This is a genomic window from Paenibacillus jamilae (assembly GCF_050482105.1).
Classification (GTDB): Bacteria; Bacillota; Bacilli; order Paenibacillales; family Paenibacillaceae; genus Paenibacillus; species Paenibacillus jamilae_B.
In genome coordinates this window covers 228863-284474 of record NZ_JBCNHI010000005.1, presented here as the reverse complement: position 1 = coordinate 284474, position 55612 = coordinate 228863, and the positions used below count along the sequence as shown (strand labels likewise).

The 55612-nt window shown below is 48.4% G+C and carries 73 protein-coding genes (2 of these 73 cut by a window edge); 6 read left to right on the top strand and 67 right to left on the bottom strand.

Going from position 1 to position 55612, the window contains the following annotated elements; translation table 11 throughout:
- The 12 genes from ABEW32_RS05245 to ABEW32_RS05190 all read right to left on the bottom strand — a co-directional run.
- Positions 1-2602, bottom strand: part of the annotated coding region (locus ABEW32_RS05245; RefSeq protein WP_430185339.1) for an amino acid adenylation domain-containing protein (this coding region is incomplete at its 3' end). 5141 nt of the annotated region lie to the left of the window's left edge; 2602 of its 7743 annotated nt are in view.
- Positions 2603-2835: 233 nt separating this feature from the next.
- Positions 2836-3585 carry a polyketide synthase gene (locus ABEW32_RS05240; RefSeq protein ID WP_430185337.1) on the bottom strand — a complete coding sequence of 250 codons (750 nt, stop codon included), beginning with the start codon at positions 3583-3585 and terminating at the stop codon, positions 2836-2838.
- A gap of 46 nt (positions 3586-3631) precedes the next feature.
- Positions 3632-4393, bottom strand: coding sequence for an enoyl-CoA hydratase/isomerase (locus tag ABEW32_RS05235; RefSeq protein WP_430185335.1), 762 nt, complete (start codon positions 4391-4393; stop codon positions 3632-3634).
- Positions 4390-5652, bottom strand: a complete 1263-nt coding sequence (locus ABEW32_RS05230) for a hydroxymethylglutaryl-CoA synthase family protein (RefSeq protein ID WP_430185333.1) — start codon at positions 5650-5652, stop codon at positions 4390-4392. The genes ABEW32_RS05235 and ABEW32_RS05230 overlap by 4 nt, the downstream gene beginning before the upstream one ends.
- Positions 5653-5667: 15 nt before the next feature.
- Positions 5668-6915, bottom strand: coding sequence for a beta-ketoacyl synthase N-terminal-like domain-containing protein (locus tag ABEW32_RS05225; RefSeq protein WP_430185331.1), 1248 nt, complete (start codon positions 6913-6915; stop codon positions 5668-5670).
- Complete coding sequence (locus tag ABEW32_RS05220; RefSeq protein WP_430185329.1) at positions 6893-7132, bottom strand: acyl carrier protein; 240 nt, start codon at positions 7130-7132, stop codon at positions 6893-6895. The genes ABEW32_RS05225 and ABEW32_RS05220 overlap by 23 nt, the downstream gene beginning before the upstream one ends.
- Positions 7133-7158: 26 nt before the next feature.
- Positions 7159-7926, bottom strand: coding sequence for a 4'-phosphopantetheinyl transferase family protein (locus tag ABEW32_RS05215; RefSeq protein ID WP_430185327.1), 768 nt, complete (start codon positions 7924-7926; stop codon positions 7159-7161).
- A gap of 129 nt (positions 7927-8055) precedes the next feature.
- Positions 8056-8586, bottom strand: a complete 531-nt coding sequence (loaP, locus tag ABEW32_RS05210) for an antiterminator LoaP (protein WP_430185325.1) — start codon at positions 8584-8586, stop codon at positions 8056-8058.
- Between the two features lie 313 nt (positions 8587-8899).
- The gene (locus ABEW32_RS05205; RefSeq protein ID WP_430185363.1) at positions 8900-9535 is read right to left on the bottom strand and encodes an MBL fold metallo-hydrolase; all 636 of its coding nucleotides are present in this window, start codon (positions 9533-9535) and stop codon (positions 8900-8902) included.
- Between the two features lie 480 nt (positions 9536-10015).
- A complete protein-coding gene (locus tag ABEW32_RS05200) occupies positions 10016-10288 on the bottom strand; it encodes a barstar family protein (RefSeq protein ID WP_430185323.1) in 273 nt (90 codons plus the stop codon).
- 13 nt (positions 10289-10301) lie between these two features.
- Positions 10302-10742, bottom strand: a complete 441-nt coding sequence (locus ABEW32_RS05195) for a ribonuclease domain-containing protein (RefSeq protein WP_430185321.1) — start codon at positions 10740-10742, stop codon at positions 10302-10304.
- A gap of 76 nt (positions 10743-10818) precedes the next feature.
- A complete protein-coding gene (locus ABEW32_RS05190) occupies positions 10819-11256 on the bottom strand; it encodes a GNAT family N-acetyltransferase (protein ID WP_430185319.1) in 438 nt (145 codons plus the stop codon).
- Between the two features lie 83 nt (positions 11257-11339).
- On the opposite strand from ABEW32_RS05190, the gene ABEW32_RS05185 reads away from it, so the two are divergent.
- Both ABEW32_RS05185 and ABEW32_RS05180 read left to right on the top strand, forming a co-directional pair.
- Positions 11340-12158, top strand: coding sequence for a MerR family transcriptional regulator (locus tag ABEW32_RS05185; protein ID WP_430185317.1), 819 nt, complete (start codon positions 11340-11342; stop codon positions 12156-12158).
- A gap of 695 nt (positions 12159-12853) precedes the next feature.
- Entirely contained in the window at positions 12854-13300 is a 447-nt protein-coding gene (locus tag ABEW32_RS05180; RefSeq protein ID WP_430185315.1) for a YhjD family protein, read from the top strand.
- Positions 13301-13355: 55 nt separating this feature from the next.
- Here ABEW32_RS05180 and ABEW32_RS05175 read toward each other — a convergent pair whose 3' ends face one another.
- The 33 genes from ABEW32_RS05175 to ABEW32_RS05015 all read right to left on the bottom strand — a co-directional run bounded on the left by ABEW32_RS05175 (position 13356) and on the right by ABEW32_RS05015 (position 36965).
- Positions 13356-13550: a hypothetical protein gene (locus ABEW32_RS05175; RefSeq protein WP_045245292.1), complete on the bottom strand. Its 195-nt coding sequence runs from the start codon at positions 13548-13550 to the stop codon at positions 13356-13358.
- A 294-nt stretch (positions 13551-13844) separates the two neighbouring features.
- The gene (locus ABEW32_RS05170) at positions 13845-13919 is read right to left on the bottom strand and encodes a putative holin-like toxin (protein WP_430185361.1); all 75 of its coding nucleotides are present in this window, start codon (positions 13917-13919) and stop codon (positions 13845-13847) included.
- 188 nt (positions 13920-14107) lie between these two features.
- Positions 14108-14302: a hypothetical protein gene (locus ABEW32_RS05165; protein WP_430185313.1), complete on the bottom strand. Its 195-nt coding sequence runs from the start codon at positions 14300-14302 to the stop codon at positions 14108-14110.
- A gap of 1 nt (position 14303) precedes the next feature.
- Positions 14304-15080: a M15 family metallopeptidase gene (locus ABEW32_RS05160; protein ID WP_430185311.1), complete on the bottom strand. Its 777-nt coding sequence runs from the start codon at positions 15078-15080 to the stop codon at positions 14304-14306.
- 7 nt (positions 15081-15087) lie between these two features.
- Positions 15088-15396: a BhlA/UviB family holin-like peptide gene (locus tag ABEW32_RS05155; protein WP_430185309.1), complete on the bottom strand. Its 309-nt coding sequence runs from the start codon at positions 15394-15396 to the stop codon at positions 15088-15090.
- Between the two features lie 3 nt (positions 15397-15399).
- Positions 15400-15531: a hypothetical protein gene (locus ABEW32_RS05150; RefSeq protein ID WP_430185308.1), complete on the bottom strand. Its 132-nt coding sequence runs from the start codon at positions 15529-15531 to the stop codon at positions 15400-15402.
- Between the two features lie 12 nt (positions 15532-15543).
- Positions 15544-15927: a hypothetical protein gene (locus ABEW32_RS05145; protein ID WP_430185306.1), complete on the bottom strand. Its 384-nt coding sequence runs from the start codon at positions 15925-15927 to the stop codon at positions 15544-15546.
- A gap of 18 nt (positions 15928-15945) precedes the next feature.
- Complete coding sequence (locus ABEW32_RS05140; protein WP_430185305.1) at positions 15946-17142, bottom strand: phage tail protein; 1197 nt, start codon at positions 17140-17142, stop codon at positions 15946-15948.
- Between the two features lie 3 nt (positions 17143-17145).
- Positions 17146-17718 (bottom strand): putative phage tail protein, encoded by a 573-nt coding sequence (locus tag ABEW32_RS05135; RefSeq protein WP_430185303.1) that lies wholly within the window; start codon positions 17716-17718, stop codon positions 17146-17148.
- The gene (locus ABEW32_RS05130) at positions 17715-18752 is read right to left on the bottom strand and encodes a baseplate J/gp47 family protein (RefSeq protein ID WP_430185301.1); all 1038 of its coding nucleotides are present in this window, start codon (positions 18750-18752) and stop codon (positions 17715-17717) included. Before ABEW32_RS05130 ends, ABEW32_RS05135 begins: the two co-directional genes overlap by 4 nt.
- Positions 18753-18791: 39 nt before the next feature.
- Complete coding sequence (locus ABEW32_RS05125; RefSeq protein ID WP_430185299.1) at positions 18792-19217, bottom strand: DUF2634 domain-containing protein; 426 nt, start codon at positions 19215-19217, stop codon at positions 18792-18794.
- Positions 19207-19671 carry a DUF2577 domain-containing protein gene (locus ABEW32_RS05120; protein ID WP_430185297.1) on the bottom strand — a complete coding sequence of 155 codons (465 nt, stop codon included), beginning with the start codon at positions 19669-19671 and terminating at the stop codon, positions 19207-19209. The genes ABEW32_RS05125 and ABEW32_RS05120 overlap by 11 nt, the downstream gene beginning before the upstream one ends.
- Positions 19668-20804, bottom strand: a complete 1137-nt coding sequence (locus tag ABEW32_RS05115) for an XkdQ/YqbQ family protein (protein ID WP_430185295.1) — start codon at positions 20802-20804, stop codon at positions 19668-19670. Before ABEW32_RS05115 ends, ABEW32_RS05120 begins: the two co-directional genes overlap by 4 nt.
- Complete coding sequence (locus ABEW32_RS05110; protein ID WP_430185293.1) at positions 20804-21478, bottom strand: LysM peptidoglycan-binding domain-containing protein; 675 nt, start codon at positions 21476-21478, stop codon at positions 20804-20806. The genes ABEW32_RS05115 and ABEW32_RS05110 overlap by 1 nt, the downstream gene beginning before the upstream one ends.
- 11 nt (positions 21479-21489) lie before the next feature.
- Complete coding sequence (locus ABEW32_RS05105; protein WP_430185291.1) at positions 21490-23538, bottom strand: phage tail tape measure protein; 2049 nt, start codon at positions 23536-23538, stop codon at positions 21490-21492.
- Positions 23539-23732: 194 nt separating this feature from the next.
- Positions 23733-24107 carry a phage tail assembly chaperone gene (locus ABEW32_RS05100; RefSeq protein ID WP_430185289.1) on the bottom strand — a complete coding sequence of 125 codons (375 nt, stop codon included), beginning with the start codon at positions 24105-24107 and terminating at the stop codon, positions 23733-23735.
- Positions 24108-24164: 57 nt separating this feature from the next.
- Complete coding sequence (locus ABEW32_RS05095; RefSeq protein WP_193190890.1) at positions 24165-24605, bottom strand: phage tail tube protein; 441 nt, start codon at positions 24603-24605, stop codon at positions 24165-24167.
- Positions 24606-24620: 15 nt separating this feature from the next.
- The gene (locus ABEW32_RS05090; RefSeq protein WP_430185359.1) at positions 24621-25400 is read right to left on the bottom strand and encodes a phage tail sheath subtilisin-like domain-containing protein; all 780 of its coding nucleotides are present in this window, start codon (positions 25398-25400) and stop codon (positions 24621-24623) included.
- 313 nt (positions 25401-25713) lie between these two features.
- Positions 25714-26142 carry a hypothetical protein gene (locus ABEW32_RS05085; protein ID WP_430185287.1) on the bottom strand — a complete coding sequence of 143 codons (429 nt, stop codon included), beginning with the start codon at positions 26140-26142 and terminating at the stop codon, positions 25714-25716.
- A 1-nt stretch (position 26143) separates the two neighbouring features.
- On the bottom strand, positions 26144-26617 hold the full coding sequence (locus ABEW32_RS05080) for an HK97 gp10 family phage protein (protein ID WP_430185285.1): 474 nt from the start codon (positions 26615-26617) through the stop codon (positions 26144-26146).
- Entirely contained in the window at positions 26618-26920 is a 303-nt protein-coding gene (locus ABEW32_RS05075) for a hypothetical protein (RefSeq protein ID WP_430185283.1), read from the bottom strand. It lies immediately after the preceding gene.
- A 16-nt stretch (positions 26921-26936) separates the two neighbouring features.
- A complete protein-coding gene (locus tag ABEW32_RS05070; RefSeq protein WP_242211050.1) occupies positions 26937-27335 on the bottom strand; it encodes a hypothetical protein in 399 nt (132 codons plus the stop codon).
- Positions 27336-27349: 14 nt separating this feature from the next.
- Positions 27350-27559 (bottom strand): hypothetical protein, encoded by a 210-nt coding sequence (locus ABEW32_RS05065; protein WP_167440736.1) that lies wholly within the window; start codon positions 27557-27559, stop codon positions 27350-27352.
- Complete coding sequence (locus ABEW32_RS05060) at positions 27559-27999, bottom strand: hypothetical protein (protein ID WP_430185280.1); 441 nt, start codon at positions 27997-27999, stop codon at positions 27559-27561. The genes ABEW32_RS05065 and ABEW32_RS05060 overlap by 1 nt, the downstream gene beginning before the upstream one ends.
- A gap of 49 nt (positions 28000-28048) precedes the next feature.
- A complete protein-coding gene (locus ABEW32_RS05055; protein ID WP_430185278.1) occupies positions 28049-29167 on the bottom strand; it encodes an SU10 major capsid protein in 1119 nt (372 codons plus the stop codon).
- 57 nt (positions 29168-29224) lie between these two features.
- Positions 29225-29902: a phage scaffolding protein gene (locus tag ABEW32_RS05050; protein WP_430185276.1), complete on the bottom strand. Its 678-nt coding sequence runs from the start codon at positions 29900-29902 to the stop codon at positions 29225-29227.
- A gap of 72 nt (positions 29903-29974) precedes the next feature.
- Positions 29975-30673, bottom strand: a complete 699-nt coding sequence (locus tag ABEW32_RS05045) for a phage minor capsid protein (RefSeq protein WP_430185274.1) — start codon at positions 30671-30673, stop codon at positions 29975-29977.
- 116 nt (positions 30674-30789) lie between these two features.
- A complete protein-coding gene (locus ABEW32_RS05040; RefSeq protein WP_430185272.1) occupies positions 30790-32379 on the bottom strand; it encodes a phage portal protein in 1590 nt (529 codons plus the stop codon).
- Between the two features lie 17 nt (positions 32380-32396).
- Positions 32397-34061, bottom strand: a complete 1665-nt coding sequence (gene terL / locus ABEW32_RS05035) for a phage terminase large subunit (protein WP_488168816.1) — start codon at positions 34059-34061, stop codon at positions 32397-32399.
- 210 nt (positions 34062-34271) lie between these two features.
- Positions 34272-34442 carry a hypothetical protein gene (locus ABEW32_RS05030; RefSeq protein WP_430185270.1) on the bottom strand — a complete coding sequence of 57 codons (171 nt, stop codon included), beginning with the start codon at positions 34440-34442 and terminating at the stop codon, positions 34272-34274.
- Between the two features lie 680 nt (positions 34443-35122).
- Positions 35123-35512 carry a phBC6A51 family helix-turn-helix protein gene (locus tag ABEW32_RS05025; protein ID WP_430185268.1) on the bottom strand — a complete coding sequence of 130 codons (390 nt, stop codon included), beginning with the start codon at positions 35510-35512 and terminating at the stop codon, positions 35123-35125.
- A gap of 99 nt (positions 35513-35611) precedes the next feature.
- Positions 35612-35827, bottom strand: coding sequence for a hypothetical protein (locus tag ABEW32_RS05020; protein WP_430185266.1), 216 nt, complete (start codon positions 35825-35827; stop codon positions 35612-35614).
- 316 nt (positions 35828-36143) lie between these two features.
- Complete coding sequence (locus tag ABEW32_RS05015) at positions 36144-36965, bottom strand: hypothetical protein (protein WP_430185264.1); 822 nt, start codon at positions 36963-36965, stop codon at positions 36144-36146.
- Between the two features lie 367 nt (positions 36966-37332).
- Between ABEW32_RS05015 and ABEW32_RS05010 the strand changes: the two genes are divergently transcribed.
- Entirely contained in the window at positions 37333-38172 is an 840-nt protein-coding gene (locus tag ABEW32_RS05010) for a DUF4393 domain-containing protein (protein ID WP_430185262.1), read from the top strand.
- A gap of 142 nt (positions 38173-38314) precedes the next feature.
- Positions 38315-38521, top strand: coding sequence for a hypothetical protein (locus ABEW32_RS05005; protein ID WP_430185260.1), 207 nt, complete (start codon positions 38315-38317; stop codon positions 38519-38521).
- 7 nt (positions 38522-38528) lie between these two features.
- Here the strand turns inward: ABEW32_RS05005 and ABEW32_RS05000 are convergent, their stop codons facing one another.
- The 3 genes from ABEW32_RS05000 to ABEW32_RS04990 form a co-directional block, all read right to left on the bottom strand.
- On the bottom strand, positions 38529-39002 hold the full coding sequence (locus ABEW32_RS05000; RefSeq protein WP_430185258.1) for an HNH endonuclease: 474 nt from the start codon (positions 39000-39002) through the stop codon (positions 38529-38531).
- Entirely contained in the window at positions 38987-39202 is a 216-nt protein-coding gene (locus ABEW32_RS04995; RefSeq protein ID WP_430185256.1) for a hypothetical protein, read from the bottom strand. Before ABEW32_RS04995 ends, ABEW32_RS05000 begins: the two co-directional genes overlap by 16 nt.
- A gap of 249 nt (positions 39203-39451) precedes the next feature.
- Positions 39452-39580 carry a hypothetical protein gene (locus tag ABEW32_RS04990; protein ID WP_430185254.1) on the bottom strand — a complete coding sequence of 43 codons (129 nt, stop codon included), beginning with the start codon at positions 39578-39580 and terminating at the stop codon, positions 39452-39454.
- 161 nt (positions 39581-39741) lie between these two features.
- Between ABEW32_RS04990 and ABEW32_RS04985 the strand changes: the two genes are divergently transcribed.
- Positions 39742-39942 (top strand): helix-turn-helix domain-containing protein, encoded by a 201-nt coding sequence (locus ABEW32_RS04985; RefSeq protein ID WP_242211063.1) that lies wholly within the window; start codon positions 39742-39744, stop codon positions 39940-39942.
- On the opposite strand, the gene ABEW32_RS04980 is transcribed toward ABEW32_RS04985, so the two are convergent.
- The 9 genes from ABEW32_RS04980 to ABEW32_RS04940 all read right to left on the bottom strand — a co-directional run bounded on the left by ABEW32_RS04980 (position 39892) and on the right by ABEW32_RS04940 (position 46001).
- Positions 39892-40458 carry a hypothetical protein gene (locus tag ABEW32_RS04980; RefSeq protein ID WP_430185252.1) on the bottom strand — a complete coding sequence of 189 codons (567 nt, stop codon included), beginning with the start codon at positions 40456-40458 and terminating at the stop codon, positions 39892-39894. The genes ABEW32_RS04985 and ABEW32_RS04980 overlap by 51 nt on opposite strands.
- Positions 40455-40769, bottom strand: coding sequence for a DUF134 domain-containing protein (locus ABEW32_RS04975; protein ID WP_430185251.1), 315 nt, complete (start codon positions 40767-40769; stop codon positions 40455-40457). Before ABEW32_RS04975 ends, ABEW32_RS04980 begins: the two co-directional genes overlap by 4 nt.
- A gap of 268 nt (positions 40770-41037) precedes the next feature.
- Entirely contained in the window at positions 41038-41958 is a 921-nt protein-coding gene (locus tag ABEW32_RS04970; protein WP_430185249.1) for an adenine nucleotide alpha hydrolase family protein, read from the bottom strand.
- A 12-nt stretch (positions 41959-41970) separates the two neighbouring features.
- Positions 41971-42195, bottom strand: coding sequence for a hypothetical protein (locus ABEW32_RS04965; RefSeq protein WP_430185247.1), 225 nt, complete (start codon positions 42193-42195; stop codon positions 41971-41973).
- A 1-nt stretch (position 42196) separates the two neighbouring features.
- A complete protein-coding gene (locus ABEW32_RS04960) occupies positions 42197-43615 on the bottom strand; it encodes a DNA cytosine methyltransferase (protein WP_430185245.1) in 1419 nt (472 codons plus the stop codon).
- Complete coding sequence (locus ABEW32_RS04955; protein ID WP_430185243.1) at positions 43587-43733, bottom strand: hypothetical protein; 147 nt, start codon at positions 43731-43733, stop codon at positions 43587-43589. The genes ABEW32_RS04960 and ABEW32_RS04955 overlap by 29 nt, the downstream gene beginning before the upstream one ends.
- Complete coding sequence (locus ABEW32_RS04950; RefSeq protein WP_430185241.1) at positions 43730-44230, bottom strand: nucleoside/nucleotide kinase family protein; 501 nt, start codon at positions 44228-44230, stop codon at positions 43730-43732. The genes ABEW32_RS04955 and ABEW32_RS04950 overlap by 4 nt, the downstream gene beginning before the upstream one ends.
- A gap of 86 nt (positions 44231-44316) precedes the next feature.
- Complete coding sequence (locus ABEW32_RS04945; RefSeq protein ID WP_430185239.1) at positions 44317-44589, bottom strand: hypothetical protein; 273 nt, start codon at positions 44587-44589, stop codon at positions 44317-44319.
- On the bottom strand, positions 44589-46001 hold the full coding sequence (locus ABEW32_RS04940; RefSeq protein WP_430185237.1) for a hypothetical protein: 1413 nt from the start codon (positions 45999-46001) through the stop codon (positions 44589-44591). The genes ABEW32_RS04945 and ABEW32_RS04940 overlap by 1 nt, the downstream gene beginning before the upstream one ends.
- An 89-nt stretch (positions 46002-46090) precedes the next feature.
- On the opposite strand from ABEW32_RS04940, the gene ABEW32_RS04935 reads away from it, so the two are divergent.
- The gene (locus ABEW32_RS04935; RefSeq protein WP_430185235.1) at positions 46091-46486 is read left to right on the top strand and encodes a hypothetical protein; all 396 of its coding nucleotides are present in this window, start codon (positions 46091-46093) and stop codon (positions 46484-46486) included.
- Here the strand turns inward: ABEW32_RS04935 and ABEW32_RS04930 are convergent.
- The 10 genes from ABEW32_RS04930 to nrdE all read right to left on the bottom strand — a co-directional run.
- Positions 46470-46877 (bottom strand): 3D domain-containing protein, encoded by a 408-nt coding sequence (locus tag ABEW32_RS04930; protein WP_430185233.1) that lies wholly within the window; start codon positions 46875-46877, stop codon positions 46470-46472. The genes ABEW32_RS04935 and ABEW32_RS04930 overlap by 17 nt on opposite strands.
- A gap of 32 nt (positions 46878-46909) precedes the next feature.
- Positions 46910-47500: a hypothetical protein gene (locus ABEW32_RS04925; RefSeq protein ID WP_430185231.1), complete on the bottom strand. Its 591-nt coding sequence runs from the start codon at positions 47498-47500 to the stop codon at positions 46910-46912.
- A 12-nt stretch (positions 47501-47512) separates the two neighbouring features.
- Positions 47513-47770 (bottom strand): hypothetical protein, encoded by a 258-nt coding sequence (locus tag ABEW32_RS04920; RefSeq protein WP_430185229.1) that lies wholly within the window; start codon positions 47768-47770, stop codon positions 47513-47515.
- 182 nt (positions 47771-47952) lie between these two features.
- Positions 47953-48735, bottom strand: coding sequence for an FAD-dependent thymidylate synthase (gene thyX / locus ABEW32_RS04915; RefSeq protein ID WP_430185227.1), 783 nt, complete (start codon positions 48733-48735; stop codon positions 47953-47955).
- Positions 48736-48950: 215 nt separating this feature from the next.
- Positions 48951-49511 (bottom strand): dUTP diphosphatase, encoded by a 561-nt coding sequence (locus tag ABEW32_RS04910; protein WP_430185225.1) that lies wholly within the window; start codon positions 49509-49511, stop codon positions 48951-48953.
- Positions 49512-49673 (bottom strand): hypothetical protein, encoded by a 162-nt coding sequence (locus ABEW32_RS04905; RefSeq protein ID WP_263560494.1) that lies wholly within the window; start codon positions 49671-49673, stop codon positions 49512-49514. It lies immediately after the preceding gene.
- Positions 49673-50491: a hypothetical protein gene (locus ABEW32_RS04900; protein WP_430185223.1), complete on the bottom strand. Its 819-nt coding sequence runs from the start codon at positions 50489-50491 to the stop codon at positions 49673-49675. The genes ABEW32_RS04905 and ABEW32_RS04900 overlap by 1 nt, the downstream gene beginning before the upstream one ends.
- A 199-nt stretch (positions 50492-50690) precedes the next feature.
- Positions 50691-52625 (bottom strand): anaerobic ribonucleoside triphosphate reductase, encoded by a 1935-nt coding sequence (locus ABEW32_RS04895; RefSeq protein ID WP_430185220.1) that lies wholly within the window; start codon positions 52623-52625, stop codon positions 50691-50693.
- Positions 52622-53596 carry a class 1b ribonucleoside-diphosphate reductase subunit beta gene (nrdF, locus tag ABEW32_RS04890; protein ID WP_430185218.1) on the bottom strand — a complete coding sequence of 325 codons (975 nt, stop codon included), beginning with the start codon at positions 53594-53596 and terminating at the stop codon, positions 52622-52624. The genes ABEW32_RS04895 and nrdF overlap by 4 nt, the downstream gene beginning before the upstream one ends.
- An 18-nt stretch (positions 53597-53614) precedes the next feature.
- Positions 53615-55612: the 3' portion of a class 1b ribonucleoside-diphosphate reductase subunit alpha gene (gene nrdE / locus ABEW32_RS04885; protein WP_430185216.1), read on the bottom strand. It continues 90 nt past the right edge of the window; the window shows 1998 of its 2088 coding nt (coding positions 91-2088); its start codon lies beyond the right edge, outside the window; the stop codon is at positions 53615-53617.

The window sequence follows — 55612 nt, the reverse complement described above, 5'->3', positions numbered from 1 at the left end:
CTTGTTCCCATTCCACAAAATCGCTGTAGCTCGCGTCAGGTGGCAAAACGACTGGTCTCTTTCCTTGCACCAAGTCCTTATATGCATCTAAAAAGCTTTGAACAAAAAGGACGAAAGAACTACCATCGAAAATAATATGATGGATGACCACCAGTATGAAATGTTCTTGTTCGGACCTGGACATCAGATGAACACGCATTAGAGGTTCCTGTTCCAGTGCAAATGGCTGCTTTGCCTTGCTCCGAATAAAAGGAATGATTTCATCCACTTTCAAGCTTGAAATATCCTCTGTTTGCATATTAAACGGCTGGGCAGACCCCAGCTTTTGATAAGGTATCCCATTTTCCTCTTCAATGACGCTTTGTAAAATGGGGTATTGTTCTAAAACGGTGTAAAAAGCCTGCTTTAGGTTCTCTTTCTCGATCTTTGTGTTGAACCGGAGACATATCGGTATATTGTAAGCATTTATTTCAGGAGACATTTTATGTAATAGCCACAATCCCTTTTGAACTTCAGAAAGTGGGTTCCTTTGCACACTGTGCAGGATTGTCTCGGTCTTGGCCTCTACAACCGGTTTATTTTCTTCAATCTTTTTGGCTAAATAAGCCGAAAGTAATTGAATCGTCGGATATTCTAGAATCTCTCTTGCCTTAACCTTGACCGGATAAGATTTTTCAATGCCGCGTATGAGCTTCATGACAAGGATGGAATCAAGGCCATAGCCGTAAATATTTTTATTCAAATCCATTGCCACGGACTCCAGATTTAGCTCCCGCTGCAAAAATTGCACCATATACTCTTGAATCTTCAACTGTAACAACGAAATAGCGTCTATAGTAGCATCCGGCTCTCCAATACCTGAATGCGCTGTTGAGATTGCGTGCCGATATTGATAGAGCGCTCTAAGCTCTTGTTTGATGTAAGCATTACGGCAGACCTTTCTTTGAATTTTCCCACTCCCCGTTTTGGGAATACTACCTTTTGGCAGCAAATATATATCATAGATTTCAAGTTGATGTGTCCCAGATACGGCGTTCAGCATATTTTCAACCAGTCGTTTATATTCCTGCTCATGAAGTGGTGCTTCAATCTCCTGTACGACGATTACCTTTTCCTGGCCATTAATTTCGGCGGAAAATACAGCGATAGGCAAGGTCAACTCCGGCATATTTTTTTGGATGGTCCATTCAATATCGACAGCATGATGATTTTTGCCGCGAATGATTATGACTTCCTTTTCTCTGCCGATGACATAGATATGATTGTCTGCAATAAAGCCAAGATCTCCTGTACGGAAAAAACCACCTTCCTGTGTATTGGAAAGCATAGCCTCAAAAGTACTGTCCGTTTCTTCCTTTCTATTTAAATAGCCCTCTGCCATTCGATTGGATTTAATCCAAATTTCGCCGATTTCCTCTGGCAGGCATTGCATATGACTTTCAGGATGAACAATTCGTATTTCTGTCGGAGCTTCAATTTCCCCGCAGCTGACAACGGTCTTTGATGGGTTCTTCTCATCTGTGTACTGGACCCTTCTTTGCTCCAGACTAGGAATATCTAAATTAAGAAATCTCATCGACTGGCCCGGTTTTACACTAGTAACAGGACACAGCTCAGATAAGCCAAGAAGAGGACTAAATATATCTTCTCTAAGCCCTAATACCCGCAATTTATGGACGAAATTTTCGTAACTTTCCTTGCGGATGGGCTCACCTGCACATATGATCGCTTGGAGATGGTGAAGAGAATATGCTCGTAGTGAAGCTACGTCCAATGTGGAACAGCAGTAATCGAATGCAAAATTTGGCGCAGCGGTATGGGTAGCCTGATACTTGTCAATCATCTGAATCCAATACTCCGGATTTTTAGCGAAGCTTTCTGGCGGAAGAATAATGCTTGAGGCGCCATTGAATAGCGGTACCAAAATATTGTTTTGCAGCCCAAAAGCATGAAATTGCGGCATCCAGGAAACGACACGGCTATTCGAGTCAATTCTCCATTGCTCGGCCTTAACCTGATTCATCAAACATCTATGGCTGAGGATTACTCCTTTAGGCAGGGATGTGGAGCCCGATGTGTAAAGTAAAAGGGCCATATCTTCAGGCGCTGGCATTCTCATCTTCATATCAATGTCGGCAGCGCTCTCCTGAAAAATTTCATCAATATTTAGGATACGAAATGTTCTAAACTCCGGTTGTGTTTGAAGAAAGTCTTTGAATACGGTATTTGTTATGATACATACAGCCCCGGAATCCGTTTGAATAGGCTTTATTTTCTCAATCATTTTTTCATCTGGCTCTGCTGCTGTAATGGGTGTAGGGATGGCTACGATGTTTGCATAAAAACATGCCAGCATGCTGCTGATATATCCCAGACCCTGAGGAAATACAAGGAGTGCTCTTTCCTGCGCGGCCAGTTTTTCCATTAGAATGCTGCCTAAAGCTTGCACTTGCTGCAAAAGCGTGGTTCCCGTAAGAACTTGAGGATGCTCTCCTTCATTCTCAAAAGTAAACAACTCTGTTTCAGGAAATTGCCGGCAAGTTTCCATAAAAGAAACGATCGGGATATTAAGGTCTGATCTTTGATCATGTTTACGTGTCATTCATCCACCAACTCCTCAAAACACAAAATTTAGATACAACATGAGCCAAATGCTTATCACGATGTCTATTTTGAGCTGCTGTTTCACGTTTGAAGCGTTGCTTAATCGAAAGTAGCAAAGAAAAAACGAGTGATGAGAAAGGCTATATGCCTCTTTCACACTCGTTTTCATATTCCCATGAACAACCGTAAGAGCATTCAACAAATTCAATAAATCAAGCTATAGGAAATTGTTTATTTTCCAAACAACTTGATAATTCGTTCTTTAACCTCGGCCTGATGAAAGGTCTTCTCATGCATAATCAGCTCTTGTTCTACGATTTTGGGAAGCTCAGCCCGGAGAGGAGCAACCAAATGATCCTTTAACGTAATTAATGAAAATCTGGGCTTCTCGGCAAGCTGTCTAGCAAGGTCCAATCCATAGCTCATCACTTCTCTGCGAGGCAACACTGGAAACGGGACTCCCCGCTTTTCCAGTTCTGCGCCTCGGTAATTCCCCCCATTTAACAGTAATTCTTCTCCCAGGCTGAACCCTAGTTTTTGGGGAATAATGAACGTCGCACCCATTCCTGGTGTGAATCCATATCTCATAAAATTAGTCGTGTACATACTTTCCTTGCTTAGGATTACGAAATCGGAAAACAGCCCCATGACAAAGCCCCCACCAACCGCATGGCCCTGCATAGCAGCTATCACTGGAACTTTGCAGTTCAATGCCAGAGAGTAAATATTTTCATCAGTAAACTTCGAAGTTCCTTCATGTATGGCTAATAATCCCTCTTGCGTCCCGCCAGTGGCAAAGTAGTTGTCATAGCCTGTTAGAATTACCACTTTGCAGGTCGAGTCATTCTGGATCGTATGAAACGCTTCTCTAAGTCCACGCGTCATTTCAAGGGTAAATGTATTTTTATGAACCCTATCTTGCATTGTTACTTGAATAATCCCTCGCTCGATCTCAAGTAACTCAACCACAGATTGTGTCATGATGATCTACTTCCCCCTAAGCATCCCGTCTTGTGGCAAACGCCCATTAGTCCATCCACGGAAATTGACCTGTTTCGACATATCGGAAAATACCCTTCAGGTTTTGAGCGTCTGAAAACACCTCTTGATTGGACGCCAATGCCAGTGATTTGCACTGACGCAAATCGCTGAGTTCATCCATAAAGCGTTTATAGCGTAAAATCCCCGTTTTGTTCAATCGTCTAAGGCGTAATAAATGCTTACGCAGCACCGTATCGCTCTGCGCATCATATGCATCGATCAATCCCCATGAAAGGGCCTGTTGAACCATAACTGGCTGTGTCATTAATGTCAAATAATTCGCTTTCTGGAATCCGATTCTGCGCACTAAAAAAGGCAGAACACAAGCAGGAAAAAGCCCAAATAGCAATTCCGACAGACTAAACTGTGCTGTCTGATCTGCTATCACTATGTCGCTGGCAGCAATAAATCCGATGCCGCCAGCGTTTGCCTTTCCTCGCACATGAGAAATCGTGATATAAGGACCTGTCGCCAGCTTTAACCACAGATCATATAGAGGCTCTGGATTTTGTGCATGCTCATGTTCATCTGCCATTTTTTCGTACATTTCTTGGAAATCCGCTCCAAGACAGAACACCTCCGGCAGGCCTTCCAAAACAACGATCGTAACCGACTCCTCACACAGCGCAAGCACATGCATGCATTCCTCAATGAGGGTGTTATTAATCGTGTTATTCGCCTCTGGTCGGTAAAACCGTAAATAACAAATCGATTCTTGGAACCGAACCTGAATCGTTTGATAATTCATGATTCCCACCGATATTTGCGATGGAATTCATAGATTTCCTCCAGATATAACCGCTGTCTCCCTTTCCCGGAATCGATTACCCCTGGAACCAATTGAAAATCCAGCTTGGTGTTGCGGGTCCCAAAGCGTACAGCGCCACTGCCTTTCAGCAAGGATTCATATTCATCCATGGATAACTGATAGCGATTATCTAAATTACGCTCGATCTCATACCGACGCAGATACTCCTGGCTTTGCGGCATGACCACTCCGCTGTAAAATTCCGAGCAGCAGCCTGAACCGTACGAAAAGCAGCCAATTCGCTTTGGAGAATCAAATGTGCCCTTATCAATCGTACCTGCCAAAGACAGATACAAGGTCGCCCCCATAATATTTCCGACTCGTTGGCAATACTCCAAGCCGGGCTGGACACGTTGTACATAATCTACCTCAATCTCATTCGGTTTGGCTTGAGTCATCCTTCGCATCATCGTGCGATGAGCTCCTTTTACCATTCCACCGAATGGAGTGTGGAAGGAAAGATACTGGAAGGTATCTTTATAGTCCACTCCTTGTACCCGTTTCTGGTATTCCAAAAACGCTTGCTCGCAGCAGTCCAGATAGGACATTAAAGACAAGTCTGCATCTCCGGCTTCGCTATCTGGTATCGGCCGGCAAGTATCCATCACCTCATAGCCATAATATCCATTAGCGCCCGCATCGACTTGAAATATATGAGGGTTTTCACTAATAAGCATGGCCACTGCTCCTGCCCCTCCGCTTGGCTCAGCATAAGACCAATCCTCACTCAAAACGTCCCCGCCTTCAGCGGCAATAAATCGTGAGATATCACTGGCAATGACAAGTGCTTTGGCCCCTGGCGAGACCTGGGACAAAATAAAATTCACCGCCATTTGGAGTCCGGCAGTACCCGAATAGCAGGCTTGCTTGAGTTCAAATAGCCTGCAATTCCGATTCAACCCCAAATAATGGTGAATATATGTACTGATTGATTTTCCAAAATCAATTCCTGATTCTGTACAGGTGATAAGCATTTCAATTCGGTTTTTTTCCGCTTCTGAGAGGGCGTCCACCAGCGGTTTTGCCGCATTGACTCCGAAGGTAACCGGATCTTCATAGGGCAGGGCAACAGCCTTTTCTTTCATTAATAAATTTTCAAATCTCGCAGGGTCCAACTGCCTGTGCTGCGCTAATTGCATGACATCCAGATAGGCTGAGCCCCCAAAAACGTTCATTGCTTCTATTCCTACCAATACCATAATGCTCCCCCTTTCTTAAATGCCCGACTCATACTTTTGCATACAGATGGCCGTATTGATCCCGCCAAATCCCATGCTCAAATTCATAGTATTGTGAATAACCGCCGGGATGGACTCATTTTTCACCCAGTTGCAATCCACTCTGATCGGCTCCTCCAAATTGCGGGTAGGATGAAGTTTCGACTCTTTCATTTGGAGAAGAGTAGCAATAATTTCAACCGTCCCGGCTGCACTCAGGCCATGCCCGATAATGGATTTGGTTGCATTGATGTAAGCATGTGATAATTGACAATCCTGTATTGCCTTTATTTCGATCTCGTCCCCAATTACTGAGCCTGTCCCATGGGGATTAATATAATCGATTTTTTGCGGCGACAGTTTCGCTTTCTCCAAGGCCCTTTTAATCACTCGAACCTCGCCTTCATAAGAAGGATTGGGGTTCCGGTTCCGATCCATCCCCATATCCCAGCCTGTAAGCTTTGCATAGGGTTTCCCCTGCCGCTTCCTTGCAAAATCCGACCGTTCTATGACGATAACTCCGCAAGATTCCCCGTATATGAATCCATCGTGCATCTTATCAAAAGGGCGACACGCCATGGCTGGTTGGTCGGCATATCGGTCGCTTCCCATGGCTCCCAGGGACCGCAATGCTTGGCATTCCAAATACGAAATATCCATCAACGCCCCCATCGCAATACATACATCAACCCGGTTCGCTTGAATCGCCTCAATCGCCTGAATGATGGCGACTTGTCCACTCGCGGAAGCCCCCCCGACAGTATATGCTAAGCCTTGAATGCCAAATTGCTCGGTACATAGCCCGCACAGATCAGTATCCATAAAGGAAAGCCCATAGGTCGGAAGTACAAAGCACATTTTTTCCCGATAATTCTCATAGGTTTGAAATAATTCCCGTTGCTGAACATTAGAGCCTCCAATCACAAGTCCAACGCGGCTAGGATCGACATGATCCAATTGAGCATCATCCCAAGCTTCTTGAAGGGTAACCATTGCCACCTGCCCTGTAAATGATGCGGTTCGTAGCATTCGCTTGGATATAGTCTCCGGATAAGACAGGGATAGCAGTTCCGCACCTATAAATGAAGCCTCCCCCCTTCTGCCGGGACGTTGCATGACTCCGAATGCATGTTGCCCTTTGAACAATGCCGAAGCAAAGGCAGTCTTCCCCTGTCCAATCGCCGAAGTGACACCAATTCCCGTAATAACTAACTCAGGCTGTTTATAATTTGGCGTAGAGTGCATCAGTCAATTCTCCTATATTTTTCACACCAGATAACTCAACGCGCGGAATATTAAGAGATAATGCTTCCATTGTCTTCATTACAATATCGGCTCGATCTACCGAATCTGCACCTAAATCCACCAAACGATCTTCATACTGAAACTGATGGTCATTTAATTCTGGGAGTATTTCACAAATACAACGTTTAACGATTTCAAACACTTCTTCTTTACGCATTGTTTAACCTCCTAAAATTGGAATATCTACAAACAGCTTTGATGAAAAAGCGAATTGAATGGCTCATACAATCGAGACATGTTCATACTCCATTCCGTCTTCCTCGGCGCTGCAATAGTAAAGATATAGTTACCCAACCGATACGACTGGGCAGCATATTGTGGAAAATGTGAAAACGTACTCCGAAAGCATCCAGCATGAAAACTGGTCTCGTTAATTTCAAGCACTTGCAATGATGCTGTAAAGCCGGTGCGTAATATTTTCGAAATCGCCTCCTTTACTGTCCAAGAAACCGCCAATAAAATAGCGTACTCCTCTAATCCTCGAACAGCTTCGAGCCTTTCTCTTTCTGACGTCGTCAACTGGCTTTCCATGGTCTTGTTTCGGTCAGGACTTATCCTCTCAATATCAATGCCCATCGGATGCGCTTCTGGAAAAACAACAGCGGTCCCAATATCGTCACAGTGGGCGATACTCACTTGGTAGCCGGAAACAGCGGCAGTTCGAAGCAAGGGCTGGCCGAAAACACCCGTTTCTACCCTTATGCTGTACAGATTCGGTTCGCTTAACAGTACCGATGCTGCTTGTTTTGCACTTAGTCTGCCGAGCAGAAAGTTGGATTTTCGCCGCTGAAATAGCAGACTCTCGAAGTAACTGCATTCATCTGAATGAAAAATCTTCGGATCGAGAGCAGCACCGTCACGGCAAACTGCATGTACAAAACTGACGGCCGCCTTCATTACGGTATCTTCCCGCTTCAACATAAGCTGTTCCGTATACAAGACCACGTGCATATCCCCCTATGAATAGTAGACAGCTTCTCACCAGTAAGCGTTCAAATGTTCAAACCAAAAAAAACCTTCAAATGCCTTAAGGGCTCTGAAAGCTTCCAACTGAAGAAGATATCCTTATGATTGTTCTATTTAAACTTTACTAATAATTTCTAAAGCTACGTTCACCAGTCTGATATCACCCATAAATTCTAGCTGAATAACCGCCTGTCTTTTATGTCTGTCTATCTTCTTAACTATGCTGCTTCTCCCTTTAAGTGGTCCTTCTATGATACGTATATTGTCTCCTTCAATAATTCCAGTTGAGCATTCTATACAATATCTATCATTGCATAAACTTTCTATAACTTGTCTCTCGCAATCTCGCATGGAAGCTTCTAATTTCGAATATCTCAATAAACGAATGATATCACTGGAAGTATAAATCATTGAATTTGTACTTGTTACGAACTGCAAGTCAGGTAAGTTAGACTCAATAAATACATAACTGGGGAACAAAGGTGCTATTTCTTTCTTGACTGTTCCTGCTGCTTTAAAAAGTCTCTCTTGGAGTGGTATAAATGGTTTGTAAACTTCAGCATCAAACCACTTATTAAAAAGTTGTTTAACTCTTTCTTCCCTACCCGTTCGCACAAAAAGTACGTACCAATTCACTCCGCTCATCTCCTAACAAAACATACTGCCAAAATCAACCCCTATAATGTCTACGGCCAGTGTATGCATAGCTTCGCCCTTTCACTTATCGCGCTTGATAAGCTACAATCTCTCACGATATATCCCTCATTAGTGGCTAACGTGACCCGCCAGCGATTAACCACAAAAAAAGTTCCTTTATTTTTCATATAATCATATAATTGGAATAGTATATTTCCATTATAATCCTCTGCTCAAACAGTGTCAATTGCCGTTTTGGCAACAACCCGGTCTATCTTTAGTGTGAGGTCCTATTCCCCTAGAACTGCTCTCTTTATACTACTCATTTGAAATTAAATAAACCTTTTTGGTTGGGGCGCATTCTGAAATTAACAAACGGTTTTATACTCGTAAATTGAAAATAAATATTTTCATCCATAAGATGACTGAGTGGGAAACCAGGTGCTTTCCCATATGAATGAGCAGGGTATATTTGAACGGAGCTATCAACCTCTCGCTTTATTTTTTGAATACTATGATATAAGTCTTTCGGATCTCCTCCATTCGGGTCACAAAAGCCGCATCCTTCAATAAAAACGGTATCTCCAGTAAATAAGTGATTTGATAAAAGATAGCATACACTTCCCACTGTATGTCCAGGGGTAAGAAGACTTGTAATTTCTGTGTCTCCAAGCTGTATACATTCCCCATCTTTAATGGGATGTAAGTTTTTACATCTAAAATGGTAGAAATCAATTTCCTGTATTGACATGAATACGTGCGGTCTATACTTTTCCAAGAGTGGATTTACCAAATTAACATGATCTAGATGTGAATGGGTCAATAGTATGGCTTTGAGATTACCATTCAACTGTCGAAGATATGACTCTATTCTCAATAAATCCCATGACGGATCGACAATAGCAATGTCTCCTGTTCTCTTATCCATCACGATATATACATAGTTAATGAAATTCATAAAATGGACTCTTAACTGTTCCATATGGTATGTCAGACTCATATCAGCTTCACTGAACCCACCTTCCCCTAGCCAAATCCCAATTTGTGTGTAAAATTCTCTGTTCAAATGCGGCTGAATTGATCTACATTACTACGCGTTTGCTATGCTACAGTCTTTGCTAAGAGTTCCTGAAACACAAGCATTTCTATACTTTGGGAAATACTTCTTACCTTCGATATTTTTCTGTCGAAAGTTGCTGTACCAATGATTATAGCAACTTATGCAATAGAAAGGCCTAGACTCTCTGTTACAAGATTTTACTTTTTCAAGTCGTCTGAATGTTATCTTCAAAATTTCCAATAAAAAAACACCGTACTTCTTATACATAAAAGAAGTATGGTGCTTCCCTCTCTTCTCTTTTACCTGCTTCTAATGTCAATCACTAGAAACAGAGCAAAGGCATCGAGATGATTGATACTTTTTAACACAAATAGATAATTATTCTTTCAAGTCAAAAGTAAAATTCTCCAACTCTTCTTCGGCTTCACGCATTAAATTCAACAAACGATCGGCGTATTCTCCAAGAAATTTCCTGCTTGTGTGAAAATCAAGCCATTGAATTGTCAGTGGCATCGGAATGGAGCCTGTTAAGCAGTCCCATAATGCATCCAAATTTCGACCATAAGTTTGGTCTAATCCAAGCTGGGCTTGAAGTATATCATGTAATTCTTCTTTTCCGTGAATGTTAATTCCATTTATAATTACAATCACTATAAAATCCCCTTCATTCTTTTAGTTGTTCAAACGTACGGTAATGATCCGTTGTTTTATAGATTAAGCCATCATTGGAGTAGAGAATCCGGTCGCTTCCCCTAACTCCGCCTGAGTAATTAATGTCCGCCTCGTACCAAATCCTCCCTTTTTTCTTGGGTAACAACCCCTCTCGATTACGGAATACATCACCGCCTATGCTTTTACCTGGGGCTACTTTTTCCAGATTTCCTTCACTAGGCTCCCAGCCTAATTTCCTGGCCTCTATCTTGGTTATATAATTCCCTGGAAGATCATTATGCTCTGAAATATATTTAGCGACTTCATCAAATTGCGTTAGAACAGAATTGCTGTGTGTTGAGTCCTTTAATGAAACCGTTTGGAGCGAACAACCTGTAAACAGAATAGTCACTAAAATAAAAAGCAAGACACTTAAATATTTTTTAACATACATTACATTTAATCTCCTTTTGACAGTTGCACCCTATCATTGTAAACGTCTTCGTTCTTTGTTCATAACTTACCAATCTTCATTCAATTCTTTTATTCATTATTTTTTCTTTTGGTTTATAAAACTCACCTGTGAAAGTAAATCCAAATTGTTTATATAATTGAATTGCATGTGTATTATTTTCATAAACACTTAAATAAATATGGTGGCCAGGGTACTCATTTTCTAAAAATGAAATAAGCTTTTCCATAAAATATTTGCCTAAGCCCTTTCCCTGAAATCGCTCATCGATTAGAAACCGATCGAACCAGACTTCACATTCAAATTTACCGTACATCGCAAAACCCACTGGTATACCATTTTTATATAGGCCTACTGCTACAAAACGAGTATCCTCCCTAGCCTCTTGTAAACATTGTGAAATGGATTCTACAAACTTCCGCTGGTCCTTAGCTATGCTTAAGGAAAGTACTTCTTTTTCATTCGAGCTCGATACAACCCGAATTTCGCTAAACATAATAACAAAACCTTTCTATTTAGTTTATTTACAAAATAATCATATGGTATATAGTAACTATATAGTCAAGGAGGCACTCAAAAATGAATGAAAAGCACTTTACCCCGAGGGAATTTTCCGATCTATGTAAAGTTAACAAGCAAACATTACTCTATTACGATCAAATTGGTCTTTTTTCTCCTATTTATAAAAATGATAAAGGATATCGTTTTTATTCTATTCGTCAATTAGAATGGTTTAACGTTATTGAATTGTTAAAAGATCTTGGGATGTCACTCAAAGAAATCCAACAGTATATGAAACACAAATCACCTGCCAGCTTCTTATCTTTAATGCACCAACAGAAAGAGAACATTGTTAAAAAAAGAAAAGAAATTGAAATGACGGAAAGGATCATCGACGCAAAAATAGAACTCATGGAAGAGGCATCACGGTTAGATTTTCATCAGATTTCTCTTGAACAACATACAGAAGCAACACTTTATCTTAGTAAAAATATAAAAAATATTTTGGAAGAAGATTTTGTAAGATTGGTTTCAGAATTTGTTGACGAATTATATGTATCATTTCTCGATACAGGATATCCTATTGGGGGGATTACAAAAAAAGAGCAAGTATTAAAGGGAGAATATACGAACTACAGTTATCTATACATGGAGCAACCTAATCCCCGGGAGGACTATCCTCATTTGAAAACAAGGAAAGGATATTTTCTAACGGGCTACCATATTGGTGAAGAAAAGAGCATCCATGAAACCTATAATCGACTTTTTTCGGAAATGGAACGACTAAACTTATCTTTAGGAGATTATGTTTATGAAGAATATATCTATGATGCCGTGGTAAAATACCAGGAAAAGGATTATATCACCAAAATTATGATGGAAGTCATATTAGAATAAAAGTAGGCTGCGAAAAGAACGAAAAAACTATTTTAAGGAAGAAGCAACCGAGGTTACTGATGCGTTAATCAAGAGCGACTCCGTCTGGAGACTTTACTTTCAGGGGACTATAGCCAGGGCGTTTAGACATGTGAAATTGATTGCTTTGGACGAAGATGATTGTGACTTTATACATAATCGGTTGCGTATCAACGAAAACATTTCGCACACTGAAAATGGGTAGGCAGGCATAGTCGACATAAAAAATGAGGGCTACGTGGATATGCAATATAGCATATAGAGGAACTATGCGTACATGTCAAAGCCATGCGTAAATTCAAAAGTTCGTCCCCAATCCGTCCCCAAAAGCCAAGAAGGCACCGCTCCCTGCGCTATGGGTGTTACGATATCGATCCCTGAAAAAGCAAAAAAACCTTGAATATCAAGGTTTTTCTGCAATAATCTAATATGCCGAGGACCGGGATCGAACCGGTACGGTAGTCACCTACCGCAGGATTTTAAGTCCCTTACGAATAGTAAGCGTGTTAAAACCGCGCTATATCAACGTTTTAGACCGATTATATACGTTAAATTGACGACAAGTACCCGAGGACCTCACCGTTCATTTATGCGTGATGTGATTTCGTAGGCTCCCGCTCCTGTGCGGTTGCTACCGTTATATTATACGGTAAATATTTCCGGTATACAAGCGCTATGTGCGGGATATAATAAGAACACACGTTCTTAACTCGGAGGCTCGCAACATGACTACGCAGATAACCGCAGAGGACCACGCACTCGTTCGTACATACTTATTATTACCGATGGTACTTACCGCATTTGAACGCGATAAACGAATACTCTCAGAGTCAGCCGGATTACGCACGCCCGGCCCCTACGTAGAGGTCGTCGAGCGCGCGATGAACGCAGTAAGCGCGGAACTAAAGGACATACGAGCCACTATGCGCAAACGCGGCGTTAAGGTATACGAAGAAACGCGGGATTCCGTTCAAGTCGTCGCGCTATATCAATGCCGAGGCTATCACGGCCGCTTTATGATGCTCAACTCGTTCGTGGCGGCGGAAGCCGGGTTATTGATGCGTAAATATCTCGGACTGAATACGCGTAAAATAGATGCTGCCCGGACTACGCCGCGGCCTTGAACGTACATAGAGTGTATAACGAAGAAAAAGCGCCTGCCTCCGAAGAGACAAGCGCTTAGTTTATCGTTATGTTAAATACGAGGCCGTAACGTAATAATCCGTACAAAAACCACAGGATGATTCCTCCGATTATGAAACCGGAAATTAGTCTTGCGTATAGCTTATCAAACGGAAACATGTCCCAAAAACTAGGGTCATCGTCTTCCTCTTCGGTCGCCTTGGCCGCTACTGCGGATTCTTGATCTTTCACACCAAATCTCCCCCGCCATCTCACGTTTACCTAAATAATACCATCGGACTAGGCCACTGTCACTACAGTTACACGAAAAAATAACAACAAACTCCCTGTTACATAAATTTCTCCATATTATATAGTCAAAACATTGATACTATTGTTTATAGTCAATGCTTAGTGTATAATAAAATAAAGAATGTAACGCATTACAAAAAGAAAAGACCGCTGATATTGCAAGACATAGCGCGGCCCTAATCTAATTTAATTGTATTTCACGAAAAATAGCCCACATCCCGGCAAAGATAGCGGCTATTTTTTGCGGTTTATAACAATGACAAGTGCAGCGAACATTATCATGAGTGACAAAGATTCATACACGGTCATAGGCGGTCACCCCCTCCCTAAAGGAGAGGACCGCTTTTTGCTATGCCTTGCTTTCTAATTGTACAACAAATCTTTATACATTCATAGGCCAGATACCCACTACCTCGATGAAATAGAGATGCTATTACACAAAAGAAAAACGGACCCACCCACGCAATCTCTCGCGCAAATGAGTCCGTTAAAGTCCGTTACTTCGTATCTTCTGCCTTCTGTTCCGCTTTAAACGTAGAGTACACGCCAGTCCCGATTAACGCATACGAAACGATGTCTACTCCGATCTGCCACGTTCCAAAGTCGGGCGCCACTCCGTATTTTTCGAGGATTTGGTACGCAAGACCGACGACTGCTGCGATGAATAACGGATTAGTTAAACGTTGTTTCATGTTACGCCGCACCTCCCTTCGTTTTAAACACGCCAGCTCGGTCGAGAACGGTAATCATCCGGTAAAAATCGTACGAGCCGTCATTCGCGGTATCTAAGACCCCCGCCGCCTTCGCGTTAATACACGCCTGCTCCGCCCATGTCGGCACCTTCGCGAGCTTATTCGTAGATTCCAGCGCAACTACACGATCCTGCAACGCTCTAAAAGCGGCTTTCTCCTCCGTTGTCATCCCGTCGTCATCCTCCGTTTTATTCGATTTAAGTGTGTCAATCTTCGTCATCGCAGTATTAAGTTGCGTCTGGCTCGGGCGTTTGCCGGCGCGATAGTCTGCGGTTGATAGTCCGAACGTCATTTCGAAATGCGGATAATCCTTAAACGAGCGCCAATCTCCGCCCCAATTCCAACCGATCCGTTTTGCTTCCGCAACGACCTCGTCCCAATCCGCAATGCCATCCCCGTCGCCGTCGCGCCGCATATCCCACGATACGTTTTTCCCGTCCGGCAACAACAACGCAAAGTCGATCGCAACACCGAAGTTGTGGTAACTATAACCACCGCGAGCATTCGTTACGATTTGACCTGACTTGGTGCGGCCCTGTGCGTAAAGTCCGTTTTGCTCGTCTATTGTGCGGAGCCCTTGCGTGATAACTATCGGAACTCCGCACGCATAGGCAAAGTCGATAAGCAACCCGGCCGCTTTACGTTGGACGTCCGATAGGCCCGCGATTCGATTCGCGGACTTTGCGCGTACTTGCTCTAACGTGAGTTTGTTCGCCATATTTAAGTTAACCCTCCCGTTTAATTGCGGACTTGATATCGTTGACGTCAATACGTAAGGTCTCGTACTGGCCCGCGAGCGTTTCGAATTGCTGCGTGATACCCTCCGCGAGTTTGAGTAGGCGGTCCTCCCGCTCACGTGCTTCCGAGTTAATTCGGAGTTCCCGCTCGGCGGCCTCGTCTTGGATGCGGGATTCGCGCGCCTTACCATCGTCCTGAATGCGGCGGGATTCGCGTAATTGATATAAAAACAGCGCAACAAAAAGGACGGCAAAGATACCGTCCTTGAGTGCTGCGCTTATTAACGTTTGTTCCATGCGTTAGGCCTCCTTTTGCGGAGATGCTACAATGGATTTACGCTCATCTTCCGTTATAAATTTCGGCGTATACGAGGAGAGACGGGCTTCGTCTACCTTCCGCATCATCCACATATTAAGCAAAAATGCGTACATAATATCGCTCCTTTATGCGTGAGTGGTTACGTCCATGAGCGTTAGTAGTGCGGCCTCCGTGCTTTCCTGGCGAGTCTTGAGTTCGGTCAACTGGTCTGAGAGCGGAGTTTGCGGCGTAGGAGTGTCGCCACCATTGCCGTCAATATAGATAAACTCCATCTCGCCAGTGTCCGGGTTAACGATATAGGACTTTGCGCGCTGGAAGTCTTCATAATACTGGCGATAGGTCAGTTTCAATACCTCAACCTGCGCCGGGTCATATCCCTTGAGTTGCGGATAAAACCCCATATCATCATCTTTTGTTGTTTCGCGAGCAAAGCCGCTTTCGATTTCCGGCGTGATGTAAATTACCTCGCCACTCGATTTCCTCCAGTAAACTTTTGAGCCTATTTTCATGATGACCTTCCTTTCTGATTATTCATAAGCAAACCAACCGAAAGCCTCAATGACCGCCAGTGACTTTCCTCCTGCATAATCGCGTACATCAGTGCTATTTATTGTTGCTGAAAAACCACCGGGCGATTGAGAGATGCTGTATATACTAATACGATTTTGAAACCTACCGTATAATGATGTATCGACATCTGACGGTATGCCTGCGGCTGCATAACCCTCAATATACAGGTTGCCGTATTCATCTTTCATTCTCAGACGGATGAATACTCTTGTTGGCGAGAAGGTCATGTTATTGACACCTACGTTCATACTTGCGCCCGAAGCTGTGTTGGGGGCTGTCGCTGACTGACCATTGAATGTACCGCTCGCCCATCTTTTGACGGGAAGATTCGTTATAGCAGCCGCCAGTTCCGCGAATGAGTTGCTTGCATTCGCACTTCCACCCTTGCCGTTAATTGCGCCAGCAACAACGCCCTTCCCATTAACGACAGATTGCTTTAGCTCAGCTACCGTGATACTGCCAGACTGATCAACGAATCTTATGTTTCCGCCAAATTCATTGTTAATAACAAAATCGGTACCGCTCGGATTGTCAAATCCTAAATAACCTTTTCTTCCTCCTGCCTCCCCTTTCGGGTGGAATGTCATGTATACATGATCTGTTCCGACATAGCTCAGTACCCCGGCATTACCAACAACTGTACCACCGCCGTTTAGGACCGTTCGACCAGACAGCGTGATTGTAGCCGCAAGGTACTCAATAAATCCCCTTCCACTACTCGCGTTGCCACCTGTGGCAATAATGCGGCTATCATAGTCATTTCCAGTACCGCTGGAATGAAAATCTATAAACGCAGGACCTGCCGTATTAGCCGTTTGCCTCAACTCGATAGAGTCAGGATACGGAGCCATTTTACTAGCTGCCACATCGTACACCGTTTTCAGCGCCTTAGCTGTCGGAGCTAAAGTTTCGGATGTGCTGTTTGTGGAGTTGGTGAGCTGCACAACACCCTTTTGCGTCGTACTCGCGTCAACCGGGTCCTTTACGTTTAGTTGATCCGCAGGTACCTTTCCGTCCGCACCGAGTACCGCCAGCCCCCCCGCTACGCCTACCTTCGCGTCTACCGCTTCAGCCAGCGCGTTCATGTCACGAGGTACGTCCGCCGTCATATTCGACTCAATCAGCGGCAAGTCGAGTTTTTCCGTAGTTGCCATTCGTTAAAACCTCCGATTATAAATGTCGTCGTACGTCTTACCCGTTGCTGCAATCTCACCGTACGTTTTTCCGGTATCAAGCAATTCCGCATACGTAAAGAACCGGAACACGTAATCGATTGCGAGGTGAGCCGGGATAATCTCGCGTAGCGTTTCTTTTAGTAGGTCAATTTGCGCGGGCACGCCAAAAACGCCCACGAAGGTAATCGTAAGCGTGTAACTAGCGATATTCGGCGTTACGTCTACCTCTCCGTTTGCGTACGCAGCCGCTACGTTCTCAATGAGCTCCGCGTTTACCCGTCCGACGCCGCGGAGCTTACCGCGCAAGACCTCACGCCGCTGCTCATATGTCTTCGTTGGGTCCGTGGTGATTCCGAATATCTTCTCCCACCGCGTAAGCCCCCACGTAGCCGAACCGATGTAAAACTGATCTAGTACGTCGTTAGCGGATGCACCGACTCGCGCTAGTTCCTCGGCCTCGCGGTCGACTACATTGCCGGCGATACGGGATTCGTTATAGTAATCCGGAAGCGAATCACGCATAAACTGGCGCATTTGTTCCGCTGTTCTTGTCACGATATCGTCACCGTCCCAAGCACCGCCACCTGACCGTCAGCCACGATAATATTACCAGTCGTACCGTTAAGAGTAAGTGACGCGTAGTCCCTGACAGGTGGGATGTCGATAATGACGTTGCCGATCTGATTGATACGAACGATTGGATCGGAGAAAGCCAACGTTTCGAGGTACTTACGCGCTCCCGCCTCGACAAGCGCTTTTACTTCGTCCAACGTAGCACCCGGCGCCAAGTCCACGTCAGCTACAATATTAATCGGAACCTCTTCCGCTCCCACAACCGTAGCCACCGCACCGAGCGGAGCCTGACCCTCGCCGCGTCCGTCTTGTGTTGGGTCAATGTACGTTTGAGCTGCGGTGATTACAGCGGCGTCCGGCGCGGTCTTGTCGTCACCGAGTAGCACGACCTTGACCGTGCCCGCCCCCTTCCAGACCGGATAAACACGTGCGTCCGTCACGCCAGGAACTTCGCGCGCCCATTGCCGATAGTGATTCGCGTTGCCGGATGTAACTGGCCGCCGCGCCCGTTCGTAATAACGGTCCCTGAACGCATCGTCCGACTCTCTATCAACACCGCCCTCGAAGTTAACTGCGTTAGTAACCGATACGATCCCGACTAGATCGCCCACCATCGTATTAATTGCGCCGATACTTACGTTGCCGGGTGCGCCAGCTTCCTCCGCTGCGGCCGCAACTGTGACGCTAGTGTTTGCGATTGTTGCTGCGGCAGTTGTTACGAAATAGATCGGAGATGTAGCGCCCGTCGACGTAATGGTCCCCGCAGGTATTACCGTCCCGTCCCGTCCTGTAAACGTCAGCGTACCGGTCGACCTAACGGCAGGTTTCCGCGTAAGTCCGTAATCAGCCGCACGCCGATCGAGGTAATCACCGCTTGTTGTATCGGTAAAACCCAACGTAAGTACCGTGTCCAGCTCCGTGTAAAGTCCTGTCATTTCGATAGCGGCTGGCGAGAGTAAATCGTTAGTCACAGAGCCTTGCCGTTTGTCGATATCCTCCGGAGATGCGTCGAGCATTCGTTGTAGTATCGCGGCCTTCGTTTGATCCTCGTACATCTATAGCGTCACCTCCATCGGTATCGTCTCGTTATCTGTATCCACGTAAAAAGAGACGAACAAATCGCTCGCCTCTTGCGTAATTTCGAACCCATATACGTCGTCAATCCGGTCGTCGTAAATAAGTGCTTCGGTTATGACCCGAGGTATTTCCGTTTCAAGCAGCTCCATCGGAACGTCCTGACCGATCAAATCTTCGAGTTCGCACCCGTAGTCCTCGTCGTAGATCGTAAAATGAAAACGCGAGGTTAGAATCGCTTTGAGAATAAACTGGCGAATCGCCTCGCGTCCGTCGATAATTCCGCCGACTACCCCGCTACCCAAATCTAGCGCATACGTCCGGCTCGGTTCTACGTCTGATTCGGTGACTACGTCTAAATCTTCGTCGAGATTGACGTCAACCTCCGGCAATGGACTAAGCGCCATCAGCCGCACCTCCTATTCGATCCAACACGATATAACGCTGACCTGCGCCAAACGACGCAACGGCCACGCGATCGCCCGCCTTCAGCGTGTCGTGAAACGTAATCTCGAACTCGCCCGACGTGAAGCCTCCGAAGTTGAACACGTCGCTGTACGCCTTCGAATTAACAGGCGCAGAAGATTCGGTCTCCTTTGTTACGCGCGTATATCGGTTGAGTTCAATCGTAGTCGGAGTCGTAGCTTTAACGGATATCTTCCGCGTATGTTCACGCAAATGCTCCGGAATAATTACGTCATCTCCGTCGAGTTCAATCTTCATATTATCGACCTGTACACGGAGAGCTGGCGGAGGAGCGAGGATTGTTGCGTATTCGATATCGACTTCAACGTTGTGTCCGAGTTGCTTAATGACGTCGCGGAATTGTGATACGCCGCCTCCGTCTATTCGTTCGATCATTTCTTCGCTCCTCCCCGTATTGATTCCATTTCGGATACTACGTCTAAAACTTTCATTGTGCTGCCGCTACCGCTGTTATTTGCCTTTGAGGATTTTTTCTTCGCTTTCTTTTTCTTCTTCTTCGCTGCTTCTTTCTTCGGCTCTGATTCTTCATACTCCAATTTCGGCAGGTCATCGGTTTTGCTCAACGTAAGTGACATCATGTGCGTACCGTTCTGGAACGTATGAGTATCCGCATTTACGTAATAACCGCCAACAATATCCGTCATGCTCTCGAAGGCATAAACAGCAGTTCCCGCGACAACTTGCGCAATACCTAACGCATCTACGGATACGTCTTCGCCGACTTTGCCGAGTTCCTTCAGCTTGGCCTTCGCGAGCTGCTGTATCTGCGAAGCTGTTGCGTCACTGTCCGCAGACTCTACGTGCTGCATCATTCCGTATTTTTTAATCAACGCGGCATCCTTAGCCGTAGACGTTATCGGCTTCTCATCCGTGCCGCCCTGCGCCTTAACCGCTGTCCGCATCTCCTCGATAGACTGGCTACGCCGCGCTGACGTAATGTTAACGCCATCCTCCAACATCCAGCGGACAATTTCGTCCTTTTTCTCACGCAAAAAAAGCTTACCCTCACGCGAGTAAACGATGAATTTACGGTTATTTTGCTTACGTGTTTCCGTCAGTGCGGTCGTAATCATGTCCCACAGCGACATATCACGGAGGATGAGCTTTGGAATAACGTAGCCTGTGTTTGCGACGGTACCAACCGGGATTCCGAACGACTTACAGAGCGAGGAAACGATAGCGCCTGCGGTTTTACCTACGAACTTCTGCGTATCTACGTTTTTCGTGAGATACACGTTTTCATCATACGCTGTAATCGTCGTGTCGCCTTTGTCGTCGATGTCGTACGTAAAAATAACGCCGCGAAATAGTCCGACATCATCTACGTAAAAGCGCAGTTCCTTCCCGAGCTCAAACGCGATCCGTTTGTCGTCCGCGTTCAACGTGTTCGAGTATGAGATAGTCAACGTACGATGAGGCTGCGCGACGTCTCCGGACCATGTTGCGGACTTGACGAGCGGTTCGATCCAATACTTGCTGTCGTAGAGCAGCTTAATTTGCGTACTCATTACGGAATCACCAGCTTTTGCCCCGGCTTAAGTACGTTTGGATTCGGCCCAATCGCGGACTTATTTTTAGCGTAAAGCTCGCGCCACCTGTCACCGTTGCCGAGTACGTCTGCCCGTTGCGCGATCTTCCAGAGCGAGTCTCCCGCCTTGACCGTGTAGGACTTTGCCTTAACGGTTGCGTTCGGACGCTTTGCCGCCGATGTAAGCTTCGGCATTGTTTTCGACGCGGAGCCCGTAAGCTTTTTATTGTCCGATTTCTTTGCGATGTCGATAAAAACGTGTTCTTTCAGCGACAACGTATAATAGATATCGCCCGGCTCGCCGCCGCGCTCCTCATACTCGAATGAGCGGATTGTAACCGCGAAATTAACGGATGTCCCAGTAATAATAAACCGCGCAGGCTTACCGCTACGCATCCAACGTTCGATTATCGCTACGTACTCACGCGGTTCCTTGAGATTCGTATACGAACAATAGCCCGCATTGTAATCACGCGGAAAGAACGAAGAAAACGAGAACTCTCGGAGGCGCTGATTGCCGATTATCGTGTACTCGCCGAGATTCGATATTTCTACGTCCTCATACCCGTGGGTCATCGTTGTTTTGATACTCTCGGGATTAACGGGAAGCCATAGGACTTCCGCGCCGTTATTGTACTTGAGCCAAAACTGCAAATCATCGCCTCCTATCTCGCAAGTTGTACCGCCAGTTGACGGGCTAGTTTATCGATATCCGCATCCTCGCGTATTGTGGTACCGTACATATTAATTACGACACCGCCATGTCCGCTCTTACCACGTTGTTGGTCGCGCCATTCGGACGCCTCGTGCTTCGTTAAGACTGCTTCGTCTTTGTGGAGACGGGCAGGATAACCGTTCGTAGGTACTCGATCGAGCCCAGCAGCGTGTCCGCTCCAACCGCTATTTCCGGTAGTCTCATTCCACCACTGCTTGACACTGCTCGTAAATCCTGACTCTTTAGTGGGAACCATCTCGGTCTTTCCTGAAAGCGCAGGCGTTCCTTTGGGCAGGCTGTTCAGATGTGCGTTATATTCCAACAATCGCTCACCTTTTGCGGAGCCGCTGACTTCCTTTAGACCACCGCTCAGAAAGTCGATCGTCTTCTTAACCCACGGAGATGCTGTAATAGCGAGAGCTACTGTGAGCCCGATCGGATTCGGCGCCTTCCCCGCAATAAACAAACCGAGAATAAACGCAAATTCCGGATTATTAATGATCGTACTCGCGAAGTTTTTACCGATAGCCATTGCGGATTCCTTACCGAACTGCGCAAACTTATCGGAAGCACCACCGCTCCACCAATCGGATAATGTCTTCTTCACGTCGTCGAATACGAACGCTATTTTACTCTTAATATCCGGAAGTTTGTTAAACTCCGGGTTGTTAATGAAATGCGTCTTTAAGTACGTTTTCGACGTATCGACTGCGCGCTGCATAGCCGCCGTAATTCGCGGAGTATACTTAACGACGAAGTCTGCGGCAGCTTGCGCAAGTTTCTTCAGGATCGGCATCGTCGGAAGCAATGCGGAAACCTGCAACGTCTCAATTGCGCCCTGAAATTGCTCGACGGCACCCGCTGCGTTATCCATCTTCTTGGTTGCGACTTGTAACGCGGTGACATTCGCCATCTCCTGTTGAAACTTCTTAACGCCCGCTGCGCCCTCTTTGAAGAGAATATTTGCGCCGCGAATCGCATCGGACCCGAACATTTGATACAAGTAGTATTGACGCTGCTCATTCGTAAGCTTGCCGAATCGGTTCTTCAACAGGTCCGCTACTTGCGCCAAGTCTTTAATCTCGCCCTTGTTATCGTAAAATGACGAATGGATCAAGTTACTCGCTGTCAGGAATTTCTTCGTTTCCTTCGCAGCCTTAGACGTTCCGACCTTGAGTCCCGCCTGCGCTGCAACGTACTTCTCGATGTCCTTCGTAACCGCCTGGACGGACGTGCCGGTCGACTTTATTCCCTTCTTGGACATAAACGCGAGTGCGTCAGTAGTATTTACGGTCAAGAGGTTGAAGTCTTCGAACATTCCGTAAGCCTTGTCCGTCATCGGTACGAGATTCGATAGCATCGTTTTCAGCGACGTACCTGCGTCTGAACCTTTTAATCCGTTATTCGCAAACAATCCCAACGCAGTATTCGTATCCTTAAACGATTGTCCAACGCCGTCCGCAACGGAACCAACCGCGGCCAGTGAGTAGCGTAAATCGTGGACATCCGTAGCTGACGCATTAGCCGTGCCCGCCAAGATGTCCGCAGCTTGTGCCGCAGTTAAGCCGTCTTTTTTAAACGAGTTAAGCGCGGTCGACATAATTTCCGCAGATTCCGCTAGACCGAGTCCGCCCGCCGTCGCGAGGTTGAGCGCTGCGTTAAGACCGCCCGCTTGGACTTGCGCGGTGGACATGCCCGCTTTCAACAGTTCCTCGATCCCTTGCGCGGCTTCGAGCGCACTATATTTCGTTAATGCGCCTTGTTGGAGCGCGAGTTGTTGCATGGCCTTCGTCTGCTCGTCTGTCGCTCCGGTTAACGCCTGTATCGTCGACATCTGTGACTCGAAACTCATCGCTTTCTTTACGGAGTCAGCCGCAAAGGATACCCCGGTTACCGCTACCCCAAGTCCCGTTGCAGCCGCTCCGAACTTGAGCATTCCGCCCATAGCTCTACGGAGAGGGCGGGACATGTCGTCGATAAGGCGCAAGTGTCCGATCAAATCGAATGAAATCGAAATTACCTCCCTTCTGCGTTAGTTCTGCCGACCTTTCGCTTCCTTTTCGAGTTGAAGCATCATGGACGCGTACATAAACATCCGGTGTCTCCGGTTTTTCGCATAAACTTCGTCGGGCGGAATCCCGTGGTGCTGGAAAATCTCGTGCAGCATATACGCCTCCGGATCGCCCGACTTAATTAGTTTTTTGCGTCTTGGATAAGCTCCGCGTCTCCCACGAAGCCGGACAACGCCAATACCGCTTGAATCAATCGTGCCTGTTCGCCAGGAAGTAGCGCCTTTTTGACGCAATCCGCCGCGTCAAAAGCTTCGTAATGATCTTTAAGCGCCTTATCGTTAAAATCCGGATCGACTGCGCTCTTTACGATTAACAAGCGGTTTAATAGCGCATCATCTACGGAGCCGTCTTTGCCTGTGGTTGCCTGCGCGCGAGCCCGTTCGATTGCGTCCTCGTCCAACGCCTTAATCGTGAAATGCGTTTTCAGCCGCGGGATATAAACCTCTTCCTGTAAATCCCTCGTTGCACCGAGTAACGCCTCAAGTCCTTTAGCCATCTATGCCAACCTCCGTTATTTTCGTAATTAAAAAGAGGTCCCGAAGGACCCCGTATGTTAAGCCGCGCGAATTTTATCCATAACCTCGTATCCGGAGAACAAGAACGTTAACTCCTGTTCAACGATCGAGCCGACCTCGTAGTGTATAATCGGAATTTTATCGAATGTGACGTTTTTAAGCCGCACACGATACGCACCGAACGATTCGGGGTCGTCCAATTTGACAACGAGTTCCGTAGTAAATGCCGGACTCTTGTCGTCCGTAACCTGCGCCATTTTTTCGATCCATTCCGACGTCACCATGTAACTACCGATTGAACCGGAGCCTTTGAGCGACACTACTTTATTTCCGGTCCAACGTGTACCGGCGAGCTTGACGTCCTCGAAGCCGATCTCGATATTCGCCTCGCAAGAGTAAACGTTGGACATCCAGTTACCGTCCGCATCGTTTACCGCACCGTACGCGCCAGAAATGACGCGTGTAGCATCTAGTACCATTTATTCTCACCGTCCTTAAACGTTTACTGTAATGAAGATGCGTTCCATACTGTCGACCTCAACATAGCTGATCGCGAGAAATACCTGATCACCAACGGATGGGAAATTCGGATCAAGTCCGACCGCAGGTCCCGACAGTACGCCCGAAATCTCCAGCCGCTCCAGGTACGCCTTAATCGCAACCATCAACGTAGCCTGACCGTCCGCATTGTTGTTAAGCTTGCCGATGTAGTTGTCCTCGGCGGTCTTCGTAATGTCCGTGCTGATCGCTTGCCGCGCCCGCATATTACGGACTTTTTTCCCCGACGTTACGAGCCCTTGCTTAACTTTGACTTTCGTACCGTCGTTAACGAAAACGAACGAACCTGCCGTAAGCGCTGCGTCAAACTCCGTCTTGGTCAAACGCCGAGTAACGTCATCCGCCGGTACTTGCGCGTAAGTAGTCGAGCGGTTAATCGCAGTTCCCGCAATCAAGCCGGCCACCCACGGAGCAAATGCAGACGAGTGGTACGTTTTACTACCGACGACCACACCGCTAATCAGGTTGACGATGTAGTTGTCCGCATTAAGTACGGACCGCGCATTACCAAGCGCAGGATCGGCATCCGTAGCCGCATCACCGCCGATTACGGAGATAAAGTGCTTGCCCTCCGTGCGGTTGCGAATCGTCCACGTTTTGGTTAACGCCTGCTCGTCCGCATTAAATTCGCCGTCGAAGACAAACACGTTAAATTCGCGAGCGTCGTACGCATCCCGCATGGCGATGTAGTCCTCCGGCGCAGGTGTCTTCGGCATCGTATAGACGAGCACGTTTTTCGCACCGCCCTGCAACGCAAATAAGATCGACTGAATATTCGACGCTCCGAACAAATCGGATGCGGTTTTCTCCGTTTCGACCGTGTAGAACGTCTTAGCTGTCGCCTTTGCACCGTAATTTAACAGCGGAATTGCGACCGTGCCACGTGCGCCTCCGTTAATCTGCGCTGCGGCCGCTTCGACGTAGTTGAAATAAAGACCCGGTTGAATAGGTAACGCAGTAGGGTCCCATGAACCTCCGGCCATCTAAAAACCTCCTTTTGAAATGAAAAAGAGCGCCCATTTGGACGCCCTACACGTAACGCGGATGTATGTGATTGATCTTGTCGTACTGTCGTTGCGGCTTCATTTTGCGGACCGTCGTCTGTAAAACACCGACCGTCGCGTATATCTTGTTCTCCGTGAGAACCGGTTGCGCGAAGCCAAAGCCTTCGAATCGCATATGCACGTCAGGCAGTCCGCCCTCTGCGTAAATAGCCGCACTCAGCTCGGACATGATCGGCATCGTCTCCTCCGGATACTTCGCGAAATGGATGATCTGGTAATCGCGGTCAATCCGGTAATGCATCCCGGTTTCAAGCGTCCGGCCATCACGCAAAAAGCGAACAACAAAAAGCCCCGGCATAGGTTGCTCCGGGACTGTCTGCTTCTCGTACGTTGCATCGGGGTATTTCCGCTTTATGAACGTCTCAATTGCTTCAATCTCGCTAATCAGCGCCATGTTACAGCCCCTTTCGCTTAATCTCGGCTTTGATCTCCGCCTCAATCTTACGCTGCCACTCGCGTTCGTTTTCCTCCGCGGGCTTATCCAAAAATCCCGGAACAGTGCCCGGCGTTGTTGGATTACGGAAGGAATCGCCGTGCTTTTTCGGATACACGTCATTCAGGTACGTCGCGTAATCGAATTTTCGTTTTCCTTTAACCTCGATTGCGGACGCGCTGATCTCGCCGACCCACTTGTCGCCTTGTTTCGTAACGTCCGTAGATATAGACCGCCGCAACGTACCAGTCTTCAACGGAGCAATGTCCGTAGACTCACGCCGCCACTCGTCCATTACGTCTTGTATTCCGGTCTTTGAACCGGATGAGACTGCGTCCTCAAGACGTGTGCGATAGCCCTTGAAGAACCGTCCGATAACGCGCTTAATAAACGGAGCCCCGCGTGTGGCGTCAAAATCAAGTCTGTTTACCGCCATCTATACGTTCACCTCCGTTATTAACGCCCTACCGGACAAGCCTCGTTTAGGTTGAATCGCGATAGGCTTACGCTTAATCGTTACGCCTAGCTCGTTTGTATACATAATCTCGTCGTCGTACGATACGTCCGCAAGCTTGTCGATTAGTATCGTGCAGGACGACACTACCTCGTCTCCGAACTGGTTAGCGACCGTCCGCGTCTGCTCAGAAACACGTGCAGATACCGTTATTTCCGTGCCAGGTGATGAGTGACCCCATCCGCTACCTTTCGCAGCCTTCGTTATCGTTATTGTTTGCCGCATGGATATGAGTGGCACGTCACATCACCGTCCATTTCGCGGACCGTTTCGATAGCTTCACGCCGTTTTCCGCGCCGATTAGGTCAAGCGCCGTCTGCGGTATAAACTTACGCAGGTCATCGTAAGGCATCGTTGTACTTCCGTCTTTAAATGTGACGTTGAATACGCCAGTTAAGCCGAATGACGCTGTACCCTGCCGCTGAAGCCGCCCGGTATCGTTGTACAAAATCGAAAGTACATTCGCAAATTCGTAGGTCGCGGCGTCTGGAATGACGTATTTCGGATAAGCAATCGTGAGCGTTCGTCCTGCGACATTTAACATCCGTTGTTTTCTCGCGGCATCGCTCGCTTGCCAATCCTCTACGTCAAGACAGGACGCGTTAATGTACGCATCTGCCGCTAATATCGTAGTTGCCACGGTAACACCCCCGTTTATTCCTCGGAGGCTTCCGTCGTCTGCGCCTTCTTCGCGCGGGGCTTCTTCGGTTCCTCCGGTTCTTTCACGTCAATACGGCTAATCCACGTAGGCACTAACGCGTCCAAACGTGCAATCTCTCCGGCATCTTCGGTTACGTAAACGCCGCTTACGTCAAATTCAATACCATCAAGTGAGTACCGAGGACTTGCGTGATACTCCGCCATTATTTCGCCTCCAATGCTGCAATTCTAGCCGCAAGCTCTGCGAGGATACCCTGTACGTTTGTTGCGGTGCCGGGTGCGATTGCCGTAGCTGTTACGGCACTGGCCGCATGTGCGTGGTTGCCTGCCGCTGCGTTTGATGCGGTAGCTCCAAGAGCTAGATTAGACGTTCCCGCCCCGATTGCCATCCGAGCTGCAGCCGCATCTGCCGCGGTCATAACGGATTTACCTACTGTACTCGCGTCCGAGATTTGTCCCGCAGTATGCGTGTGCGTTGCCGGTGCGAAAGTCGATGGCTTTCCGGTAATATCCGCCCATGCTACGGACGACGGTCCGCCACTACTTCCGGATTGAATAGATTGAATGATATCGCCCAATCCGATGTCATGCGCGGCTGGGCTAGTTAGATTTAGACGTTCTTTGTCGCGATCTGAAATCGCCATTTACGCAGTCACCTCCGTTAAAATTAAAGAGGAGCCGAAGCCCCTCCGATTAAGATACCGATGTGCTGATGTTATCCAAGATAGCGATCTTCTCGCCTGCATTCTTAACGGTTACACCGTACTCGCCACGGATCTGACGGGCCACAAAGTCAGCGCCGGCTACGGTAGCGTCCATGTCATGCAGCGCGCGTCCATTCAGAGCGTCGATTGACAAGATATTACGGTCAAACAATGCGATCTTATTTTTCGGAAAGTTCGGATCGACGATGACGGTTGCTACGGAACCGCCTACGATATCAGAAACGAACGTCTGAATCTTGTGGCCGGTCTCCGTATCTGTGCGTTCTGTTCTGATCGTATCTTTTGCGAACTTCGTGATTTGACGTGCGCCAGCAGTGTTAGTAAGGATAGTGTTTACTGAGCCGCCTCGCAGGTAGATTTGTTCAGACAGGTCATTCAGAAACTCTGGAGTAACCTCCTTGCCCTCAGCATTCTTTTTCGCTGCGCCTTTCTTATCAGCAAAGTAAAGCAAACCGCCAGTTGTGCGCGGCATGCCGGGAGCACCATCAATACGACGACCGTAAATCAACCAGTCATTCATCTCGCGTTGCATCTCTTTTAGTCGCAACTGTACTTGGTAGTTCAGCTCGTCCGTAACGTTGTATGTCCGTACGTTTTGCTGCGTACCGGATACTTGCGCATAACGTTCGATGATCTGCGTTACATTGTAATCAACATAGCGGTCGTGGCCTTCATCTACGCCAGGCAGTGCGCCTTCCAACTGCGGACGTGCTACGATTCTAATCTCGCCACCAGCGGTGATTGCCGCCGCATTCGTGCCGTCATAGCCACGGACAACAGTAATAACATCACCAGCCACAGCAGTTACGCGCATATACTCTTCGCCAGAAACTACGATTGCGTTGACGCGGAATTTGAGCCCGTCACCCTCGGCTACCGTGATCGATGTGGCGTCGGCTGCGGCAGCAGAAGCGGCAGTTGCGCGGTTAGAATTCAGGTTATCGGACATCCATTCGAACTTTGTCTGATACAGAGAATTGGAGCCTAGCCCGATAAGACCGAGCAGATTCGGCGCGTCCTCGATAATTAGTGAAATACCCGCTTCAAGCTGGCGTACTTGGTCCTGAAAATCGTAAGTTCTCAACATGTATAAATTTCCTCCTTAAATTTAGGGAAAATAAAAAGCCTCGGATTTTCCGAAGCTTTAGCGTGTAAGTTTGTTAGATAATTCAATGACCTTTGCGAAGTCTCTAGCTCGTCTTGCCTCCGCGAGTTGTTGTTCAAGTGTGCGTGTTTCCTTATCGTAGGGATTTCCACCGGAAGGGCCTCCGATCGGCGACGGTTCTTTTTTCGGTTGCTCAACGAGGAACGGTTTATTTTCGATTAGCGCTTTTACTACATCCTCAACACCGTTGATACTTCCGTCATCTCCAACGGACGCAGAACTCAAGTCCGCTAAAACATACGCATCTTCGAGCGCATCAGGTCGGATGTTTAGCTCGCGAGCCATCGTACGAAATTCAGCCTTGATAAGACGTTGATTAGCGGCTGTTAGCGCTTTGTCACGCTCAACTCTCGCGTCTTCGGCGGCTTTTAGCGCTGCCGCTTTCTCGGCTTCGAGCCGTTCTGTAACGGACATTTTCTCCTTCTCCCGTTCTTCTTTCTCACGTTCGAAGTCAGACAGTTTCGTTTTTAGTTCATCGTAATCTGCGTACTTTTTGCGCTCACGAGCGATTCGATCCGCAATAACTTGGTCAAGCTCCTCCTGTGTAAAGGTCTTCGAAGGCGTCGGATCAATCGGCGGGTCCGGCGTTGGGTCTGGATCACCCTCCGCGAACAGCTGTAGATTTAGCGGATACTTAACGTTAGTGAATTTATTCATAATTCCTCCCGCGTTTAAGCGCCGCGTAGCGCATAGTATCCGTCAGTTTAAGGACGTATCGTAGGTCCGTTATTATTTCGGAATTCGTACGGGCATCAAGACGTGGCGACAACGCGGATGAAATATCTCGCGCCGTGGCAAATCGCCGTAATACGGGTAATCGCCGGGGGCGTCCGGCGTAAGTTTTACAATCCGCCCCTCCCACTTACTGCAAGCGTCCTTTGCTCCGTGACTTGATATCTGCGCATAATAAACACCGCGGCCGAGCGCTTCGTTTATCGTAGCCTGGCGCTGTGTTTCCGCCATTTTCGTACGGACGAGCATATCGACATAGGCTTCCGGTTTCCAACGGCGACCTTTTGCGTCAATAATCCCGGTGTCTACCGCATCGCCGAGTACCTTACGCATCCGGTCGAGCACGTCCCGCTGAAGCGTCGTGTTTCCGTTTATTCCTTGCGATAGGTTCGCGCGAAGCGACTCCGCAAGAGCCTGACGTATGGCCGCTTTCGTTTTACGGTCCATATTCGCGGTCACAGCGAGAACATCTGCGTGAGTATCGAGGATCGCAGCCGCCAACATATCGCGATTAGCTCGGTTCAGCTTCGCTTTTTCCGCAGCTTCAAGCAGCGTTTTAGCAGCACCAATATCAATTAGCGCGCGCTTCACGCCATCCTGCGCAGCTTTCGTGAGGTTGTCCTTTACCCATTCCTTTGACTCTGCGTTCAGTTTCGCGAGAGCTTCGGTAGCTTCTTTTGCGACTGCGTCCGCCATCTTACGGTTAGCTCCTCGCGTAAATAAGCGACTGACCGCGGAACCGATAGCTGAACGAGCACGGCGAAAAGCCCCGAGTAGCTTAGACACGGGGCCATCGTAATTCGGATCGTCCATTAGGCGTCACCGCCTGGGTCGTTAAAGATCGAAGCGTCTACCGTGCCGGAAACGCGCTGCTCATCTTCGTCAATTCGACGAACAAGCTCGGCTGCCTGTGCGTCATCGACCCCATCGAGGTCTTTAATTGCGTCAGTAACCGACCACGTAGGCTTACCGCCAGTGCGTATGTTTGCGACCTCTGCCGCTTCCTTTTCGTCGCGTGGAATGCCGTCACGCCAGGTAATCGTAGGGTACATTGCTTCATACGCTGTGAAGTCGTCGATCCCGTCGTTGGCGTGGTTCTCCAGTTTCATCGCCTTCCACAACGCATTACGTAGACCTCGGTCAACGTGCGCTCTAATGCGTTTTACCTTGGACAAGATCGGCATAAACCGGGCTTTAATCGCGCCAGCGTCCGTATGCGACGTTCCTGTTCCGCCTTTATCTGAAGCGAGCGTCGTACCAAACAGCCATTGCGGCGTCTCGCTTATTTGGTAAACGAGACCAAGAAGGATATCGAGTTCTTTAAACGCGCCCTCTAATTGCGAATCCCACACCATGTAGCCGGGCGTTGCATCGTCTTTCGTTACTGGAATGTATCGCCCACCGCTGCGTACCGTCGCGTCGTCGTCCTCCTGAAAATCGGGTCCGTACGCAGTTGGATCGCTGTGCTTCCAGAGGATATAGTCAATTTGGACGAGTCGATCGTTAATCGCGGCCAGTACACTCTCTAGCTTTTCCGTACCGCTCTCCCCGCGCCAATCTGCGTCCGTCGTCTTGTATGGAATGTGCTCGACGAGCAGTTCCGGCATTCCGGTCGGTACAATGTCCTGTTCCCGTCCGGTCGGAACTTGCTCACCTATGTTATACGTTGGAATAGGCGCCCCCCATCGGTCATCCACGCCTCGTTCCGTAAGCTCATACCTCTCGTACACGATATAGCCCGGTATATGGCGCTCCACGTTTAGGTACGGCGTCTCTGTAGTCGGAATTCCGGATAAGAACGACATAATCCGGCTGCTATTTTCGATCTCCCACTCTACCCACGCGATATTCATCGCCTTAAACCGTTTTTTAGAGCCGCGCGAGAGCTCCGGAAATACAATCGAAGCGTCAACGGGTTCAATAATCGGCTCCAGCGGTGCGTCTGGCGCATCTAAACCGAGTTGAAGCGTCTCAGATACGTCCGCACGTTCTCCGTAGTACGTCTTTAGAAACGAGTCGCCCCGAAAGCCTGCTCCGATTACAATCTCGTGAATCATCTGCGTTAAATCGTTCTCCTCAACGATACGACTTAGCGCTGTTTGTTCGGGGGATGCCGGATCTTGTCCGGTCTCAAACGTAGGGGCCTCGCCGACCATCAAATCCGCAGGCTTCGTCAGTAACACGTCCATAAGGTTGACCGCAATAAATAACGTTTTGAGCTGCGGCGCAAACGGCGTATCTTTTAGGAGTCCGGAAGCGCGATCGTATATCTCAACGTGGCGACCTTGGTAAATAGCCCGTCCGCGTTCGTACTTTGCCAAGCGAGGAATCTCATAAACCGGCGGGTATTGAGCTCCGGTGTAAAATAGTTTCGTTTCTTTTACGTCGTAAAACTCAGACATTGCGTTCCTCCTTTCCGTTACATCCATTTCGGCTTATTCCGAAGCTTCTTCCGTCCGGTCTTCGCAATACTTACGGCCATTTCGAGCGCATCCGGTAAGTCATCGTGACTACCGGACCCATACAACTCGAATTGCTCCAGTAATAACGAATGTTTTCGCGTAAACTGAATAGCGCCACTCTCGATATCCGGGAGTAGCGCCTCTATACGGAGGTCCTTACGGGACCGTTGATGTATTTCCTTAACGCGAGTCTGTGCGGGATAGCCCGCAGCCCTTAACGCTTCCTTTAGCTTCATGACGAAAAATTCTTGCGCAGCTTGCGCTTCTGCCGCGATTGCTGTCGGCTGATACTTCAGCGTCTTATCGACAATTACACGCATAAACTCGTCCGGCTTAACTCGTTCCCCGTACGCATCAACTACGTACTTCGTTCCGCTCTGCTTATGCCGCGCAATCGTAACAACCGCAGAATAGTCACCGCGCGTTTTACCCATCGCAAAGTCAATACCGAGGTAAACATCATATTCGGAAACCGGACGCGGATATTGCGAGAATACTTCGTCGAGTTTTCCGTCCCAGTACGTGAACGATTCCGGGTTGAATATCATGGACTCCTCGTCGACCGGATTGTTCATGTACTCCGTATTAAACGCCTTCGTCCCGTTATCCCATTTCCACGTCATTAACTTCCAGAGCGGCTGCGCTTCCGACCAAAGTACGATAGCTCCGCGATCCATTTCTTCGCGATTCATTTCGTACAGCGCTTTTGCGTCCGCAGCTCGATTCGGATTATCTCGGTCGGTATAAACGAGCCGGCACGCTTCCCATAAATCCATACGTTCCGGCCATTCAATAACTGCCCGATAAACTCGGCTCTTAAAGTCCGAACGCTTGTACAGTACGTTAACAAGTAACGCCTCGTGATGGACCGTTGTTCCCATGTAAACGAAGGCTGTGCGCTTGCCTTTCGGATCACCGAGCGGTACGACGGTTTGCGCAAACCAGTCACGCATCTTCTGGCGTAGTTCCGGCGTGGCTGCGTTAGACTTGATGTCCTCCAAGTCGTCACATACGATCAAATCCGGACGGACACCGTTCCAGTTACGTCCACGGAGCGCCTGGCCGGTAGATGCCGCTTCAACCTTCGTTAACATTTTCGGTATTCCGCTGTCTGTCGGCTCCCACGCGATAAACTCCGAGCTGTTGTCCTTCGGGTTCTCCTGCTGTTTCGGAGACAACAAAGGACCGAAGTCCCTCCGCAACTTCTCGTTATGCTTGAGCTGCATCGAAATCCAGTCCAGGTTGCCGCTCGATACTGCCGGCGTCTCCGATATGATAATTTCGTACTTACGTTTCCGGTACACTATCTCGCGTAGGGGAAACGCCTTTGATAAATACGTTGATTTGGCGTGAGAACGGGGCGCCGCAACTGCGACCTTGTCGTTTGTATTAACGTTAGATACATCGTCCATTATCACGCTAATTTCACGATGAAAATCAGGCGCTTCGTTTACGTCTACGATATCGAATCCGTCCCAGTTGCCCGCGTTACCCGGATTTTTAGCCTCCGAGAAGTATTCGAGAGCGAATGCAATAAGATCCGTTTCAGCTTCGTTAATTACACTCAACCGCTCGTACTCCGAAAGCTGCGTCTCTATCTCGCGTTGATCCTCGTCACCCAAGGCGGCGATATCTACGCCATCAAGTGCGTCAATTAAGTCGGTCAGCTCGTTAATTTGCGCTTCTCGCTCTTCCCGACCGATCCACTTCCCGTTAACCCATGCGATAGATATCGCCTCCTTCCTTTGTTTTGACGTGGATTTACCGTGATATTAGCCCGTTTCGTATCTTCCGAATAGTCTCGTTAGGGTCAACGTGTTTAAACGCTAATTTCACGTCAATTTATAAGCAAGCGCTGCGAACATGAGCGCGTCGTTAGGATCGGCGGCGTATCCGTAGGAAAAATGAAACGGCTCCGACTTACCAACTCTCGCGCAGTACTCCTGCCAACCCTTATCGTAAGTAACGTAGGATTCCGGGTATAGCGTAAGCACCTCCGCCATGCCTGCGAAGTGTTCAGCGAATAATTTAGCGCGATCTTGCGAAGACATTTCGTTAAGTTCGAACCAATCCATACGTTGCACCTCTGTAAAAGTCAAAAGTTAAATTTGATACGCCGAAATTTCGTACACCAGATTCCGGGCCGCGTGAGGGGGCGCTTGGGGGTACGGTGATCCTGCGTTGTATTAAAGCGTTAATCAAACGCAATTGAAGCGCAGACTCCCTTCTTCGTTCCCTAATCGTAAAGGTACCGATATACACCGGTATGCACGTACATGTGCACAAAATACACGTTTGGCATAAATGTCTGCGCCCGGAACCCGCGCCGTTACTGCGTTCATTCACGTTGCATAAATCCGCGTTATACATTGCATATACATTTCCAGCGCATAATACGGATAACCCGCATAACAGAACGGATTAGCCCCGTTACATACTGGAAGATTATACGTGTATTTCCCGTATCCCCTATCGCGTTTATGCACCGCTTATTCAACGAACGAACGTTCGAGATGCGGGGGTGTATTCGTAATGTAACGCGTTGTTACGGTGAAGCTTGCGGGTGTGAATCGGAAAATTTCGGAGGGGGCTTGCGCCAGGAGCTTCGTGTAGGTAAAACGCAGCCCTAGTCGCAACCAATCGGATTCCCCTCCGCGTATTCCTTCATCTATATACACGCTAATTAATCCGCATCCGACGGTCTCTCTTTCAGCGAAGCAATACGGGCTTTCAACGCCTCAATATCCGTACTTCCCGTATCCTTCGTTTCCACTTCGACTTTGTCCGTAAGTAACCCGTTAATCTGTAGCGCAAGTTTCGCCATAGCTGCGTTACCATCACGCATAGCAATATCCGCTAATGACTCGATCAACTCCGGCAACTTATCCTGGCTATTGCGTACCATCTGGCGTTTTAGTTCCGCTTCAAATACGGGATTCTTCTTCCATTCGAATAGCGTAGACCGATGTACTCCGATAATCTCCGCAAGCTCATCGTACGTCTTACCACCGCGTTTAGGTTGCGCCATCCACGCAATAGCATCGTACTGTTCTTGCGTTAATTGTCTCGCCATATTTACGCCCTCCTTCCGTGTAAATAGCTCAAATAACCGCATACCCTACGCTCAGGCAAGGCGCAGAGTAAAGCGGCTAATTTCACGTCAATTTAACGCTTAAATCCATCCGCCTAATCCTCCGCGGTTAAAGTAGAATAGCGCCCACAACGCCCAGAATAGGCCGGGAAATACGATAATAAACGCGGATATTCCTACGACACTCCGTACGCTAACCTGCGAATCACTCCGTACTATATCGGTAATCGTGACGATTAATCCCGCTAAAACTAACGCAGTATGGACGCATAGCCATACGAATAATACCGTAACCACATACGCCCTCCTTCCGCTCACTATACGTTCGCTTACCGTTTATAAAAGATACTGCGCGTCGCTTCGCTCCTTGCCGTCGCCTATCGGCTCCGAACGCGTATAGAGACTATTTATCAATAATCAATATACTTTTCTGCGTGATACACAAGGAACGGAGTGACGCAGTGTCGGACGAAGTCCGGTGTCAAAGACTAAGAATAAATTTGACCCCCTAAAACGCCAAAACCCGCGCCGCTCTAAGACGGAAGCCACTTTTTTAGTGTTCGCGTTTTTACCGATAAGAGACCGTTTTTGTTCGCGTTTTTACCGATATGCTTTATTTATCACGCCGATTAAAATTATTTTTCATAGCAAACATCTCCCGCAATGTCGCGTCAGGCTGTCCACTCTTCCGGTAAAATACGAACGGATTAATCTTGTAATAGCGCGATGTCCCGTAAATCACTTCGGCAAATACGTACTGGTCTCCGAATTTGAGATTACGCAATTTTGTATAAACGGATTTAGCGGAGACTCCCGTAACCGATGCGATATCCTCTTTCGTAAGCGGTAACGTATTTTCAACGTCTCGCTCATAAGGATTCGCGCATATCGTATTCGTTTCGAGGTGTATGTAGCGGAGTAATTTGTATACGAAGCCGAGGTCTTTCGCGTTAACCTCCGTATACAACTCCTTTACCTTCGCAACGAACGTTTTAACTACCGCGAGGTTGTCCGTTTTACCTTGGAAGTGATAGCGCGGGTTTAACCGATATCGGTCGCCACACTCGTAAATGACGTTGTGATCGGTCATTTCACGTAGAAACTGGTGCAGCGCTGTCCGTCCGAGCTTGAGCGTACGCATGATGTCCGCGCGGCTCATTGCGGTCTTGTCCGGATTCTCAAGGATTGCGTCATAATTAACGAAGCATTGCAAATAAAGAAGGTACCCGCAATTCTTATCGGATACCTTCTCGATTACCTCGTCGATATTATGCATATTTGTAACGGTAAACTCCGGAGCACGTCCGTTTGTCTGTATTTTTGCGTAAGACTCACGTTGTTTAGCGGTAGTAATGCGGTCGCCCTCCGCGAGGACTGCGGTGTGTTCGTGTATCTCGCCCGTTTCCGGGTCAATTAGCGTTTTAAATTCGGCCATTTTCGTAGCTCCTTTACGTGGAATTAACGTAAGGGCGCGTGGAGTGTACCCGCAACGTTCTACTTCCTCATAACGTATAGCCGCAAAATCACGAAAAATGTAGGGTAAAACGTTAAAATAACGCAAAAAGGAGCAGGAAATCTGCACCAATTTGTCGAATTATTAGATTAAATCACTACGAAAGGACTACGTTTGATGTGTATACTTACTGTCAATATTCATTCTTATACTGTTGAAATGCCTAGATTATAGTAAAGAACTGCATGTAGCCCGTCCGACGAAAGAGATTACGATAAGTTAGATAAGACCGAGACAGGAAACTTCATGTGTGCAATTTGTATATTAAACTAGATAATGGAGGCCGACAATGAGTGAACAAAATGAGACTGATAACCTATTGAATATATCGGTTCTACCACCCGAGGTAGTCAAAGAGGCATATAAGGACTTAGCCCAACCGGCTGCGCGAAATATAGGAAGCTTTCTAGGGACTCTAACTGGAGTTTTAAACTCTGTAACAACTCGATTAAACCATTGGAATCACAAACAAAAATTAATTTTTGAACATAACATTAGAAAACTTGAAATCGAGTTAGGTAAAATTGACGAAGAAAAGAGAATAGAAATTCCTCTAGAGCTCTTTGTCCCTATAATAGAAAAAATGTCGTACACTTCTAATAGTGAGATTAATGAGATGTACGTCAACCTTCTAGCAAAAGGAGCCTCGAAAGAAACAGTTGCACTTGCCCATCCTGGATTTATTCACTCTATTAGTTGCTTATCTTATGATGAAGCTTTAATTTTGAATTACCTATATAAAAATAATAAATTTGTTATTCCTGCTGTTAACATAATTGTTGATTCAATAAGAAGTTTAAATGGTAGATTTATTTCCGATCTAACATACACCGCATTATCTGACATGTGTGAACTGAATTTCCCGGAGAATGTTAATCTTTATATTCATAATCTCACGGGACTCGGCATTTTAGAGAAAATTGAAGGACGTATGGAAACTAATGAAGAAAAAGCTTATGTCGAGCTTGAGGCATCTCTTGAAAGTGAAAAGGATTTCTTTTTCGAATCCATGACTAAAGAAAATAACCTCGACCCAACACTTTACGAAACCGGCTTCGTGCGGGGTCTTTATTTTATAACCGATTTCGGGCAGAAATTTCTTAGAGCTTGTAATGAAGTCGGAGACTAATCAATAAACTCGAAAAATAATCGTCTTATTAGTTTTAAAACGCCTATTCAACGGACATTCTCCGCGAAATAGGCGTTTTATATTGCACTGTTCTTACGTACATAATGCAGGAATCTACGCCAATCCGTCGAATTATTTCCGTATGAAAACGCTAATTACTGACGTAGATTTACTAGCCGCAGCACTTACCCAAGCACGTGTTACAGTTTACGAAAAAGACGGTCATATCGTAGATTACGGAGGTGTGATCGAAAGGTACACGCCTGAAAGCGTAAAGATAGCGGGAACGTATTTTATGCGCGAAGTATACGTATTTAAGACCGAGGACGCACGAAAAAAGCCGGAATAACTCCGGCCTAGTGCGATTTATAGTTATAATCGGCGTCTAGCACCGGTCTATGGTACTTCTCTTCGCCGCGCTTTCTTGCAGTTATCGCGTCTTCCTTACTGTCAAAGTAACCTAGATTAATCTGTTTTCCTTGAAACCCAATATGCGCCGTCCATTTCTTTCGTTGCTCATTATACCGAACGCCCTTTATTCCGCTCTTGTTGCCTTTGTGTAGACTGGCTATAAGAGCCGATTTTCGTGTGCCGTCAACGGTATCCGCTTTTATATGGTTGGCAACGCCTATGTCTCGTTTTTCGACGCGTTTGCAGCCACAGCTTTTGTAGTATCCGGCTCTCAAAGCTACTCCGGATACGTACGCCTTATTTCCACAGATGCATATACACTCCCATAGTCGGGTTCCGTTTTCAAGTTTCTTGTCACTCAATCGGATAACGGTAAGCTCTCCGAATTTTTTCCCGACCAGGTCTATACGTTTAGGCATACTAGGTTACCATTTCCATCTTCCCATCCGTTCACGTCATCCCCTGCGTCCAATGATTCGATAATAGCGTCCATATTATCCAAGTCGGCGGGTGTTATTGTTGCGATTATCTCCCCGGACTGTACTACGTTAAATTCGTGCAAATCGTGATCAAACTCAACCTCTTCGACCGTATATCCTACTCGTTCCCATGTTCTCATCTTTAGATCCTCCATATGCCCGATACCTTTTAATATCCGCGGCGTTAAACCTCCGTTATTTGTTCCGAATCACTATAATCAATACTATAACCGAAGCGACCAGGGCTGCAATACTTATGACCCACGATACTAACTCCATACGATTACCTCCAATTCTTAATACGAGTTCGTGAGATTTATTTTATTTCACTCTTGTGTTATGATTGGGGATAGAAGGCGCTGTGTAAGCCGCCCTCTACCAAGGAATCGTTAACGTCTGCGCCGACCGCGTCGTTTATTGGTTCCTTTTTTCTTTTTGTTACGGCGATGTGTTTTCCAGATAGCAAGTGCTGTAGCCAGTTGTATGATTGCCGTAATCAGGTTTACCCAATCTTTCATAGTGCGTTTCTCCTTTCCGATGACTCTTTTAACGTGTCATCCTTATATACCTATAATACCATGACTCGTTTAAGGTGTCAATAACTATTTGACACTTTTTTCGAGTCAATTTATACTGAAGACAAGATTTCATTTTATTTCTCTCTAAGGAGGCGGGAATATTGCTCATTCACTCGAATTTAAAGGCTATCGCAGACGCACGCGGCATAAAGGTACGCCAAATAGCGCGTGATATCGACTACCGCTTCGAAAGTGTACGTACGATGTACAATGACGAAATGGAGCGTTATCCGCGCGATCTGCTCGCGAAATTATGCAGCTATTTGGACGTCGGCATCGACGAATTGCTCACGCTCCGGTAGACGGTCAATAATACAGACACATTGCGTAAACTCTTCCGTAAGCTCTCCGCCAGTCTCGTTAAGATTATACGTAACTACCGGCCCCGGCGCCGTATCCCTGCGGTATCTGGCTGCGCGTAACTTGTTACGTATTTTAGCGTGCTCGTCTACGAAAATAAGCTCCTTGATGCTTCGTTTTCTGCGTTTAGGTAAGCGGTAGTTACGTCCGTCTGCCCCGTATTCTTCCGCTACTTCTAACGGTACCTCGCGCTCACGTCTCCGCTCAAACTGTCGCTCAGATAAAAACGGATATTCGTCATTGCGTGCTTTCATCCGGTCGGTATTCGTTAGTTCCTCGTGTAAAATATAATCGGTCAGGCGCTCAAGCTGTATTGTGTCGGGGTACTCTCCGTATCTTATAACGTAGTCCTCGGTGAGTGCGCTAACAGCCGCCATCCTCGCGTCCCGGTCCGCGATATCTTCCGCAATCAGTTCCGTAACATCCTCCGCAAATTTCACTTTGTAGTCGATAATCATGCGCATTCCTCCGTATATTCATCTTCGATCTCGATACCCTTATGAATGCGCAAGAACTCTGCGCTTTCCTGTTCGTTTAGTAGTGGGATGAGTGCGGACGCGTCGTATTCCACTTCGATATCTCCGTAATCCCAACGCCGATAAACTTCCGCAATCTTTTCCTCCGCCGTTTCGATATGTTCGATTAGCGTCGGGCGGGCGATCCCCATAATAGCCGCCGCTTTCTCTTGCGTAAGGTCAACGCCATAGACCCACGCAATAGCTTCCGTCTGCCTCTCCGTTAAGTCTGCCGAATTAATAGCGCTATGCAAGTCGATTAGGATATCGCTGGCCGCCGTATCGCCTCTAAATCGTGCGGAGCTGATCCGGTGACGGTCACGGAGGAGGGAACGTACCCCCGCCGCGTCGTTGAGTGCGTATTTTACCGCGTAGCTGCGGTCAGATTTTGCGATGTCTATCTTTACGTGTCCGATAATTAACGCCTCCCTTTTTCCGTAATGAGCGCGGCATCAACGTACAAGTACGTCGAAACCGCCGCTAATCTATTGTGAATTATTCATAAGTTGAGTTTTGCGAATACTAAGCCGCAGTTTCACTGTCGGTGACGAAGCACCCACACCCTCCGATATCCATAACGTCAATCTCCGCTCCTTCTTCGATTCTCTTACGTAGCTCTGCTAAAGTTAAACTATAGGTGGTCCTCCCACGTACCTGCTTGAGCATGGACACGTTCTTACCGATAAACTCACGCATTTCTTGCTCTTTTCGCTCTTGATATGCGTATTGAGCGGGGAGTTTATCGAGCACTCTCGCCCAGTGTCCTTGTCCTGCGCGAACACACAGTCCTGAACAGTTGTTATGCGAAAACCCCATCTCATAGAGGCGCGGACGTTGTATACCTACTTGATCCAGTACTTTGAGCATGTCCTCCTTATCTAGGTAAGGCTCATCACACATTGGGAACTCTACTCGGTACGGGGACCAGTTTTTTATAGGTGCCTCGGTTCGATGCACCTCCGTCCAGTCAATGCCGAGATAAATGACTGCTCCCCTTTCATTATCAAACACCGAGCGAACCCACCGGTCAGCTGGCTCCTGTTTTAGAACGTGCGAGCACTGTGCCCTACGCGAGTTACCGATGTACTTCTTGTGTCTGAAAACATCCCAGGGAGCTCGCCCATCTGCAATCCACTTTACGCCAGGTATTCTGTACATCGTTTCCGCCGCAATCTGTGGCAGGAGTATCTTACGAAGACGTATGTCTTCCTCCGTACTTATATCGGGGATACCATCGCACCTTGCAACCAATTCTCTCGGTATATCTATTCCGAAAATATCTGCCGACGTCTCAATTAAAAAACGATACAAATCACGGTCCTCTATGCTGGTATCCGTAAATAATAAAATTAGATTTCCTGTACCGTGCTGCTCTGCCACGCGCCGAGCTGTTGCCCAACTACCGATACCACCTGAGTACATTACGATATGCTTAACGTCCATAAAATCCCTCCTTTAACTACGAGCTTCTCCGTTCTCGCCCGCAACGCCGCGCTCGTGTACTACGTTAGTCTCGATCCAAGCATGTTCGCACGCAGCGTGTACGAGGATAGGCTCCGGGTCATATACACCGGTTACCTCATCGCCTACGTAAATCTCACCGCCACACCGAGCGCAGTAAGCGGAGATGCGCGGTTCATCGCGTAGGCCTGGCGGCTGGAAACGGTCGAAGGCGCTCATATCACGCCACCTCCTGCAAATCCTGCGCCAAGGCTGCGTTAAGTTGCTCCGCCAGCGCGACTCCGATTAGGTAGGAGACGCGCGATGCGACTCCGTTACCAACGATGCGATACTGTGCGGATAACGAAATATCGTCCGGTAACACGTACCGGTCGGGTACGGATTGGATTCGCAGGCACTCACGGACGGTAAAGCGGCGTGGTTTTGATCTTGGATAATCAAGCGGACGCAAACAGTTCATTCCGCCGCCGACACTATTCCCACCAGATGTGATAGTCTTTGCCGCTTCCTCAATTGTCGTCCCTGTATGGCCTGGATAAATATTAGTAGGAACACCTCCTTCGTGGTTATCCGGATAGAATGCGTTCTTTCCACCCGTAGTTGATGCAACTACCGTTTTAGCTGGCTCGTCCCACGAACTAGGATTGTCATGCTTCGATGGGCTTACCGATGTGTATTTTGGTTCATTATGGTTTTCCGGAAAAAATAGCCCATAGGGTACTCCCTTATGCAATACTGCCGGAAGCGTAGGGGCAGGCTTATTGTACTCAGCAGGCTTGTGCTTCTGGTAATGGCGTGAGTCTCTCTCCATGTAATCCAGCGCCTTTTCCGATAGCTGTTTACCATGTGGCTCTGGTAAATCTCCGATCACATCGCGCAGCACCTGCGTCCGGTACTCTTCCGCAGTCGGCTCCGGAAACTCGAACGTAAATCCCAAGTCCTTACGAATACCCACGATAAACACACGCTCTCGTTTCTGCGCTACGCCGTAGTCCCATGCGTTAATTAACTTCCAAGACACGCTATAGCCGATCTCGTCAAACCGCTGAAGTAACACGTCAAGCGTGTGACGGTGCTTCTTGTAACTCAGACCCTTTACATTCTCAAATACGAATGCTTTCGGTTGCTTACGTTCGATAATCGAGAGGTACGTCCATACGAGCTTACCGCGCTCTCCCTCTTCGCCAGCTCCAGACCCAGCAACGCTATAATCCTGGCATGGCGGTCCGCCTGCGATAATGTCAGCGTCAGGTATCTGCGCCTGTACTTCGTCACTCGTTATGTCTCCACACACAACGTGGTCGCCGATGTTATGCGCATACGCCTGCGCTGCCCGTTTATCGAAGTCGTTCGCGAAGGTTAACGTATAGCCTGCCGATTTGAGTCCGACTGCCATGAGGCCGCCACCGCAGAATAGCTCGGCGACCGTTAAGCCGTTCGGCGGCAATTGCGGAGTTACGTCATAGTTTCGTATGGATACCGTCTCCTTTCGTTCTCCTGGATGTAACGATGCATCTCTCGCACTCGCTAATACGGTATAGGCAGCCTCGTCCCAATTGACGACACGCTTACGAGATAAGTAGCGTGACGAATACCTACCGTCCTGTGGGTTAGGCGTGTGATTCGCTATCGTCATCATCCCCGTCCTCCTTCCCGTAAACACTCCGCAGGGCGGCCGCATAACCGACCGCATACCCTGCGTCATATCCACGTGTATAACCGTTGTTAGCCGCTTCCTCTACGGCTTCGCGTATCATTCCGGCCAGTCTCCGCTAAGGTAGTGCATAATCTCGTCTATTTGCGCGTGAAGCTTGCCGAGCGTTCCGTCGTTCGTCACGGTGAAGTCGGCAACGTACCCGTCAAGCGCTGTTTCCGTATCGTGCACGAGGTCAGCGTAGTTAAACACGTCGCCGGATTTGATAGCGCGGTCGATGCGTACGGCATCCGGAGCTTCTACGCGGATGAGTACGTAACCGGCCGACTGGAGTGCGGCGTACTCGTTTGGCTGGCGGACGTCGGAGATTACGGTCTGGAATGGACGAGGTACCTCGCGGAAGTACCGGGCTAGGCTCCGTTTCTCTACCGTATATCGCTCGATCGCTTCGAAACACTTACGTACCCAAATGTCCGGATCGCGTTCACGCATCGTTTGTCCGAACCATTGGTAGAGTTCGCGCGGCTTCTCATTGGGCGCGGGTTCACCGAATAACTCGTGAGCGTAACGCTTGAGTTCGTTACCGAACGCGAATTGCATGTATCCGTAGTTATCCGCAAGATAGCGAGCTACTTCGTCTTTTCCACTTCGGAGGCGTCCGAGAAGTCCGATGTTAGGGAGCGTAGTCATTCGGCGGTCACCTCGCTTTCAGGACGTAACTCGAACGCGCTAATTACGTTATTCATGTTCGTCTGTGTCCGTGTAGTCGATGTCCCCTGCGTCAGATTGTCGACCCAGTACATTGACGCGTAAACTCCACCTCCAGACGCACCCGCCATCGCCTTCATAACGGTACTAAACCGAATTCGATCACCTACGCGCCAATCCCTAAACGTCTCTGCGCTTGTTTTACGGTTGATTGCGGTTATGACGAGTACTTCGCTGTACAGTCGGATCATTACGCCGCCACCTCCTCGCTTGTATCGTCGATGACTTCGTAGTCCGCGTCGTGTACGCCTTGCTCATATCCGTATTGACTCCGGCTAGGTTGTCTAGTCCGCAAACCATATATACCCGCCCATCCTTCACTTTGATTGCGATCCACCACGCGCCCAACGTCACCTATATCGTAATAATGCCCGAGCCCACCTGAACCATTCCCACATACCCGTACGACATCACCCACGCGAACCTCCGTAGGCTGCGGAACGTTCAAATACTCCGCAGGCACTTCGAGACCAAGCGCGCGCCGTAGGCTTATTGCCTTACCGATGTGTGCGTTAAATACGTCGCCCGGTGCGCACTTTGCGATCCCACGTAAGATAACGTTTTTCTTGCCAGTTTCGAGTTCACGAATTAACGCGACAACCGTTCTCTTCTTGCGATTAACGGTGAACTCGCACTCATCCGTAACCGTAATCCAATCGCGTTCTGATAGCCATACGCCGGCTACAGCAGCACCGGGGTAATTGTGCGATAGCAAGTCCGCAACGTCAGCCTTCGCACGCTCAACGATTTCGTCCCTGCGTTGTTGTCTCGCAGCCTTTATGTTCTGCTGCGCAGTTCTGTGACGTGCGAGCGACGCGATAACATCCGTAGGCGTCGCGGGTTGCGTCTTTAAATACGTTGTCGCCGCATCCTTCAGCGTAGCAACTTCCGCTTCGAGTTTTCGGACATCATACGCAATGCTTTCGTCCATGATATCGATATCCTCTTTCGCTACGCGTACGTCCGTGTCTATGCGTTGAACCGTTTCCTCTAACGCGTCCAATCGTAAGGCTAACGCGCTGATCGTAGCTGCCGCTTGGTCTTGCGCAGACTGTTCGGATAAGAGTGGCGCGGCGGTTAGCGATTCGAGTACGTGATATTCTCGGTGGTAGAACAACTTTTCGCTGGTACTAATCGCCAAATCCGCGCCATCATTTATCCGCGCAATTTCGAAAATGTCTCCGTTATTATAATCGGGAACAGAGCGCCCGCCTTCGATCCTCGTCCCGGTTGCCGCCGTCATGATTACACGCTCGCCCACCGCTGCCTTACGATCGACCATACGTAGTCGTTCCGTACCACTAACACGCCCATTAACCGGAAGGTGAACGATATCCGTCAGTTCGAGGACTACGTACTCGTCGTCGCCAATGAAAATGTGACCACCGCCGTCCCAACCTTCGGCAGTCTCGACCGTGTGTACTCCGCCACTACCTGTGCTATAAACCGTCATTACGTCGCCCCTTTCGTAATCACCGAAAGATGCGATCGGATTTACGATTTTAATCCGTTCACCCGTGACCGCTTTCCGATTGACTTCGCGATATTCGCGTTCGATTCCGCCGAGGGATTCGTCAGGAAGTACAGTGATATTTGATAACATAAGATCACTCGCTTTCGCTAGATGTAATAGTTATTTGGAAGTTATCCGAAATAGTAAGAGGAATAAAAATATAATTTTCGGAGGTAACCATGAAGCCTGAAAAGGAACGATTTGCATTAGAAAAACTAAAGGAATCAAAGAGGTACTATGCTAGATTCAAAACAAAAGAGCTTGAATTAATGAGGGCAGGCTACGAGGCTGATGAAGAAGATAATAAACAGATTGGTGTCATCATTGCCCTAATTACGATTGGTGCATCCTTCATGAGTCTCTCAGCTAACCTCATGATGAAGGTCAATACGTATCTTCTGCCCCTTGCTCTACTGCTCATTTACATAATCGGAATATCGGGAGTTACTTATATGGGGTGGATCACGTCAGTTCGAAACGTTAAGACAACGCGGACGCGCAAGATAATCGACATTGTTCTCGCGGAGAGGGCCGCCGCCAAAGCCAAGCAGAACCCGCCTACTCCAACACCTTAACGCTAACCCGTTGCCGCCCGAATTTACGCGCTTTCCTTTCGGACGACACGAGCACGTCAATCCTACGCCCTTTAATCGCGCCGCCCGTATCTTCCGCAATCGCCTCGAAAGTTCGACCGTCAGCCGTACGGATTGTCAGCCGAGAACCTAACGGAACAACCCGTGGGTCAACCGCTACAATACGCCTTCCCCGGTGCTTAACTGTGCGGCTGACGTCGAGCCCTGTCGCGGTTACTCCGATGCATCCCTCGGAGCAAAACGCCGTATATGCGGTCGCCTCATACGTTGTCCACTCCGCTTCCACCTTCGTAGACTTGCCTGTTGCCTGCGAAGGTGGTTGCTTTACGTCATCCGACAGGTTAGGCGGTACGCCGTTTATTCCGCTCAACAACGTAACTACTGCGATGATTACACTTAGCGAGACTACGCCACCTCCTTGAATTGCGCCTCCACTTGCGCGAGGATTGCGGCTTTAGCTTCGGCTGGTGTGAGCTTAACGAGCTGTGATTCGGTACACCGATCACCAAAGTCCGAATCGTCGGAGTCTAGCGCGGGTACGACTCTATACGGTAAGCTGCTTCGATCATCTGCTGTGAGTCTAACGACTCGGCCCGTTGCTACCTGACACGCATAATCACCGACCTTCAGCGTCTTCTCGTCCGCTAGTTTCGTCTCCAACTCGGCGATTGTTGCGGTGATCTTGGCGAGTTCCTCGCGTTGGGCTGCGAGGAGGGTTTCGGTAGAGACGCCGCCCCGGAACACCGTTAACCCAGCGTAGTTTCGCTCGCTGAAATAAAAGAAATCCTCGTCCGCGTCCAGCACGTACTCGTCCCCGTCCTCGTCAGCATTGACTCCGTAAAACTCGTGAATACGAAGGTAGCTCGATATATCTCCGCTCACAAGTACGATATCGCCCTTACGAGCCCGCTCGTCTACTTTTACGTAGCTCTTTCCTTCGTAGCAAATTACGGTGCCGGCACTACCTACGCGTACTACTCCACTTAATTCCGCCATTCTCCCACGCTCCTATTCGAATAAATTTACGTCAACTGTTTCGATAATCCGCGAATCGTTCAAATCGTTAACAAGTACGCCGTATTCGCGTGAGTTAACGCCAACTGACGCCGTTAACGTATCGCCATCGAGTCGGTCCGAGTCTAGCCCTGCGATGATGACGCCGGTTATCTCACCGCGCCGAGCTGCGGCCGCCCAAGCTTCGAGTACGTCGGCGATTGCGTTCGGGAACGGAATGACTTCGGCTAATCGCGTTTCTTTTTCTGCCATGTTACGCCTCCTTTACATCATAGGAAAAATATGCTACGATTTAATAGCAAGGGAGAGGAGGTCGACTATGTTAGTAAAAATGTTGAATCCGCTTCTAGTGATCTTTTCCCTGTGATTTTAACGGGGTGCCCACTAGACTCCATTGCTCTCTATACAACTACTACACCGCCATTAGGCGGTTTTTATTTTGCCTTAAAATACGGAGCCAGCCACGGGTCAACCTTTATGATCTCGTCACGGATGCTAACCGCTAATTCCGCAATCTCCCATTGGGCTCCGTTGCCTGGTCGTCTCTTTGCGTAGAAATCGAGTAGTGTTCGCAGGTTCCCCGTCATTACGAGGTTACACGCCGCAGCATTCGGTAGGACCATACGTGCGTCTTCAGCCGGGACGCCTGCGGCTCGTAACGCATCGTACGCTTGTTGAGATGCGGTCATGTACGTTTCGAAGGCGCCTCGCGCTGTGTCGCTCCACCCTTCCATCTCGAACGCCTTATTATCGTCAACTGATGGAGGCGTCACGTAGTCGAACCCGCCTATCTTATCCCCGCTACCCATTCGTACATAACGTTGACTCTGCACGCTAAACGATAGGTGACGGTGGCGCGTTAATTGCGCAAGTAGCGCACGGCTTACGCCCTCGATTGCGAATGTGTATGTGATGTGCTCCAGAGTTGACGTATGACCGCTCCGTGTTATATGACGGAACAAGCGATCTGCCTCCGTGCCTCCTTCTCCGTCTGACGCCGCGTTACCGAAGTATTTAGCGCCCTCTTGCGGGATAATCTCCGCAGGCTTCAGCGGTGAGTAACACGTACGGATTGCGGTGAGGGCTACGACCTGTCCGTCAGCGGCGTCTAGTCGATTAAGCTCGTTCCATTCGTATTCTCCAAAAGCGCCATATACGTCAAAGCTATCGTAAAATTCGTCCGACAACCGCGTATGTGCGATTAATTTAACGTTCACTCTTCGTCCTCCTTTCCGTGGTAGTGCTTGTGTATCGTAATAAATCCGAAGTTAAATCCGTGAAAAATTAATGCGATCCCCGCAAGAAGAGCGAATATAATTAACGCGACTTCCATAACGCACCTCCTATCGTATAGCCTCGTGAATTACGAACGCCCAAAACAACGCGCAGCCTGCGAGAACTGCTGTACGGATGAATCCGATTGATGCTCGTTTCAATTAGCGGGCACCTCCCGCCAAGTTTCGGAAACAGCTTCTTCCGTCGTGACTCCCGTATGTCCGAAGCCGCCCGTTCCTCGCTCCGTCTCCGAAAGCTCCTCGTCCGTCTCGATGAAGTTGACGCGAGGAATCGGAAGGATAAACGCCTGAGCTACACGGTCGCCTTTACGGATGACGCGAGAGTTATCGTCGAGGATACCAGCAACGAAGGTATTCGTTCGATGTCCGCTAATATCTCTCGGAGTCGTTGTTGCCCACTGTGAGACGTCGGCGATATTGTCGAACATCATCGCAACCTCACCACGATAATCCGAATCAATCACGCCGATTCCGTTCGGTTGCCGCAGCTTCGTTTTCAGCGCAACACCCGACCGCATAGCTACGATCATTACGTAGCCTTCCGGAATTTCGAACGCGAGGCCGAGCGGAACTTTCTTTGTCTCGCCTGGCGCGATGATTACGTCCTCTACCGCTACGAGGTCAAAGGCGGCCGCGCCAGGCGTTGCGTATTGTGGAATAACTGCGTCTGGATGTAGACGCTTGATTTTAACGTTCATTTACTCGTCCCCCTCGATCCCAACTGCTGCGAAAAATAAGATAACGATAAACAACGTCAGCACCGTACTAACCCGGTCCAACACGTAAGTCCCTGCGATGACTCTAACGAGGACACTCGTCCAATACCCCGCACACAACCAACCGAATGTACGTAAAATCACTAGGCCGCAGCTCCTTCCGTAATAACATCGTAATCAACGTCGGTGTCGTCGATGACGGTTCCGTTACGTCCGTTCCACGAGTTGATCATCGAGCAATTTCTTACGCTGAAACCTACGGTGCTATCCGTAAGCTTACGTGTTTCACCGGACACGCATCTGATAAGCATGTTTGCTAGCTTCTCCGTCGGCTTTGGCGCGTCCGTAAATTCGCTCGGCACCGTCAGTCCCAACGCGCGGCGGAGTGCAATCGCCTTGCCAATCTCTGCGTGGAAAACGTCATCAGGCGCAGCTTTTGCGATGCCTTTTTCGAGGATTGCATTGCCGTAGATACTTCGCACCAGTACGGTAACAGCACGCTTGTTCCGGTTAATGTAGAACTCCGGCTTTGAGGTGAGCGTATTAAACGTACGGTTACCGTCTGAATTAGCGATCGGACTACGCATCTTGCGAGTCAACTCCGCAACGTCGGCGCGTGCCTTTTCGATAACGGCTGCGCGTGTTAGTGCGGCTGGCTCCGTTTTATTTACATCACCGAGAATAGCGCGGATCGTATCGGCGTTGTCGCGGATGAACTGCGTAAAGGCGTCTGATATGTCCGGTGTGTTTGCGGAAGTTACTGGCTCAAGTACAACGTATTCTCGGTGAAAGACGCCGCGCTCGCTCCCGTTAAGCATCGCGTATACTCCTACGTCCTTTCTCGCCGTTGTCGTGCCTTCGTCGCCCTCTCCGTACCCGAGCGCGAACTGCGGATTTACGATCCTAATCCGTTCACCTACGTTAGCCTCACGTTTAACCTCACGATAAGTTTGTTTCGTCATATTCCGAATCGCCCCCGTTTTAGTTTTGCGTTACTCGGCGGTTGTTTCCGCCTTACACTACGTTTGTTTCCAGCGGAATGAGTTTCGCACAGTTGAGCGTATGTTTTTTCCGCCTTATGTTGTATTATCTACAGCGAAAATTCCCCTCGCACATTTTTATGAAAATAAAAAAAAAACGGAGAAGCCCGAAGGCCCTCCGCTATGTACCCGTATGTCTAACGCGATCCCTTACCTCCGCTTGTTTTGCGCTGTTAAATCGCTGAGTATACGAACCCGTTAAATAACCCGTTACGCGCCGAATACGCGACATCGGTACGTCCGTTTCAGGCACGCCACATGACGGACACGTACTACCGATAATCCCTTCGTAGCCGCACGCAGGACAGCGATCAATCGGATGGTTCACGCTAAAGTAACCGACGTCCTTAGCAAGCGCGTATTGTACGATACGCATAAATGCCGCCGGGTTGTTCCGTGCATTCCCGTCGAGCTCTACGTAGGAGATCGCCCCTGCGTTACAAAGCTCGTGGAATGGTGCCTCAAGTTCGATTTTACGTGCAGCAGTGATCGGAAAGTAAACGGGAATGTGGAATGAGTTCGTATAGTAATCGCGATCGGTTACGCCAAGGATTTCGCCGAAGTCCCTACGATCCATCTTCGTGAACTTACCGGCGAGCCCTTCCGCTGGCGTTGCGAATAGCGAAATGTTAAGGTCGTGCTTCTCTGCAGCCTCTTCGCAGAAATAGCGCATATGCTGAATAAGCGAGACAGCGCCGAGATGTACGCCACCATCCTCTCCGTGATGCTTTCCGTAGAGAGCCGTCAGACACTCCGCAAGTCCGATAAATCCGATTGAAAGCGTACCGTGCTTGATAAGTTCGCGGACAGACTCGTCGGGACTCAACCCTTTTCCGCCTTCCCATACGCCCTCGCGCATCATGAAATCGGAAGCCTTCGCAGGTTGCTGTGCCTGGATATCGAAACGGTGAAGAAGGCCGCGTAATGCAACGCCCATATAACGGTCAAGAGCGTCCATAAAGCCGTCGAGGTCTGGCTCCGCGCGTTTTCCCGTAGCTATACCGTACTCAAGTCCGAGTCGTACGAGGTTGATCGTATTAAACGAGAGGTTACCCTTTCCACTCTGATGATTGCGTCCGAACCGGTCAGCAATCGTACGCGTCCGACAACCCATCGTTGCAATAATCGTATTGGGATCGCCGGCCTGATAATATTGCAGATTATACGGAGCGTCTACGTTGACGAAATTCGGATACATACGTTTGCTGGAACACTCGACCGCTTTGAAGAATACGTCGTAATTCGGGTCGCCTGGCGCTTGGTTTACTCCGCGCTTACACTGGAATATTTGCTGCGGGAATATTGGCGTTTCGCCTGCGCCTAGCCCGTTAATCGCCGCTTCCAACAACGCGAATGATACGAGGCGGCCCTCGGTTGACGTACACATTCCGTAATTTAGCGACGTGAACGGAATCTGACCGCCAGCACGTGAGCTCATCGTATTGAGGTTGTGTATCAGCGACTCCGCCGCTTGATGCGTTTCGGCTTCCGTCTCGCGGCGAGCATACGTATAAGAGGACGGAAACATTTCAGATAGAGCCGTATTATCCAGGTACAGCTCGGACTCCTCTACGTGCGCTTGTTCCCCGAAATAGTGTTGACCCTTTCGGAAATGTTTCGCGAAAGACTTACGCACATACGGCGCGAGGTCCCAATCGATTTTATTACCGGACACGCCGCCGTATTGCGAGTTCTGTTGCGATTGGAAAATGATCGCCACGAGCGCCATTGCGGACATAATCGAGTTAGGCGTACGTACTGATCCGTTGCCCGTATTAAAACCATTCGCTAGTAGTTGGTCAAACGGAATAAAGACACAGTTTGTCGTACCTAACGCATATTGATCGAGGTCATGGACGTAGACATAGCCGCCATCTATTGCATCAACAAGTTCGCGCGGCATGACGTACTCACGCGCATACCATTTCGAATACTCCGAGCCGAACTTCGACATCTTTCCGCTGAAGGATTCACCATTTAAATTCGCATTCTCGCGCAGCAAATCCGTGTCCGCTGCGGATAGTATCGTATCGCCTATCGTTCTGAGTTCGCTCAATTAATCGCCTCCCCTACGCAAAAGTCCGCATCAGTAAGCGGTACGATATTGACCGCCTTTTGATATCCGTTCCCTTTTTTCGAAAAGAAATCGTGTATCTTCGTAGACGTATCGATTCCGTTGAGTACAACAGGATTAATCTCCTCGTCAGGAAAATGTGTAGGCCGTCCGAGGTTCATAAGCGCACGGTTGAAGTTGTAACGCAGGAACCGCAATACGTCTTCTTCTAGTCCGATCGGTGCGTACAAATCGACCGTATAACCCGCCTCATTATCGTATAGACGGCGTAGCAACGCCTCGACTTCGCGGTCGAGCGCAGCCTGTGATTCTGGCGGAAGCTCTCCGTAAACTTCACGCGCTAACGTGCCGATGTACTGACCGTGCACCGCCTCATCACGCATAATCAAGTCGATAATCTCGCCTGAAGCCGTCATCTTCCCGTGACCTGCGAGCAAGAGCGGATAATAAAAGCCGGAATAGAACAACGCAGACTCAAGGAACACGGAAGCCACCATCGCCATGTACAACGATTCGGGCGACTGGATGTTACGGTAATAGCCGCTAATAATCGTACCTTTCCGCTGAATAAATGGATTAGCGTCTGCCCACTCGAAGACTTTATCGGACTCCTCCGCAGACACTAGCGTTGCGAAGATGGAGCTATACGACTTGGCGTGAATATGTTCCATCGCGCCCATGATGCCGAGGACCGCTTTACGCTGCGGACTCTCTACGCGCTGCATAATAAGGGGCATTCCCTCCGCACCTTGTTCCGTGTCCAAAAACGTGAGCCCGCCGAGCACCTTTTTATATACGTCTTGCTCCGTGGGTGATAACGTAATCCAACGCATCTTATCGTCATCGAGCGGTATTTCGTGCTCACGCCATATCTGCATAAAATTCTGATTCAAGAAGTCTTCCGTATATTCATCGTCCGGGCGATTCCAGTTTACCGCTTTAAGATTCGTCAAATTATCGTCTCCCTTCGATTAGACCGCGCAAGCCGTACATTCGGCAACGGACAGCAGTTTATTACGTGTATAGTACAGCGATTTAAGGCCGCGTTTATGTGCGTACAGATAGTAGCGGACAAGCTCGTTAGTTGGCGTTTTGGAGTCCACGTAAAGTATCGTAGAAATGCCCTGGTCTACGTGTCGTTGGATCGTCGCAACCATGTCGATAATCCGGTACTGATCCGTGTTAAACGCCGACGTGTACGAAATCATATTCTCCCGTGTCAAGAATGGAGCCGGATAATACGTAGTCGAATTTGCGTACGTACGTGTCTCCATCACGTCGGATATCGGCAATACGCTAGATGTCGCATTTTGGACGTATGAGATAGACTGCGTTGGTGCGATCGCCAATCTGTACGCGTGCCATAAACCGTACTGTTTTACGTCAGCAGCCAGGCGTTCCCAATCGTCAGGGCTCGGTAACTCAATACCAGCACTAACGAACAGTCCCGCAACCTTATCGAATTTCGGACGGAAGTCCTCTTCGATATATTGCGTAAAGTACGAACCATTTGCATAGTCAGAGCGTTCGAATCCGTAGAACGTCTCACCGCGTTCCTTCGCGATCTGCATTGAACGTTCCAGCGAATAGAAATTGACGGCAGCGAAGAAAGCATCCGCAAAGTCACGCCCAACCTCCGATTGGTACGATATACGGTTCTTAACGAGGAATCCGTGTAAGTTCATCGCGCCGAGCCCGACGCTATGCATACGGTCATTCGCCTTTACGATGCCCGGCGCGTTAGCAATCGAAGTCATATCGGAAACGGCTGTCAGCGAGTCCATCGCGGAATGGACGACGCGGCGTAAATCTCCGGAAGCCATTGCGGTTACGATGTTGAGTGATGCGAGATTACAAGAGATGTCGAGGCCGATTTCGTCAGGTTGCCCGTAGTCATTAATGACCGACGTCTCCTGTAGCTGAAAAATCTCCGTACACAGGTTTGACATCTTAATCTGGCCGAGTTCGCGTAACGGATGCGCCTGGTTCGCGTTATCCTTAAACATGAGATACGGATAGCCCGACTCAAGCTGCGTCGTAGCAATCTTCGTAAGCATATCGCGGGCACTCAGCTCGCGCTTTTTAACGGCCGGATTCGCGACAAGTTCGTCGTAGATTTCCGCGATATCCATGTCGTCCAAATGCGTACCGTATGCTTTGAAAACGGTATGCGGCGCGAATACGTAATACGGTTCGTTTTTCTCCGCAAGCTCGATAAACTTGGACGGAACGATAAGCCCGATAGATAGCGTTTTAAGCCGTGACCGTTCATCCGCGTTAATCTTTTTCGCGTCCAGTAACTCCAGCACGTCCCATCCGAAAATGCTATAGTACACGGCACCGGAGCCTTTACGTTGACCCATCTGGTCCGCGTAAGAGAACGCCATTTCGAGTTGCTTTGCGACCGGCACTACGCCCTTTGCAACACCTTCCTCTTCCTTAATCGTCTCGCCTCGTCCGCGCAGCTTCGAGAGATTTAACGCAACGCCTCCGCCAATCTTCGAAAGCTGCATCGAAAGGTTATGCGCAAACCCGATTGCGTTGAGGCTGTCGTCAACCTCCGTAAGAAAGCACGATACCATTTCGCCCCGTCTCGCCTTACCCGCGTTAAGAAACGTAGGTGTTGCCGGTTGGACTCCGTTAATGTAGCCCCACAAGAGCTCACGCGTCTTTTCGTAATCACCTTGCGCCAAGTACAACGCAACAATCGCCAGGCGTTGCGGATACGTTTCGAGGTACGTCTGTTTATCGCGGGATTTAAGCGCATAGTCACGATAAAATTTCGTAGCTGCCATATATGATGCGTACGTAAGCCCGGCCGCGTCCGCTTGGCGGTGAATTTCCGTAATCTGCTCCGACGTATACTGCGTGAGAACTTCCGGGTAGTAATAACCCTCCGCAACCATATATCGGACACGCTCAATCGCGGAATCAAAGCGCATGGACTTATCCGCTACCTCTCGAAGATA

Bases quoted from the DNA above. Each gene is read 5' to 3' on its own strand.
- ABEW32_RS05240 (WP_430185337.1), bottom strand. From the start codon at position 3,585: ATGACACAATCTGTGGTTGAGTTACTTGAGATCGAGCGAGGGATTATT.
- ABEW32_RS05235 (WP_430185335.1), bottom strand. From the start codon at position 4,393: ATGAATTATCAAACGATTCAGGTTCGGTTCCAAGAATCGATTTGTTAT.
- ABEW32_RS05230 (WP_430185333.1), bottom strand. From the start codon at position 5,652: ATGGTATTGGTAGGAATAGAAGCAATGAACGTTTTTGGGGGCTCAGCC.
- ABEW32_RS05225 (WP_430185331.1), bottom strand. From the start codon at position 6,915: ATGCACTCTACGCCAAATTATAAACAGCCTGAGTTAGTTATTACGGGA.
- ABEW32_RS05220 (WP_430185329.1), bottom strand. From the start codon at position 7,132: ATGCGTAAAGAAGAAGTGTTTGAAATCGTTAAACGTTGTATTTGTGAA.
- ABEW32_RS05215 (WP_430185327.1), bottom strand. From the start codon at position 7,926: ATGCACGTGGTCTTGTATACGGAACAGCTTATGTTGAAGCGGGAAGAT.
- loaP (WP_430185325.1), bottom strand. From the start codon at position 8,586: ATGAGCGGAGTGAATTGGTACGTACTTTTTGTGCGAACGGGTAGGGAA.
- ABEW32_RS05205 (WP_430185363.1), bottom strand. From the start codon at position 9,535: ATGAATTTCATTAACTATGTATATATCGTGATGGATAAGAGAACAGGA.
- ABEW32_RS05195 (WP_430185321.1), bottom strand. From the start codon at position 10,742: ATGTATGTTAAAAAATATTTAAGTGTCTTGCTTTTTATTTTAGTGACT.
- ABEW32_RS05190 (WP_430185319.1), bottom strand. From the start codon at position 11,256: ATGTTTAGCGAAATTCGGGTTGTATCGAGCTCGAATGAAAAAGAAGTA.
- ABEW32_RS05185 (WP_430185317.1), top strand. From the start codon at position 11,340: ATGAATGAAAAGCACTTTACCCCGAGGGAATTTTCCGATCTATGTAAA.
- ABEW32_RS05165 (WP_430185313.1), bottom strand. From the start codon at position 14,302: ATGAAACAACGTTTAACTAATCCGTTATTCATCGCAGCAGTCGTCGGT.
- ABEW32_RS05160 (WP_430185311.1), bottom strand. From the start codon at position 15,080: ATGGCGAACAAACTCACGTTAGAGCAAGTACGCGCAAAGTCCGCGAAT.
- ABEW32_RS05155 (WP_430185309.1), bottom strand. From the start codon at position 15,396: ATGGAACAAACGTTAATAAGCGCAGCACTCAAGGACGGTATCTTTGCC.
- ABEW32_RS05150 (WP_430185308.1), bottom strand. From the start codon at position 15,531: ATGTACGCATTTTTGCTTAATATGTGGATGATGCGGAAGGTAGACGAA.
- ABEW32_RS05145 (WP_430185306.1), bottom strand. From the start codon at position 15,927: ATGAAAATAGGCTCAAAAGTTTACTGGAGGAAATCGAGTGGCGAGGTA.
- ABEW32_RS05140 (WP_430185305.1), bottom strand. From the start codon at position 17,142: ATGGCAACTACGGAAAAACTCGACTTGCCGCTGATTGAGTCGAATATG.
- ABEW32_RS05130 (WP_430185301.1), bottom strand. From the start codon at position 18,752: ATGCTCGACGCATCTCCGGAGGATATCGACAAACGGCAAGGCTCTGTG.
- ABEW32_RS05125 (WP_430185299.1), bottom strand. From the start codon at position 19,217: ATGGCGCTTAGTCCATTGCCGGAGGTTGACGTCAATCTCGACGAAGAT.
- ABEW32_RS05120 (WP_430185297.1), bottom strand. From the start codon at position 19,671: ATGATCGAACGAATAGACGGAGGCGGCGTATCACAATTCCGCGACGTC.
- ABEW32_RS05115 (WP_430185295.1), bottom strand. From the start codon at position 20,804: ATGAGTACGCAAATTAAGCTGCTCTACGACAGCAAGTATTGGATCGAA.
- ABEW32_RS05100 (WP_430185289.1), bottom strand. From the start codon at position 24,107: ATGGCTAAAGGACTTGAGGCGTTACTCGGTGCAACGAGGGATTTACAG.
- ABEW32_RS05095 (WP_193190890.1), bottom strand. From the start codon at position 24,605: ATGGTACTAGATGCTACACGCGTCATTTCTGGCGCGTACGGTGCGGTA.
- ABEW32_RS05090 (WP_430185359.1), bottom strand. From the start codon at position 25,400: ATGCCGAAGACACCTGCGCCGGAGGACTACATCGCCATGCGGGATGCG.
- ABEW32_RS05085 (WP_430185287.1), bottom strand. From the start codon at position 26,142: ATGGCGCTGATTAGCGAGATTGAAGCAATTGAGACGTTCATAAAGCGG.
- ABEW32_RS05080 (WP_430185285.1), bottom strand. From the start codon at position 26,617: ATGGCGGTAAACAGACTTGATTTTGACGCCACACGCGGGGCTCCGTTT.
- ABEW32_RS05075 (WP_430185283.1), bottom strand. From the start codon at position 26,920: ATGCGGCAAACAATAACGATAACGAAGGCTGCGAAAGGTAGCGGATGG.
- ABEW32_RS05065 (WP_167440736.1), bottom strand. From the start codon at position 27,559: ATGGCGGAGTATCACGCAAGTCCTCGGTACTCACTTGATGGTATTGAA.
- ABEW32_RS05060 (WP_430185280.1), bottom strand. From the start codon at position 27,999: ATGGCGATTTCAGATCGCGACAAAGAACGTCTAAATCTAACTAGCCCA.
- ABEW32_RS05055 (WP_430185278.1), bottom strand. From the start codon at position 29,167: ATGTTGAGAACTTACGATTTTCAGGACCAAGTACGCCAGCTTGAAGCG.
- ABEW32_RS05050 (WP_430185276.1), bottom strand. From the start codon at position 29,902: ATGAATAAATTCACTAACGTTAAGTATCCGCTAAATCTACAGCTGTTC.
- ABEW32_RS05045 (WP_430185274.1), bottom strand. From the start codon at position 30,673: ATGGCGGACGCAGTCGCAAAAGAAGCTACCGAAGCTCTCGCGAAACTG.
- ABEW32_RS05040 (WP_430185272.1), bottom strand. From the start codon at position 32,379: ATGTCTGAGTTTTACGACGTAAAAGAAACGAAACTATTTTACACCGGA.
- ABEW32_RS05030 (WP_430185270.1), bottom strand. From the start codon at position 34,442: ATGGCGGAGGTGCTTACGCTATACCCGGAATCCTACGTTACTTACGAT.
- ABEW32_RS05025 (WP_430185268.1), bottom strand. From the start codon at position 35,512: ATGGCGAGACAATTAACGCAAGAACAGTACGATGCTATTGCGTGGATG.
- ABEW32_RS05015 (WP_430185264.1), bottom strand. From the start codon at position 36,965: ATGGCCGAATTTAAAACGCTAATTGACCCGGAAACGGGCGAGATACAC.
- ABEW32_RS05010 (WP_430185262.1), top strand. From the start codon at position 37,333: ATGAGTGAACAAAATGAGACTGATAACCTATTGAATATATCGGTTCTA.
- ABEW32_RS05005 (WP_430185260.1), top strand. From the start codon at position 38,315: ATGAAAACGCTAATTACTGACGTAGATTTACTAGCCGCAGCACTTACC.
- ABEW32_RS05000 (WP_430185258.1), bottom strand. From the start codon at position 39,002: ATGCCTAAACGTATAGACCTGGTCGGGAAAAAATTCGGAGAGCTTACC.
- ABEW32_RS04995 (WP_430185256.1), bottom strand. From the start codon at position 39,202: ATGAGAACATGGGAACGAGTAGGATATACGGTCGAAGAGGTTGAGTTT.
- ABEW32_RS04990 (WP_430185254.1), bottom strand. From the start codon at position 39,580: ATGAAAGATTGGGTAAACCTGATTACGGCAATCATACAACTGGCTACA.
- ABEW32_RS04980 (WP_430185252.1), bottom strand. From the start codon at position 40,458: ATGATTATCGACTACAAAGTGAAATTTGCGGAGGATGTTACGGAACTG.
- ABEW32_RS04970 (WP_430185249.1), bottom strand. From the start codon at position 41,958: ATGGACGTTAAGCATATCGTAATGTACTCAGGTGGTATCGGTAGTTGG.
- ABEW32_RS04965 (WP_430185247.1), bottom strand. From the start codon at position 42,195: ATGAGCGCCTTCGACCGTTTCCAGCCGCCAGGCCTACGCGATGAACCG.
- ABEW32_RS04960 (WP_430185245.1), bottom strand. From the start codon at position 43,615: ATGATGACGATAGCGAATCACACGCCTAACCCACAGGACGGTAGGTAT.
- ABEW32_RS04955 (WP_430185243.1), bottom strand. From the start codon at position 43,733: ATGATACGCGAAGCCGTAGAGGAAGCGGCTAACAACGGTTATACACGT.
- ABEW32_RS04950 (WP_430185241.1), bottom strand. From the start codon at position 44,230: ATGCAATTCGCGTTCGGTAACGAACTCAAGCGTTACGCTCACGAGTTA.
- ABEW32_RS04945 (WP_430185239.1), bottom strand. From the start codon at position 44,589: ATGATCCGACTGTACAGCGAAGTACTCGTCATAACCGCAATCAACCGT.
- ABEW32_RS04940 (WP_430185237.1), bottom strand. From the start codon at position 46,001: ATGTTATCAAATATCACTGTACTTCCTGACGAATCCCTCGGCGGAATC.
- ABEW32_RS04935 (WP_430185235.1), top strand. From the start codon at position 46,091: ATGAAGCCTGAAAAGGAACGATTTGCATTAGAAAAACTAAAGGAATCA.
- ABEW32_RS04925 (WP_430185231.1), bottom strand. From the start codon at position 47,500: ATGGCGGAATTAAGTGGAGTAGTACGCGTAGGTAGTGCCGGCACCGTA.
- ABEW32_RS04920 (WP_430185229.1), bottom strand. From the start codon at position 47,770: ATGGCAGAAAAAGAAACGCGATTAGCCGAAGTCATTCCGTTCCCGAAC.
- ABEW32_RS04910 (WP_430185225.1), bottom strand. From the start codon at position 49,511: ATGAACGTTAAAATCAAGCGTCTACATCCAGACGCAGTTATTCCACAA.
- ABEW32_RS04900 (WP_430185223.1), bottom strand. From the start codon at position 50,491: ATGACGAAACAAACTTATCGTGAGGTTAAACGTGAGGCTAACGTAGGT.